Consider the following 48,428-nt stretch of genomic DNA (forward strand, 5'->3'; position numbering starts at 1 on the left):
CCCGAAGAGAGAACGATGACAGACACCACCTCCCGCCCCGCCGTCCTGTTCGTCTGCGTGCACAACGCTGGCCGCTCGCAGATGGCGGCCGGCTTCCTGCGCGAGCTCGCCGGCGACCGGGTCGCCGTGCTCTCGGCCGGCTCCGAGCCCGCCGACCGGCTCAACCCGGTCGCGGTGCAGGCGATGGCCGAGGAGGGCATCGACATCGCCGCCAACACGCCCGCCATCCTGACGACGGAGGCCGTGCAGGAGTCCGACGTCGTCATCACGATGGGCTGCGGCGATACGTGCCCCGTCTTCCCCGGCAAGCGCTACGAGGACTGGGACCTCACCGACCCGGCCGGCCTCCCCCTGGAGCAGGTCCGCCCCATCCGCGACGAGATCCGCCGCCGGGTGGAGGCATTGGTCGCCGAGCTGACGCCGGCGGGCTGAGCGGGGCGCCGGCCGTCCCTCCCGCCCTCGCTATGCTCGTCGGGTGCTCGAACCGGTGTTGATGAGCGATGCGCGCGTGGCCTCGTTGCCCGCCCTCGACTCCGCGGAGCCGTTGGTCGACCTCGAAGCGTCCGGGATCGTGCGGTTCTCGGACCGGAAGCGCGCCACCAACCCGACGATCGCGCTCGTTCGGGAGGGGGTTGCGCAGCGGCTGGCGGACGCCGCCTCCGCTCTCCCGGCCGGACTCGCCCTGTTCGGCGTCGAGGCGTACCGTCCGCCGTCCCTGCAACTGCTCTACTACCGCACCTACAGGAGCCGGCTCGCCGCCGAGCATCCCGATCTCGGCGCCCCCGAGTTGCGGGCGCTGACATCGCGGTTCGTGTCACCCCCGGAGATCGCGCCGCACCCGACCGGGGCCGCGATCGATCTGACGCTCCGCTCCGAGGACGGGCTCGAGCTCGACATGGGCTGTCCCGTCGATGCGACCCCGGAGGAGTCGCACGGAGCGTGCTACACCGATGCCGACGGTCTCACGGCGGCAGCCGCAGCGAACCGGCGTGTGCTGGTCCGGTCCCTGTCCTCCGCGGGGATGGTGAACTACCCGACCGAGTGGTGGCATTGGTCCTTCGGCGACCGGTACTGGGCCTTGGCGACCGGTGCTGCGGCGGCGTTGTACTCCGCAGCGACCGTGTGACGCGACACGATCGTCCGGGGCGAGGGAACCGATTCCGGCGGCGCGGACATTCCCTCACGTGAACGCACTCTCCGATGATGAAGCCGACTGGGCGCTGGCCGTCAGCGGCGAGGGCGAGGCGTTCGGGCGCGTGTTCGACCGTCATCGCGATCGGGTCCGCCGGCACAGCCTGCGGCTCGTGCCCCTCGTCTCCGATGCCGAGGATGTCGTCGCCATCACCTTCCTCGAGGCCTGGCGCAAGCGCGAGAGCGTGCGCTTCGTCGACGGCTCCCTCCTTCCGTGGCTCCTCGTCACGGCGACCAACACGGCCAGGAACATGTCGCGGTCGCACCGTCGGCATCGCCTGCTCCTCCACCGGCTTCCGGCACCGGTGCCGCACCCGGACCACGCCGAGTCATTCGACGACGGCGTCGCCTCCGCGGCTCTGCTCAGGCTCTCGACGGCCGACCAGCAGGTGATCACCCTCTGCGTGCTGCACGGCTTCTCGGAGGCGGAGGCGGCGACCGCGCTCGGGGTCGCCCCGGGAACCGTGAAATCGCGCCTCTCGCGGGCCAAGTCCCGGCTCGCGCAGCAGGTGCGGCGCGACACCGGGCCGGCGAACGGCACCTTCAGCGGAGAGGCATCTCATGACTTCTGACATGGTCACCGACCGGGACCGGGAACTGCGCGCCCTGCTCGTGGCGAAGGCCGAGCAGGAGGGCCGCCGCCGTCCCGCTCGCCGGCGCCGCTGGGCGCTGTCGATCGGCGCTTTCGCGCTCGCGGGCGCGCTCACCGGCGCCGCGATCACCACCTCGGCGATCGCGGGCGCGGACCAGGCGAACCGGGTGTACCGTTTGGGCGCCGCGGCCACGCAGCAGGAGAAGCCCCTCGGCAGCCTGATCGGCTCCCCTGCGGTCGAAGACGCCCGGGGCACGGCGAGACTGCGGCTCGGCGAGCCGGCGGCGGGTGCGACCCGCATCGTCGTCGCCCTGGAGTGCTTCGCGAACGGCTCGGTCGAGGTGTCGGTCCCCGGCGACTCCGCGACGGTCGACTGCGCCGCTGATGCGCCCCGGGTGCTGGAGCTGTCGGCATCGGCAACCGCACCGGCGACGGTCACGGTGGAGGCCATGGGAACCGCGCGCATCCTGGCGTGGGCGTCGTGGATGCGCGACCGGCCGACGCCCTCCCCGTCGGCGCAGCAGGACGCCGACCTCGCGGACGGACGCGTGACCCACCAGGAGTACCTCGCCGCCTACAGTCGCTACGCCGGCTGCATGGCGGAGGCCGGATACCCGATGGCGCCGGTCAGCGGGACCCCGCCGATCGTCTTCTACGCCGTCCCTGGCGCGGCGGCCGACTCCGGCGCGGACGCCGACTGCTACGCCCGCGAGTTCAGCCGCGTCGACCGCACCTGGCAGGCCGCGCTCACCGGCACCACCTCCACCTGCCTCGCCGCGCACGGCGTGGACGGCGACCGGATGACGCTGCAGAACCAGCTCGACGAGCTGAGGCGCCTGGGTGAGACGATGGACTCGTGCGCGGCGGAGCAGCGGTAGCGAGGCGGCCCGACCGGAGGACGCACACGACCGCGGAACGCAGGGGGCACCGATGGATGACGACGACCGCACGCGGCACCCCGACTCGCGCCATCCCGGCCTGAATCAGAGCCCGACCGCTTCGAGCTGGCCCGACGCCGAGCACACGGCAGCGCGTGCGCGCCTGTGGCCGATCGCGGCGGCCGTGGTGGCCCTCGCGGGCGCGGCCGCCGCCCTCATCCTGCTGACGCAGCAGTAGCGGCGGCGCGCCCTCCGGTCACTGCGGGTCGTCGTCCTCGAGCAGCATCCCGACGGACGTCGCGCAGGCATCGCCCTTCCAGGCCTCGACACCCTCACGGACGGCGAAGACGGCGATGATGAGACCGGCGAGGGCGTCGGCCCACCACCAGCCCAACAGGCTGTTCAGCAGCAGTCCGACCAGGACGGCGGCCGACAGGTAGGTGCAGATCAGCGTCTGCTTGGAGTCGGCGACGGCGGTCGCAGAGCCGAGTTCACGGCCGGCACGTCGTTCTGCGAACGACAGGAACGGCATGACGACCACGCTCAGCGCGGTGAGGACGATTCCGACCGGCGAGTGCTGGACCTCGACGTGAACGATCAGGGTCGCCAGCGCGCTCACCGTCACGTAGGCGGCGAGGGCGAAGAACGCCACCGCGATCACCCGCAGGGTGGGCTTCTCCCAGCGTTCCGGGTCGCGGCGAGTGAATTGCCAGGCAACGGCCGCGGCCGAGAGGACTTCGATCGTCGAGTCCAGTCCGAAGCCGATCAGCGCCGCGGAGGAGGCGACGCTGCCCGCGGCGATCGCGACGACGGCCTCGATCAGGTTGTAGCCGATCGTCGCGCCGACGACCCAGCGGATCCGGCGTTGCAGGATGGTGACGCGGTCGGCGGCGAGGGCGGTGGTCATGCGCAGTGACACTCCTCGCCGGCGCAGCATCCCGGCTCGACGAACAACGTCACTCGAAGCAGTTCGTCCAGCGCCGGGGCGATGTGACCGTCAGCCAGTCGATACCAGGTGCGGCGGCCCTCCGGGATCGCCTCGACCAGCCCGCACCCGCGCAGACAGGCCAGCTGATTCGACATCACCTGCCGAGAGACGTGCAGGGCGTCAGCAAGATCGGAGGGGAAGGCGGGAGCCTCGCGGAGCGCGAGCAGGATGCCGACCCGCGTCGGATCCGACAGCGCATGGCCGAAGCGGGCCAACGCAGCCGTATGCGTGACGGTGGCAGCCGGAGCGATGATCACCATGGCTCCGATAGTAAAGCAAACGCTGTATCAACAACAGCGCGGAACACGCACCACGAGGGGCTCCCGACGTTGCCGCCGGGAGCCCCTCGTCGTGCACATCTGGGTGAAGAGGCGGCTGAGAGCCCTCGATCACCGCTTCAGGTTCGTCAGCTCCTGCAGCACCTCGTCCGAGGTCGTGATGATGCGGGCGTTCGCCTGGAAGCCGCGCTGCGCCACGATCAGGTTGGTGAACTCCTGCGAGAGGTCGACGTTCGACATCTCGAGGGAGCCGCCCTGGATGTTGCCGAGGCCGTCCTCGCCCGGGCCGCCGATCTGGGCCACGCCGGAGTTCACCGTCGCGCGGTAGGTCGAGCCGCCCGCCTTCTCCAGGCCGCCCGGGTTGACGAAGGTCGCCAGGGCGATGCGGGCCACGGCCTGCTTGTCGCCGTTCGAGAAGAGCCCGACGATCGTGCCGTCCTTCGACAGCGTGAACGACTCTAGCGTCCCGGCCGCGCGGCCGTTCTGCGTGCCGAAGGCCACCGTGGTGAGGCCGGAGAAGCCGGACACCTTCGACATGTCCACGGTCACGCCGCCGATGGCGAGCGTGCCCGGACCGTTCAGGACGCCGTTGGTGAAGGTGAGCGAGCTGTTCGCGGTCGCGCCGTTCGCGTCGACGCCCGCCACATCCCAGCCCGCACCCGTCTTGGTGAAGGTCAGGGTGAGCTTGCGCTCGGCGCCGCCCGCGTCGTAGACGGAGATGTCGCGTACGAGCTGCGTGCCGTTGGCGGCGTCGGAGGGGAGGTTGCCGGTCACGTTCGCGCCGGTCGTCGCGGATGCCGGGGCGACGGACTTGAGCGGGATGGTGACGTCGGTCAGCGCGCCGCCCTCCTGGATGACGCCGTTCACCGCGTTCCACCCCTGCAGGATCGCGCCGCCCGGACCGACCAGGCGGCCCAGCGAGTCCGGGTCGAAGGAGCCGGCGCGGGTGTAGACCAGCTCGCCGCCGACGTTGGCGACGAAGAAGCCGTCGCCGTTGATCATCATGTCGGTCGGTCGGCCGGTCGCCTGCGCCGCGCCCTGCGTGAAGTTCGTGGAGATGCCGGCCACGAGCACGCCGAGGCCGATCTGGGCCGGGTTGGTGCCGCCGGTCTCGGGCTGCGCGGCGCCGGCGCCCTGCACCAGCTGCGAGAGCGTGTCCTGGAACTGGACCGCCGACGACTTGAAGGCGGTGGTGTTGACGTTGGCGATGTTGTTGCCCGTGACGTCGAGCATGGTCTGGTGCGAGCGGAGTCCGGAGATGCCGGAGTAGAGCGAGCGGAGCATGGCGCTGCCTTTCTGGTCGGTGGGAGGTCAGGCGGTGGTCGCGGGGGTGGACGGCGTCTCGGCCGCCGGCACCACACCGAGGATGGCGTCGAGGTTGATCTTCTTGTCCCCGACCGTGACGACGGGGACGGCGCCCGCGTACGAGACGGACGAGGCGACCCCGGTCTGCGTGTCGCCGTTCGCGTCGAGGTAGCTGACGGTGTGGCCGATGAGCGCGGCCGCGGCCGAACGCATCTGCAGCGCGAAGGCCTCCTGGCTGGTGGTGTCCATGTTGGTGAGCTTCTCCATCACGGCCAGCTGGGTGGTCTGCGAGATCATCTGGTTGGTGTCCATCGGCGAGCTCGGGTCCTGGTTGCGCAGCTGGGTCACGAGCAGCTGCATGAACGCCTCGCTGTCGAGGGTCTGCTTGGGCACGCGGGTGGGCTGCGTCGTGTAGATCCCGGTGGCTCCGACGGTGTCGGTCCCGGTGACGGCGTCGACCATGGCGGCTCCCTTCTCTGTGGTGTCAGACGATCAGGTCGATGGAGTGGCCGGCGGCGCCGGGCACGGGGATGGGGGAGGCTGCGGTCGCCTGACGCTCGCGGGCGCGGGCTCCGTCGCCCTGCTGCTCGCCCGTTCCGAAGGCGGACGGGCGCCGCTCCTGCGCGTCCTGCTGGGGCGCCGGCTGGTTCTGCGACGACAGGTCGAGCGAGCCGCTGAGCCCGCTGCCGCCGAAGTCGCGGCGGAGGTCGGGGAGGATCGCGCGCAGCGCATCCCGCCCGGCGTCGGTCGGCGCGAACAGCTCGACGCGCACGCCCTCTGTCCCGACGTGGGCGCGCACGGTCACCGGGCCCAGGGTGTCGGGGGTGACGTGCACGGTCATGACGTGCTCGCCCCTGCCCGCGGTCGCGAGGGTGAAGACCGGGCGGGCGAGTTGCGCATCGAGCGTCGGGGTCGCCGAGTGCGGCGGCGCGGTCGGGGCAGCCGGTGCCGCAGGAGCAGCGGGTGCGGTCGCCGCGGGAGGCTGCGGTGCGACGACGGGAGCGGCCGGCGCCGGTGCCGCGGCGGGCTGCGCCGGGGACGGGAGGGACTCGGGGCGACGGGAGTCGGCGCCGGCGCCGCCAGCGGATGCCGTCACCGGCATATACGCGGCATCGGAGGACTGGCGGTCGACGATCGGGGTCGTCGACGGCACCGTCGCCGGCCGGCCGGCCGTGCCTGGTGCGGGCGCGACGGCCTCGGCCGTGCTCCGCATGCCCGCGTCGCCGGTCGTCCTTGTGCCCGGCTCCGCCTTCGGCGCCCGCGCAGGTTGCGTCGGCACCGGGGCGGCTGCCGGTTCCCCGGCGGCCGCTGCGGCGGCGACAGCGGTGTCCGGTGCGACCGCGGGGACCGCGACGTTCATCGGCGACGTGATAGCGGCCTCCTGCCCCGGCGTCGCCGCACCGACCACCTGGGCCGCCGCCGGAGCCGCCACGGTCGGCGCAACGGACATGCCGCTCGGGGAATGTGCCTGTGCGGTTCCCGCCGCGTCAGCCGCAGCAGAGGCGGCATCGGTCGGAACCGGCTGAGCAGGAACGCTCATTGCCGTCGCGACCGGCGCCACGACAGGCGCCGGCGCAGCCCCGAGAACGAGCGCGGCCGCCGCGTCCGCATCCGTCGCCCCCGCCGCGTCATCGGTCGCGGACGAGGCCTCGCCCGCGTCCGCCGATCCGCCGGCCGACGTGGCGGCGTCGGCCGGAACAGCGCCCGCCCCCGCCTCGGCCGTCAGTGCGGCATCCGTCGCAGCGCCTTCCAGCAGCGCGGCGAACGCGTCGCCGCCCGTCGCGCCCGCGCCGGGCTTCGCCGCCGGCGTTCCGGCGCCCAGTGCTCCCACGACCGCGGGCCCGGCCGCGACCGCCGCCGGGCTCACAGCGACGCTCCCGAGAACGAGCCGCCCGACAGCATCGACGAGAAGAGCGTCCGCAACGCGTCCGCCTGCGCCGCCGACACCGACGCGGTGTCCGCGGCCGGCGCCGACGCCTGCGGCACCACCCGCCGGATGGTCACGATGTCGGAGTCGTCCATCCACGCGTCCACCAGGCTCACGTTCCTGCCCTCGCTCGGCGCGTGGATGACCTTGCCGTCGCCCGCGTAGATCACGATGTGCTCGCCCCCGTTGGTCACGATGAGGTCGCCCGGCTGGGCCTGCGCGAGCGACGGCACCTCGGTGCCGACCGTCGATTGGCCGGAGACGAGCCGTGGCACGTCGATCCCGAGATCCTTGTAGACCCGCTGCACCAGGCCGGAGCAGTCGATGCCCGCGGAGGTCGTGCCGCCGAAGACGTACGGCACCCCGAGGTATTTCTTGGCGTCGGCGACGACGTCCTCCCCCGTCACCCCGCCGGCCGACGCCCCCGCGTCGGCGGCACCCGTGGCGCCCGCGGCGCCCGTGGCGCCCGCGGCGCCGAGCGCCTGCGTCAGCGCGTCGGCGAAACCCGTCGCCGATGCGGTGGAGCCCGCAGCCCTGGCAGCGGCGGACGCCGCGGTCGCGGTCGTCGTCGCGGCCGTCGCCCCGGTCGCCCCGTCGAGCTGCGCGATGGTCGCCTGGATCTGCGCGATGCGCCCGATCGCCTCCGTCATCGTCATGCGTCCGCCCCTCCCGAGCTCCGCTCGCGCAGCCACGCGCCGGTCGCGATCTCGTCCACGGCCGCCTGCTCGGCGCCCAGATCGCTCGCGGCGACCTCGGCCCGGTGGCGCGCCTCCAGCTTCTCCAGCCCAACGGCGCGCTTCTTCGCCTCGGTGAACGCCGCCTGCGCCTCCGCCGCCTGGGCCTCGGCCTGCGCGCTCAGCACGCTCAGGTCCGACAGCATGCTGCGGCTGGACGCCCTGGCCGCCGCGAGCGCGAACATCGTGCTCGCGTCAGTGGCGTCGGCCGGGACGGCGTGCAGCTCGGCGATCGCGCGCGCCTGCCGGTCGACGGCGTCGCGGCGCAGCGCATTGGCGGCGGCGAGGTCACTCGCCGCGTGGTCCTTCTCGATCTGGCGGAGCCGCAGCAGCCCCGAGAGTGCGAACGCCCGTGCCATCAGACCCCTCCCGTCGCCCGGCCTGCGCCGAGCAGCCCGACCAGGGCGCTCAGACGCGCCCACGACTCCGCGGCCGGCGCCGGCTCGCCGATGCCCTGCCGCAGGAACGTGTCGATCGCCTCCTCGTGCGCGACCGCCGCATCCACCTTCGGGTTCGTCCCCGGCTTGTACGCGCCGACGTCGAGCAGGTCCTGCGCGCCGACCTTGGCTGCGAGGATGCTGCGGAGCACCGTGGCCGCCGCCTTCTGCTCCGGCGTCGTCACCCGCGTCGCGAGCCGCGACACCGAGCCGAGCACGTCGACGGATGGGAAGTGGCCGATCACCGACAGCCTCCGATCGAGCACGACGTGGCCGTCGAGGATGCTGCGCGCCGAGTCCGCGATCGGCTCGTTGTGGTCGTCGCCGTCCACCAGCACCGTGTAGAGACCGGTGATGGAGCCGCGCTCGCCCGTTCCGGCGCGTTCGAGCAGCTGCGCCAGGAGGGAGAACGTCGACGGCGGGTAGCCCCGGGTCGCGGGAGGCTCGCCCGCCGACAGCCCGATCTCGCGCTGTGCCATCGCCACGCGGGTGAGCGAGTCCATCATGAGGACGACGTCGGCGCCCTCGTCGCGGAACGACTCCGCGATCCGCGTGGCGGCGAAGGCGGCGCGCAGGCGCATCACGGCGGGCTCGTCCGAGGTCGCCACGACCACGATCGAGCGCGCGAGACCCGCCGCCCCGAGATCGTCCTCGAGGAACTCCCGAACCTCGCGGCCCCGCTCCCCCACCAGTGCGATCACCGAGACGTCGGCCTCGGTGCCGCGCGCGATCATCGACAGCAGGGACGACTTGCCGACGCCCGACCCGGCGAAGAGCCCGAGCCGCTGACCGCGGCCGACGGCCGTCATCGTATCGAGCACCCGCACGCCGAGGCCGAGGGGCTGCAGGATGCGCGCACGACGCATCGCGTCGGGCGCGCGGTTGTCCAGCGGCACGAACCCGTCCGGCTCGATGGGCCCGCGGCCATCGACCGGCCGGCCCAGGGCGTCGATCACGCGGCCGAGCAGGCCGCGACCGGTCGGGACCAGCAGGGGCGCGCGCACCGCGCGCACCGCATCCCCGGCGGCGACACCCGTCAGCCTCCCGTACGGCATGACGCGGACGGTGGAGGCCGTGGTCGCCACGACCTCCGCGTACACGCCCGGCCCCTCCCCGATGACCACCAGGTCGCCGATCGCCGCCGGCACGCCCTCGATCTCGGCGCCGAGGCCGACGACGGCCGTCACCCGGCCGACCCGCTCGACGCCGGCCGCGCGCACCGCCGCCTGCCAGCGCGAGATGCGGGTCGCGGTCGCGGTCGGCGCGCTCACGACAGTGCCTCCTTCGCCCGCGCCAGCGCCGTACCGATGCGGGCGTCGAGCCAGCCGTCCGGCAGGTCGCCGGTCGCGTCGCCCGGCGCCAGCGCGGGGTCCGCGACGAGGCGGACGCCGAGGTCCTCCCCCGCCAGCGCGGCGACGTCCGCCGGGTGCATGCGGACGTTCGCGACGATCCCGGCACGGCTGTCCGCCGCCGCGGCGTCGAGGACGCGCGTCACGGCGGCTCGCGCGGCCGCCACGCGATCGCCGAGCGCCACGCCGACGACGGCCTCCGCCAGCTCGAACGAGGCGGCGACGAGCGCCTCCTCCGCATCCTCGAGCACCGGGACCGTCGCCTCGCCGACCGCGGCCGCCGCCGTGCGGAGCGCCCGCGCGAGCAGGGCGACGCGCTCCCGGGCCGCCGCATCCTCGGCGGCCCGCTGCTGATCCGCGCGTGCCAGCCACTCGGCCTGCTCGTCCGCGGCGACGCGGCGGCCCTCGGCGTACCCCGCCGCGAAACCGCGCGCCCGCGCCGCCTCGAGCGCGGCATGCTCCTGCTCCGTCTCGGCGAGCACCGGGACGGTCAGCGGAGAGAAGGTGACCTCATTCGACATATGCGTCCTCGTCGCCGCGCTGGACGGTGATGGCGCCGGTGGCCTCCAGATCGCGGATCGCCCGGACGATCGCCGCGCGCGCATCCTCGACCTGCGACAGCCGGACCGGGCCGAGGATGCGGACCTCGTCGGCCAGGATCTCCCGGTTGCGCTCCGACAGGTTGCCGACGATGACCTGCTCCACCGCGGCCGGCGCGCCCTTCATCGCCACCGCGAGCACGGCCGCGTCGACGCCGCGGAGGACCTGCTGCACGTCGCGCGCCTCCAGCCGGACGATGTCCTCGAAGGTCAGCATGCGCGAGCGCACCTCCTCGGCGAGCTCCGGGTCGCGGCGCTCCAGGGACTCCAGCAGCGCCTTCTCGGTGGAGGCGTCGGCGCGGTTGATGATGTCGACCAAGGGCTGCACGCCGCCGACCGAGTCGGTGGACGTGCGCGCCGCGACGACCGCGCCGGCACGCTGCTTGAGCGTGTCGGCGACGACCCGCACCGCATCCGGGCTCGGCGAGCCCATCGTGGCGATGGCGTGCGCGACCTCGGTCCGCGTCTCCTCGTCCAGGCCGCTGAGGATGCGCGACGCGTGGTCGGCGCGCAGGTGCGCCAGCACGAGCGCGCTCGTCTGCGGCAGCTCCCCCGCGAGCAGCATCTGCACCTGCGACGGCTCGACCGCGTCGAGGAACTCGAACTGCTTGCCCGCCATGCTCGACGCGACCCGGTTGAGCACGCCGGTCGCCCGCTCGGCGCCGAAGGACGCCTCCAGCAGCCCCACGGCGATGTCGCGACCGCCCCGCGCGCCCACATTCCCGCGGGTGGCGAGGTCGTGGAACTCGTTGAGCGCCTTCTCGGCGATGGTCGGATCGACGCGGCGCAGCCGGAGGATCTCGGCCGTGATCTCGTCGGCCTCCTCATCCGAGAACTGCTTCATCACCTGGGCCGCGCGCTGCTGGTCCATGTTCATCAGCACGATCGCGACCTTCTGCGGGCCGCTCAGCTGGCTCTGGTTCCGGATGTCGGTCATACGCCCGCCCGGTCGTCCATCAGGCTGCGCAGGAACTCGGCCGTCCGCTGCGGGTCGCGCTCGGCGAGCGCCTCGATCTCAGCGCGGCGACGGTCGGCCTCCACCTCGGGGGCGGTCGGATCGGGCACCGGGTCGAGCTGCATCGGCACGGTCGGCGGCGCCGGCTGCTCCAGCGCGATCGGGAACGCGGCGGCGTCGAGCTGGAGGGTCTGCGCCGCCTCCTGCTCCAGCGCGGCCTGCTCGGCGGCGCGGCGACGGCTCCTGCGGAACAGGATGAAGGCGATGATCGCCGCCGCGAGGACGGCCGCCGCGATCACCGAGGTGCGGATGATGCCGGTCAGCTGGTCCGCGGCCGCCGCGTCGCGCGCCTCCTGGAGGGCCTTGGCCGCCTCGTCCGCCCCCGTGGTGCTGAAGGGCACCATCGCGACGGTGACCGCGTCGCCGCGCGCGGTGTCGATGCCGGCGGCATTGGTGACGAGGTTGCGGATCTCGTTCGCGCTCACGTCGCCGATGGCGTCGGAGTTGAGCGCCACCGAGACGGTCTGCCGGTTGATCGCCCCGGCCGGGATGGTGCGCTGCTCCGTCACCTTGTCGACCGCGTTGTCCTTGGTCGTCGACGACGAGCTGAAGCTGCCGTTGCCGTTGGTGCCGTTGGGGACCGCGATGTTGTCGGGTCCGAGCACACCGGTCGCGCCCTGGCCGCCGGTGCCGGTGTAGGTCTCGGTCTGCGACGACTCGCTGAGCGAGGGGGCGTTCTCGGGCGTCGTGAACGACTCCTCGGTCCGCTGCGCCGACTCGGAGCTGACGTCGGCGGCGACGGCGACCGTCGCGTTGCCGGGGCCGACGACCTTGTCCAGCATCTGCTGGACCGCGTTCTTCACCCGGCTCTCGTAGTCGGATGCCTGCTTGTCCGCTCCCCCGGTCGCGCCGGAGCCGACCGCGCTGAGCACCGTCCCGTCGGCGTCGACCACGGCGACGTCCGTCGGCTTCATGTCCGTGACGGCCGCGCTGGTGAGGTGGACGATCGCCTGCACCTGGTCGCTGCTGAGGGAGACGCCGTTCTGCGTCTCGACGAAGACGGAGGCGGTCGGGTCCTTCTTCTCCTCCGAGAAGACGGTCTCCTCGGGGATGGCGAGCCGGACCGACGCGGTCTTGACGCCCTTCATCGCGCCGATCGTGCTGGCGAGCTCGCCCTCCATCGCCCGCTTGTACGTGACGGACTGCTGGAACTCCGACGAGGTGACGCCCATCTTGTCGAGCAGCGAGTACCCGTCGCTGGTCGACGTCGGCAGGCCGGCCGAGGCCGCCTTCAGCCGCTCGTCGTACACCTTCTGCTGCGGCACGAGGATGGTGGAGCCGCCGTCGGTCAGCTGGTACGGCACGCCGTCGGTGCGCAGCTGGTCCACGATCGCCGAGGCGTCGGAGGCCTGGAGGCCCGAGAACAGCGGCGTGTACGACGGCTGGGAGGCCCACATGGCCAGGCCCGTCACGCCGAGCGCCACGACGGCCACGCCGATGATCGCGATCACGCGCTGCGCGATCGAGAACCCGCGGATCGTGTCGCCGAGCCGGCGGAAGAAGCTCGTCACCTGCTGGGGCATCAGGCCTGCATCCGCATGATCTCGTTGAACGCGTCGACGGCCTTGTTGCGCACGCCGGCGACGAGCTCGAGGGTGACCTGGGCCCGGGTGGAGGCGAGGGTCGCCTGGTGGATGTCATCCAGGTCCCCCGTCACGGCCTGGATCGCCAGGGTGTCCTTCTCCCCCTGCAGCTGCTGGAGGTTGTCGATTGCACCCGTGAGCGCGTCGCCGAACGCCGCTCCCCCGGTGCCGGACGCCCCGGACGCCGCGGAGACCGCCGAGGTGGTCGCGTCGATGCCGCCGACGCCGCCGATCGCCGGAATGGGCATCAGTTCCTCCCGATCTCGAGGGCCGCCTGGTAGGTCTCCTTGGCGCGGTCGACCACGGACGCGTTGGCCTGGTAGCCGCGCTGCGCCATGATCAGCGCGCCCATCTGCTCCGCCATGTCGATGTCGGGGTAGCGCACGTAGCCCTGCTCGTCGGCGAGCGGGTTGTCCGGCTCGTAGACCATCCGGCCCTCGGCGCTGCCGTACTCGGCGCCCGCGACATAGGCGCCCGAGACGCCGGCGCCCTCCTGGGCGACGATGTACCGGGCTTGGAACGCCGCGCCGTCGGTCGGCTTCGCGGTGTTGATGTTGGCGAGGTTGTCCGAGACGGCGTCCAGCCACTTGCGGTGCAGGGTGAGCCCCGTGCCCGCGATCCCGATCGCGTCGAACGTCATGGTCGTCTCCTGCTAGCTCGTCTTCAGGGCGGCGCGGATCGCCGAGAACTGGCCGCCTGCCGCCTGCGAGGCGAACTGGAAGCGCAGCACGGTGTCGATGTTCGACAGGGTCTCGGTGTCGAGGTTCACGTTGTTGCCGTCGAGGCGCGTCGGCTCCAGCGACCGCTCGGTCGTGGCGGTGGTGCGGCCGTCGCCGCGGGCGACGGACGCGGCGAGCGCGTCCTCGAAGGACACCCGCTCGGCCGTGTAGCCCGGGGTGTTGACGTTCGCGATGTTGTTGGCGATCGCGCGCTGTCGCGCGGCGAGGCCGTCGAGGGCGCTCGACAGGGCGGCGCCGGTCACGGATTCGAGCACTGCTGCACTCCATCGGTGGTCGTGGGGCGGCCCATCCGTGGCCTGGTCGGCGAGCGATCCGTGCTCGAACCGCTCTATCGGCCGCTCTCCCGCAGCCGTTAGCCGCGCTTTCCGCCCCATGTTCGGGGGACGCGCATTTCCTGTGGATTACTCATCGTCCGGCAGCACTCCCCCACAGCTTCATCCACAGGTCGAGAGTGCGTGTGAATTACATGCGTGTGATTTCGAAGACCCGTTCGAAGCGCTCAGTTTTGGCGCGAATGTGCTGATCAGACGGCGATTCATTGCTGAGGGCAACCTGAGTGTCCACACATCTCGCGCGTGTCCTCCACACCCGTGAGCCATCCATCCACGGGTTGTCCCCAGAGTTATCCACAGGTGGAGAACCGGTGGAGGGCCGAGGCGCGCAGACCCGTCGGTCGACCCCCGCGCATTGAACGGGCGTTGAACGGCGCGCGAACGCCGAACGCGATCATCCGATTCGCGCAGGCGGGCGTCGGTCAGCCGACGAGATCGAAGTACACCGGGGCCCGTCCTGACCCGTCGCGGGGGACGGATCGCACCGCGGAGAGGTGCCGCGCGGTGGTCTGCCGCACGTCCTCCAGGTGCCGGAGGGTGTGCCGCTGCGCCTCCAGGACCCGGACCGCGCGCTCGCGCAGCTCCTCGGGCAGCGGGCCGATTCCGGCCGGGGGAGTCCACGGCATCAGCTCGGTGTCCGGTCCGGCGAGCGCCTCCCGCAGGGCGGACTCGAGACGCTCCAGCGCCTCCGTCCAGGCGGCGACGGCCGGGTCGACGGCCGCGTCAGGCGACACCGAGGTCGCCTCCGAGGTCGCCTCCGAGGTCGCCGGCACCCGCTGCGTACGCACGCGCACCGCCGGACCGCACCGCGCCGGCGGCGGGCACCTGGGCAGCGGCCTCGTGCCAGGCGTCGCGCAGCGGCTCGACGAGCGTCAGCGCCTCGCGGGCCTTCGCCGCATCCCGGTCCAGGCTGGCCGAGGCGATCAAGTCGGCGACGTAGCGGTACAGGTCCAGCAGCCCGGCCGCGCCGTCCCAGAGGTCGACGCGCAGGGTCGACGCCAGCTCCGCGACGATGCGGTCCGCGTGGCTGAGGTTCTCCCAGGCGGTCGGCTGGTCGCCTGCGGTCAGGGCCGCCTCCGCCCTGGTGAGGTCGAGCACGAGCCGGTCGTACAGCATCGTCAGCAGGCGGGCGGGGCTCGCCGAGAGCACGCTGTCGCGGTTGTAGGCCGAGCGGGCGGCCGCGGAGTTCAGGAGGGTCATGATGCGCTCGCTGTCGGGAGGCTGGAGAGCTGGCCGGAGAGCCAGGACGACTGGGACTGCAGCTGCGAGAGCTGCACCTCGAGGTTGGCGTACGTCCGCTCCAGGGCGGCGCGCCGGTCGGCGAGGCGGCCGTCCCAGTCGGTGATCTGGTCGTTGAGGCTCTTGACGGTCGACTGCTCGCCCTTGATCTTCATCGTCAGAGTGCCGTCGTAGGGGTCGCTCGCGGTCTTCGCCGCGTCCGCCACCCGCTGGGCCACCGTCGCGACCGCCGCCTGCACCTTCTCGGGGTCGGCCGCCATCGCCGCGGCGAACTTGTCCTTGTCGAAGGTGACGGCGCCGTCGCTGGTGATGCTGATGCCGTAGGTGGAGGGGGAGATCCCGTCGATCGGGTCGATCACCGCGCTGACGAGCCGCTGGTTCGCATCCCGCGTGCTCGCCTCGCCGGTGAAGACGCCGCCCGTGACGACGGTGCCACCGGTCGAGTTCGTCGTGGTCGAGACCGCCTGCTTCTGCGCGATCATCGTCAGGATGTCGTTGACGCCCGTGATGAGCGACTTGGCGGCGTCCGAGATCGCCGTGTCGTTGCGGCCGACGGTCAGGGTGACCGGTTCGGTCGTCAGTGCGCTGACCGTCAGGCTGACGCCGGGCAGCACGTCGGCGAACGAGTTGGTCGAGCTGGTGACCTTCTGCGCGGCGGCGGTGCCGGCCCACAGGGTGACCTCGGCGTCCTGCGCCTGCCGCACCTGGACCGAGCCCGGGTCGGCGAGGAGGTTGGTCGCGGTGCCCGCCGTGACGTCGGCCGAGCTGCCGCGGTAGACCGTGAAGGCGCCCTCCGAGCCCGTCTTCGCCGAGCTGAGCTGCAGGCGGTACACGGGCTGTCCGGTGGCGGGGTCGAGTCCGGCCGCGACGCGGGTCGCGCTGACGCCCACGCCGGCCTTGTTGATCGCCGCGGCGACGTCGGCGAGCGAGGAGCTGGTGGCCGTGACCTGCTTCACGGTGCCGTCGGCGGCGACGAACGTGAGGGTCGGCGGCTGGTCCGGCCACTCGGTGAGGGGACCGGTGACGATGACCTGCGACTGGGCCAGCTTGTCGACGGTGAAGTCGATGGCGCCGTCGACCGCACCGGGCCCGGCCGTCGCTGTGACGCTGGTGGAGCTGGAGGTCGCGGTGTGGAGGTCGGTGCCCTCCGGCTTCGCGAGCGCGGCGGCCGAGGTGGCGAGCGCGGCGATCTTGGTGTTGAGCGCCTGGAGGGCCGTGATGAAGCTCTGGGAGTCGGTGACCTTGTTCTTCAGCAGCGTCTGCGGCACGGCCTCAGCGGCCATGAGCGAGTTGATGAGGTCGGTCGTCTGGAGACCGCTGATGAGGCCGTCGATCGCCAAGCCCATGCGGTGGTCCTCCTCCTGCTCCGGGATGGTGGTGCGCTGTACGGGTGGTGCGGTGGTGGTGCTGACGGCCCGGGTGCGCCCTGGTGGAGCGCGCCCCGGCCGTCGTCGCTGCTAGCGGAGGAGCTGCAGCACGCCCTGGTTGCCCTGGTTGGCCTGGGCGAGCATGGCGGTACCGGCCTGCGACAGGATGTTGGAGCGGGTGTACTTCACCATCTCCTCGGCCATGTCGGTGTCGGTGATGCGGCTCGACGCGGCCGACAGGTTCTCCTTCGAGACGGCGAGGCTGCGCGACGCCGACTCCAGGCGGTTCTGCGAGGCACCGAGCTCGGCACGAGCGGTCGAGATCGACGTGATGGCGGTGTCGAGGGCCGTGATGGTGGCCTTGGCCGCGGTGTTGTCGGTCACGTCGAAGACCGTGCCGGCGGCGGTGCCGTCGGCGGACGCGAGGCCGCCGACCGCGGTGCCCACGTTGGCGAGGTTCACCGTGATCGAGTCGTTGTCGGTGTCGCCGGCGCCGACCTGGAACGTCAGCGTCCCGCCCTTGAGCAGGTCGATGCCGTTGAAGTTGGTGCCGTTGGTGACGCGGTAGAGCTCCTTGCTGAGCTCGTCGGCCTCGTTCTGGATCGCGTCACGCGAGTCGGTCGAGTTGGAGTCGTTACCACCCTGGACCGCCAGGTCGCGCATGCGCTGCAGGATGGAGTGGACCTCGGTGAGCGAACCTTCAGCGGTCTGCACGACGCTGATGCCGTCCTGAGCGTTGCGGGCGGCGACGGTGAGACCGCCGACCTGCGACTTCAGGCCCTCCGAGATGGCCAGACCCGCCGCGTCGTCCGCCGCACGGTTGATGCGGAGGCCGCTGGACAGCTTCTCGAGCGACTTCGAGAGGTCGCTCTGCGTGTTGTTCAGGTTGCGGTAGGCGTTGTTGGCCGCGATGTTGGTGTTGATCTGCATACCCATGATGTTTCCTCCATGACTGGGTGGGTGGTTCGCGGCCCGTCCGTGGTCCGCAAGTGCCCCTATCGGCCGCCGGCGGCGACCCGTTAGGGGACGATCAGGATGCTCGCGCCGAGGTGGGCGAGGAGGGCGAGAGCGGCGCCCCGAGGTGCGAGACCGCGTGCTGCGCCAGCCGGGCCAGATAGGCGCTGCGGCGGGCCTGCGACGTCTTGGCCTCGATGATCTCGGGGTCGCCCTCGTCGGCGTAGTGGGTGGCCATGCCCTCGCGCATGAGGCGGATGGCCTCGGAGCGCTGCTGCGACACGGCGGAGTGGGTGATGCCGAGCTCCTCGGCGATCTCGGTGACCGTGCGGTCGTCGAAGTAGATGGCCTCGACGATGGACCGCATCCGGTCGGGCAGGGCGGCGACCACGGCGCGCACGTACGCGGTGCGCTCGCTCGTCAGCACCGCCTCCTCCGGTCCGGGCGTCTCCGAGACCAGCAGCGGCTCGATGGTCTCGTCGAGGGCGGTGACCGAGCGGGAGGCGTCGGCCAGGCCGGCGGCGGCGGTCTCGCGGTCGACGCCGAGCGCGGTCGCGATCTCGTCGACCGTGGGGGTGCGGCCGAGCGCCGCCGTCAGGCTCTCCTGCACGGCGAGGGTGGCCTTGATCCGCTTGCGGGCGGAGCGGGTGGCCCAGTCGCCTGCGCGCAGCTCGTCGGCGAGCGCGCCGACGATCCTGGTGCGGGCGTAGGCGCCGAAGGGGACCCCGGTGGACGCGTCGTAGGCATCGGCGGCCATGACCAGGGCGACGGCGCCGGCCGAGGCCAGGTCGTCGCGCGACAGGTGCGTCGCGCGGGCGCACAGGTCGGAGACGAGGTACCCGACCAGTGGCAGGTTCTCGACGACGAGCGTGTTTCGATCGTTCCGGTTCACGCGTTCGACCCTCTATTCATCGGACGGGCGCGGCCGGATCCCGGTGGGGTCGGGAGGCCGCCGCGCTCGGCGGTGCTGGACGCTCGGGCTTACTTCGGGTGCCGAACGGGATGCTAGGAGGTCTATCCGTGTTCACGGTAACAACGGTCCGACGGGGGCGTCGCGCCCGTTCTGCCCCCACTACGGGGCAGGGCCTACCCCCAGTTAACGGGCATCCATGAATCCTGATATTCAAACTGAGCGTGTGCTACGAACCGCCCGTCGCGGCGTTCCTCCTGAGGACATCCACAGCCGGCCGAGCCTAACGTGGAGGCCAGCCGTGCCGATGGTTCCCAGTGATCGGCGGGTGGACTCCCGCCCCCGACCCGAGGGGACCAGGTGCGCACATCGACTCACGAGGAAGTTGGTAGCGACATGGCCGCGAGCGAGCTCTCCGCGCAGCTCTGGAAGGAGCGCGAGCTCCTCGAACTCCTGCTGTTCAAGCTGGAGGAGGAGCAGCTGCTGCTCATCGCAGGCAAGTCGCGGTGGATCTCGCACGCGACGCGCGAGGTCGAGCAGGTCATGGAGCGCATGCGCGAGGCGGGCCTCGCCCGCACCGTCGAGGCCGCGGCCCTGGCCGAGCAGTGGGGGCTCGACCCCGACGCCTCCCTCCGCGAGCTCGCCGCCGCCGCACCCGACGGCATCTGGTCGGACATCTTCGGCTCGCACCTGGCGGCGATGACCGAGCTGACGGGCCAAATCGCCGAGGTGCGCGACACCAACGAGCGTCTGCTCCGCGAGGCGGCCCGGTCGACCCAGGAGACGCTGAGCGGCCTGGCAGGCGGCCCGTCCGACGCGGGCGTCTACGGCGCGGGCGGCGAGAGCCGCTCCGGCGACTCGGGCGCCCGACTGTTCGACACCGAGGCATAGCAGGAGCAGGGATGAGCACCTTCAGCGGCCTGAACACCGCGTACACCGGCCTGGTCGCCGCCAAGGCGGGCCTCGACGTCGTCGGGCAGAACCTCGTCAACGCGAACACCGCCGGGTACACCCGGCAGCGCGTGACGACCTCGGGCGTCGCCCCGCTCAACAGCGCCGGGCTCTTCAGCGGGGGAGTGCGCCCCGGCCAGGGCGTGAGCATCGACGGCATCCAGCGCCTCGACGACGCCGCCCTGGACGCACGGGTGCGCAGCACGACCGCGCTGGCCGGGTACTCCAGCACCAGGGCCGACGCCATCTCCACCCTGGAGGACTCGCTCCACGAGCCGGGCGCCAACGGCATCTCCACCTCGCTGCAGAAGTTCTGGGCCGCCTGGAGCGACGTCTCGAACCAGGCGGGGGAGCAGGCCCCGGCCGGCGTCCTGCTCGGGCAGGCCGGCACCCTCGTCACCCAGCTGGCCGAGGGCTACCGGGCCGTCGAGAGCCAGTGGAGCTCGCTGCGCACCGAGGCCGGCGGGATGGTGAGCGACCTCAACACCGCCGCGACCGAGGTGGCGGAGCTCAACGGCCGCATCCGCTCGGCGCTCGCCTCCGGCACCTCCGCCAACGAGCTCATGGACCGCCGCGACCTGCTCACGACCCAGATCGCGAAGCTCGCGGGAGGCGTCGTGCGCCCCAACGACGACGGCACGGTCGACGTGCTGGTCGGCGGCAACGCGCTCGTGTCGGGCACCACGGCCAACGCGGTCACCCTGGTCGGCTCCCAGACGATGGGCGGCGCCGGCGGCGACCCCGTGCGGCTGGAGTGGGCGCACCGTCCCGGCACCGCGATCGCGCTGGAGGGCGGCTCCATCTCTGGCGCGATCTCCACGCTCGCCCCGGCCGACGCCTCCGGCACCGGTGGGGTGCTGGCGGAGGCCGCGGTCGGCTACAACGCGTTCGCCGCCACGCTCGCGCAGCGCGTGAACGCCGTCCACAGCACCGGCGCGACCCCCACGGGCGCCACCGGACTGGACTTCTTCGCCATCGACCCCACCAAGCCCGCGGCGCTCGGCCTCTCGGTCGTCCCGACCTCGGTGGCCCAGATCGCCACGTCGACGCCGGGAGCCGGGGGAGCGGACGGCAGCATCGCCGGCGCCATCGCCGACCTCGGCACCGGCACGAACGCCGTCGACAAGCAGTGGACCGCGTTCGTCGTCCGGATCGGGGTGGCGGGCAAGACCGAGCAGCAGCAGGCCGACCTGACCGCCCTCGCGGCGAGCTCGGCCACCAACGCGCAGCTCGCCAACTCCTCCGTCGACCTCGACGAGGAGAACATGAACATGCTCGCGTTCCAGCACGCCTACCAGGCGGCCTCGCGCGTCATGTCCGCGATCGACGAGGCGCTCGACGTGCTCATCAACCGCACCGGAGCCGGGAGGTAACCGTGTTCACCCGTGTCACCAACGCCACGCAGACCGCGACCGCACAGCGCAACCTCCAGCTGAGCCTGCAGCGCCAGGCGCAGCTGTACGACCAGGCGACCAGCCGCAAGCTGCTCAACCGCCCGTCGGACGACCCGACGGCCACGGCGAGCGCGCTCACGGTCCGCTCCGACGCTGCCGCGACCGCGCAGTACCAGCGCAACGTGGACAACGGCGACGCCTGGCTCACCACCGCGGACTCCGCACTCTCCTCGGTGGAGACGCTGCTGCGCCGGGTGCGCGACCTCACCGTGCAGGGCGCGAACGACGGCGCCCTCTCGCCCGAGGCGAAGGAGTCGATCGCGACCGAGCTCGACGGGCTGAAGAAGAGCCTCCTTTCGCTCGCGAACACCACGTACCTCGGCCGCACGGTCTTCGCCGGCAACTCGGACGCCGGCGTCGCCTTCCAGCCCGACTACACGTACACGGGAGCGCCGGGAAGTACAGTGGAGCGCAGGATCGGCCAGGACGCGACGGTGCGGGTGGACGCCGACGGCGCCGCGGTCTTCGGGACCGGCACCGACTCGGTGTTCGCGCTCATCGACGCCACCGTGAGCGACCTGCAGAACGGGGTCAACGTCCGGCCGCGTCTGGGCCAGATCGACGACAGGATGAAGGCGGTCGTGGGAGAGCACGCGGAGATCGGCGGTCGGCAGACCCGCATCGACAAGGCGAAGGACGCCCTCGCCGTCGGCGCCAACGCCCTGGAGGCCCAGCGCGCCGGCATCGAGGACGTCGACCTCGCGAAGGTGCTCCTCGACCTCAAGACCCAGGACGTGAACTACCAGACGGCGATCGCCGTCACCGCCCGCGTGCTCCAGCCGACCCTGATGGACTTCCTCCGATGACCGCGATCCGCTTCGTCGCTCCGCCGCCCGGGCTGGAGCCGCTCACCGACTTCGCCCTCGACGCCGTCGCCGGCGCGGCCGGGCTGTACACGCTGACGGCCGCCGAGCGGCCGGAGATCCGGCTCTTCACCCTCGACGCCGAGCGCCACCTCCCCGGCTACTCGCCCGAGCTGCCGGACGACCGCGCGGCCGAGCTGAGCATCCGCACCCCCGAGGAGGCGCTGCTCCTGGTGGTCGTGACCCCCGCCGCCGCGGGGAGCACCGTCAACCTCCTGGCACCGGTCATCGTGAACCGGGCGACGGGCGCGGCCCTGCAGCTCGTGCTCGACGACGAGGGCCTCCCGGTGCGCGCGGAGCTGGCGGCGCTGGCCGGCGCGGCCTGAGCCTTCCCGTGGCCTGAGCCCGCCCGCGGCCTGAGCCCGCCGTCACTTCTTGGCGGGCTGCTCCTTGGCGGGGCACGGCGCCGCCTTCTTCATCGCCTCGGCCATCTGCTGCTCCGACCAGGGCAGGGACTCGACGACCTTCGCGCCCTTGGTCTCGGGCGGCACCTTCGAGGCGATCGAGGCCAGCCGTTGCGCCAGCGCCCGTGCGAACTTCGCTTGCGGCGTGGAGTTGTTGATCGCGACGACCACGGTCAGCCCCGAGGACGGGTCGGCGAACATCGCAGAGGTGTACCCGGGGATCGCGCCGCTGCTGCCGTACAGCGGGCCGAGCTGCTGCACGCCGAGGCCGTAGCGCTGCCATGAGGCGCCGTTCGTCACGCCGTCGCGCTGTGCGGTCGCGGACTTCTCGCTCACGAGCGAGCCGGCCGCCAGCGCCTGCGTGAACGTCTTCAGGTCGGCGAGGTTCGACACCACGCCGGCGGCGGTCCAGCCCATCGACGGCGAAAGCCGCGAGACATCGCGCACGGGGGTGCACGCCGGGGCGCCGTTCGGGCCAGGGCCGGAGACGTACCCGTCCGCGTGCGCGCCCGGCACCGTCAGCGTCGTGGCCGCCGGCAGGACGGTGGACTTCATGCCGAGCGGACCGAAGAGCTCGTCGTCGTACAGGTCGGGCGCGGCCGTGCCGGTCGCGTTCTGCAGCGCCATCCCGAGCAGGATCGCGTTGGTCTGCGAGGAGCCGTACGCCTGGCCTGGCTTGCCGTACCGCGGCGCGGCGACGCCGTCGCTCGCCAGCTCGAGCGGCGGCCACTGGCGGGTCGGGTTGGTGAGGAACTCCGTGCCCAGCTGGCCCTGGTAGTCGCCGATGCCGGAGGTGTTCGCGCACAGCTCGCGCAGCGTCACGCCCTCGACGCCCACCATGCCGGGCAGCCACTTCGTGAGCTGGTCGTCCAGCCCCACCGTGCCGTCGTCGACGAGCCGCAGGAGGACCGTGCACGTCATCGGGATGGTGTTCTGCCCGATGCGGAAGGACATGGCCTCGGTGACGGGCTTGGATCCTCCGCGCGTGGTCGTGCCCTGGGCGGCGGTCCACGTGCCCGCCCACGGCGCCCACACGCCCGCGAAACCGGCGGAGGCGTCGGCGAGCCTGATCGCCTCGGTGAGGGCGGACGACATCTTGTCCGACACGTCGCGCGGCAGCGCGGCCTCGTGCTGCGAGGGGAGGCCGGGGCCGGCCGACGAGGAGGTGCAGGCCGCGAGCGTCAGCGCGACGGCCCCTGCGACCACGGCGAGCAGGGCTCTGCGCGTCCGGCTCCGACCTCGCATTGCGGCCCCCTGTCGTGGTGTCGTCGTCCCAGGATTGTAACCTCCGCAGAAAAACCCCCATAACGCAAGGGGCTGTGCCGGCAATCCAAAAACGACGAGTCTCCGAATCAACCACGAGGTGCACACGGGTGCGCCGCAAGGAGGAGAACGAACAATGCGCACATCACCGAACCGCCTCGTCGCCACGATCTTCGGCGCCGTGTACCTGCTCGTGGGGCTGCTGGGCTTCGCCGTCACCGGCGGTGTCGGCTTCGTCGCCACCAAGGGCGGGCTGCTCCTCGGCATCTTCGAGGTCAACCCGCTGCACAACATCGCGCACCTGCTCATCGGCGCGGCCCTGCTGATCGCCGGCCTCACCCGCGTGGCGGCCGCGAAGGCCGTCAACATCACGGTCGGAGCTGTCTACCTGCTGCTGGGCATCGTGGGCTTCTTCCTCGTCGGGACCGGCGCGAACATCCTCGCGCTGAACACGCCCGACCACTTCCTGCACCTGGTCAGCGCCATCGTGCTCCTCGGCGTCGGCCTGGGCGCCGAGCGGACCGTGCGCTCCGCTCGGACCGTCTGACCGACCGGTCACGGCGCACCCCATGAGCAGGATGAGTGGAACCGCCCCGGTCGCCCCGGCGACCAGGGCGTTCCTCGCCGTGGCCGCGCTGGGGGCGGGGCTGCTGCATGCAGCGCTCGCCCCCGGCGCACCTCCGCTCCTGCTCGCGGTGCTCCTGGCCATCGCGGCGGCCGAGCTCGGCTGGGCCGCCGCCACCCTCGCCCGCGACCGCCCGCCGCTGTTCCGGCTGATCCCGGTGCTCGCGCTGTCGCCCCTCGGCCTGTGGGCGGCGATCGCGGTCGCCGGAGCCGTCGCGTCCTCCGGCACCGTCCCCGCCTTCCCGCTGCTGCCGATGGCGGTCGCTTCGATGCTCGACCTGGCCGTCGCCGTCGTGGCCGCCGTCGTGCTGCGGCGGGGGAGGACCTCCCGCCAGGACACCGGAGCCCTGCGGTTCGTGGTGGCCCTGGCGTTGAGCGCCGCCGCCGTCTGCGCGGTCACCATCCCCGCGCTGGGCCTCACCGACGCCGGAGTCGCGGCCGTGGAGGTCGGGCACCACCACTGAGGCCCGTGCGCACACCTCCGCGGAGCTTGACGCGGACGACCCCGTAAGCCAGTCTGGTTAGGCAAGCCTTACCTACCCAGCCTGACCCGGGAGACCCGATGACCGAGCCGATCCCCTTCTCGCAGGCGCTCCGCGAGCGCACCCGCTCCGTCCACGAGGAGAGCGAGGGCGCGGTCTTCATGCAGGACCTCATGAGCGGCCGGGGCAGCCGTGAGGACTACATCCAGCTGCTCGGTCAGCACTACTTCATCTACCAGGCGCTCGAGGAGGCCGCCGCCGGCCTCGCGGACGACCCGGTCGCGGCGCTCTTCATCACGCCGAAGCTGACCCGCCTCCCGGCGATCGAGACCGACCTCGAGTTCCTCCTCGGCGCGGACTGGCGCGACCGCATCGCGCCCCTGCCGAGCACCTTCCGCTACACCGCCCGCATCCGCGAGGTCGGCGCGACCTGGCCGGGCGGCTTCGTCGCCCATCACTACACCCGCTACCTCGGCGACCTGTCGGGCGGCCAGATCATCCGCACGCTCCTCCAGCGGCAGTACGGCTTCGACACCAACGGCGTCGGCTTCTACCTGTTCGACGAGATCGCCAAGCCGAAGGTCTTCAAGGACGTCTACCGCGCCCAGCTCGACGCCGTCGACTGGACCGAGGAGGAGCGCGACCGCGTGATCGCCGAGGTCGGCCTCGCCTTCCGCTTCAACACCGACCTCTTCAACGACCTGGCCGCCGCCAAGGCCGCGACGGCCGCGGCCTGACCCTCCCGGCCGTTCCGGGCCCTACCGCCGGGTCAGCGCGAACGAGACGTTCCCGAACCGCACGATCGAGCCCGGGTCGACCTCGTGCCGGGTGTTCGGGTCGCACGCGAAGGTGCCGTCGCCCGGGTAGGTGATCGTGGTCCCGTTCGCCGAGCCCAGGTCCATCACCCAGAACACGCCGTCGTACTGGCCGAACGCCAGGTGGGCGCGCGACACCGACTTGGCGTCGTCGGCGACGGTGATCAGCTCGGCGTGCGCCGGGTCGTCGAACTCCGTCCCCGGCGTGTGCACGGCGGGGTTGCGGCCGATGACGCCCTCCGACATCGTCTCGATGTGCTGGCCGTCGCTGAAGTCCAGCACGAACATCACCGCCACGCGGGTCCTCCCTCATCCATCCGGCCGCGGCTCATCCGACCGCGACCCTCACCGGCTGGGCGTCGCGCATGAAGCGCTCCACATCCTTGTCGACCATGATGTCGCCCGGCCGCAGCGGCCGGGTGAGGTACAGCCCCTCCAGCGTCGTGATCCGGCTGAGCGCGACGTAGGTCTGACCCGGCGTGAATGCGCGCGTGCCCAGGTCGACGATCGCCGCGTCGTAGGTCTTGCCCTGCGACTTGTGGATGGTGACCGACCACGCGAGGCGCAGCGGGAACTGCGTGAACTCGGCGACCACGTCCTTCGTCAGCTTCTTGGTCTCAGGGGAGTAGTTGTAGCGGTACTTCTCCCAGATGGCCGGCTCGACCTCGTGCACCTCGCCGTCGACCTCCACGTACACCGTGCTGTCGATGCGCGTCACGGTGCCGATCGTGCCGTTCACCCAGCGCGGACCGTCGCCCTGCCCCACGTCGTTGCGCAGGAACATCACCTGGGCGCCGACCTTCAGCTCCAGCGTCTCGTCGGCCGGATAGTTGCGGCCGCCGAAGTCGCCGCTCACCTCGGCCTTCGCCGTGAGCGCCCGGCCGGGCAGGCGCGCCAGGGCCTGCGAGTTGATCCGGTTCACGGTGTCGTTGCGGGTCGCGAGCGTGATCGTCCCGTCGGTGGGGGCCGGACGCGCGCCCACCTCGTTGAGGCGGTCGGCGATCTCCTTGGTCACCATCCCGTGCCGCACCGCGTTGAGCATGTACCGGAAGTCGGACTCGTGCTGGCGGTGCACCTGCAGCAGCTCGACGATGCGGAGGTCGGCCTCCTGCCACACCTTCGCGTCGAAGAACCACATGGAGCGGTAGGTGTCGGCGAAGTACGCGCGCTCCTCCGCGTCGCCCGGCACCGGCGCCAGCTGGTAGGGGTCGCCGAACAGCACGATCTGCACGCCGCCGAACGGCTCCTTCGCCTTCTGCCTGGCCTGGCGGAGGCTGCGATCGACCGCGTCCATCAGGTCGGCGTTGACCATCGAGACCTCGTCGATGACGAGCGTGTCGATGCTGTTGAGCAGCTTCTTCAACTCGGCCGACTGATCGATGTCGTGGTCGGCGATCACGCCGATCGGCAGCCGGAACAGCGAGTGGATGGTCTGCCCGCCCACGTTGAGCGCCGCGACCCCGGTGGGCGCCGAGATCACCAGCGACTTCTCGGTGTTCCACGACAGGTGGTTCAGGAGGGTCGACTTGCCGGTGCCGGCGCGGCCCGTGACGAAGACGTGATCGCGCGTGTGCTCGATCAGCTCGAACACCGCCTGCTGCTCCGCAGAGAGCGAGAGTCGGCCCATCCGAGTCCCTTCCCCTCCGTGCGACCTGCCGCACTACTCTAACGCCCGGCCCTCGGCGCCGGCTGTTCTCCACAGCCCTCTAAACTGGCGGCATGTCCGGAGCAGGGGAGGGGAGCGGCCGGCCGGAGGGGGTCAGCCGCCGCACGCGCGACCTGCTCCTGTGGTCCGGGGCGGGCGTGCTCCTGATCCTCGCCTTCGTCGCCGCTCTCGGCGCCGTGCAGCGCACGTACTACAGCGCCGGGGGGTTCGTCACCGCGTACATGCAGACGCTGGCCGCGCACGACGTCGCCGGAGCCCTGGCCATGCCGGGCGCCGCGCCCTCGACCGAGGCGCTGAACCGCGCCGGACTGCCGACCGGGGCATCCCGCGAGCTGCTGCGTTCCGACGTCCTCCCGAGGCTGACCGACATCGAGGCCATCTCCGACCAGGCGCTCGACGACGGAACCCACCGGGTCCGCGTCAACGCCCGGGCCGACGACCGCCCGGTCACGGGCGTCTTCACCGTCGAGACCGCAGGCTCGGTGCTGGGCGTGCTCCCCACCTGGCGCTTCGCCACCACGCCGCTGACCGTGGCGCGGATCACCGTCGCCCATGCCGACGACTTCACGATCGGCCGGCACACCCTCCAGCCGCGCGCGGCGGCTCCCGACCAGCCGGCCGACGCCTTCAGCGCCGCCGCCGACTACCTGATGTTCGCACCCGCACGCTACGAGCTCGGCCACAGCTCGACATACCTGAAGGCCGCACCGGCCGTCCTCGTCGGCAAGCCGGGAGCGACGGTGGAGGCGACCGTCGACACGCAGCCGACCCCCGCCTTCACCGAGGCGGTGCAGAAGGAGCTCGACGGCTTCCTCGACGACTGCGCCGAGCAGGAGGTGCTGCAGCCGGCCGGGTGCCCGTTCGGCGTGGAGATCGACGACCGAGTGGTGGGCGCGCCGTCCTGGTCCATCGCCGAATACCCTCCGGTGTCGCTGGAGGCCGGCCCGACCTCCTGGCTGATGGCCCAGACCGCCGGCGTCGCGCACCTCACCGTGACCGTGCAGTCGCTGTTCGACGGCACCGTCGAGCAGCGCAGCTCCGATGAGCGGTTCACCGTCGCACTCAGCAGCGTCACGATCCGCTCCGACGGGTCGCTCGACATCGTCGTCGCGCAGTGACCACCGGCCCGAGGCGTTACGGCTTGACCTTGTCGCGCTCCGCGAGGCGGGCGAGCCGCTCGTTGTAGGCGCGCAGCTCCGCGTCGTCGGTGCGGTCGGCGTTGCGGTCGCGGCGCCTGGTCTCGCGCTCGTCGCTCCTGCTCCACTGGATCGCCACGACGATGGCGAGGATCACCGTCGGGATCTCGCCGATGCTCCACGCGATGCCGCCGCCCACCTGCTGGTCGGCGAGCGGCGTGTCGCCCCAGGTGCGGCCCATCGCGCCGAACCAGTCGGCCAGCAGCAGCCCGTTCATCTGCATGATCGACAGGCCGAAGAACGCGTGGAACGCCATCGTGCCGAGCAGCAGGAGCAGCCGGAACGGGTACGCGAGCCGGTACTTCACCGGGTCGATGCCGATCAGCGACTGCACGAAGAGGTACCCCGTGATGAGGAAGTGCGCGATCATCCACTCGTGGCCGACATGGTCGGTCGTGGCCCAGCGCATGACCGGCGTGTAGTAGAAGATCCACAGCGAGAAGGCGAACAGTCCCGCGGCGACGAGCGGATTCGAGATGATCGCCGCGAACCGCGAGTGCACGGCCAGCAGGATCCACTCCCGCCCGCCGCGCGACCCGTCGTCGCGCTTGCGGATCGCGCGCGCCGCCAGCGTGACCGGCGCACCGGGCACGAGCAGCAGCGGCACCGCCATCGTCAGCACCATGTGCGCCGACATGTGCGCCGAGAACAGGTACTTCTCGTAGACGTTGACGCCGCCGTTGGTGATGTAGAAGAGCAGGACGAGGCCCAGCGTCCACAGGATCGTCCGGTACACGGGCCACGCGTCGCCGCGCCGGCGCAGCCTCCACACGCCCGCCAGGTAGAAGAACAGCGCGAACGCGCAGCCGAGCACCCAGAGCAGGTCGAAGTTCCAGCTCGTGAACAGCCGGCCGAAGGTGAGCTCGGGCGGCAGCTTCTCGCCCGTGAGGATCTCGGCGGGCGTCGGCGTCGCCGCCCTGGTCTCGGGGACGGGCGTCACCGTGCGCGCGAGCGCCGCCGCGACGCCGGACGCGATGCCCATGAACGCCAGCTCGGCCGTGACGATCCACCAGAACGTGCTGCGCTTGCCGCCGGCTTTGAGCCGGTCGATCAGGATGCGGCGCTGGGCGACGCCGAAGAGCCCGAGCACGACGAGCACCGCGACCTTGACGAGCACGAGGATGCCGTACGGGGTCGCGAGCTCGGCCAGCGTGCCGACACGCAGCTCCGCATTCACGTAGCCGGAGGCGGCGACGACGACGAACGCGACGAGCGCGACCGAGCTGTAGCGCTCCAGGACGGTGACGAGTCGGCCGTTGCCGAGGCCGTTACCGCCCGGGCCGTTGCCGCCCAGGACGCCGCGCAGCACGATCAGCGTGAGCAGTCCGCCCAGCCAGATCGCGGCGAACAGCACGTGGAGGCCGAACGACGTGACCGCCGCATCGTGTCCGGACGCCTCGGCGCTGTGCCCCTGCTGCGCCATCGGGATCACGCTCGCCATCGCCAGGGCCGTGACGAAGACGAGGGCGGTCTGGTTGCGGACCGCGAAGCAGAGCACGGTGACCGCGGCAGCGATCAGCGTCACCCCGAGCCAGGCCTGGCCGAGCGGGACGCTGGTGATGAACGAGCTCAGGCCATTGCTGAACGCCTCGTCGAACGACCACGGGACGTTCGAGACGCTGACGAAGGTGAAGAGTCCGGTCGCGGCGGAGGCGACGGTCATCACCGCGGCGCTGCCGGCGGCGAAGTCGAGCGCCTTGCCGTACTCGTCGCGGTCCGGGCTGAGCGCGAAGCAGCCGAGCACCAGCGCGCCGAGCACGCCGGAGAGGCTGAGGTTGACGACCAGCGTCGAGATCGGGAGGCCCCAGCGGACGAGCGCGCCCGGGTCGGCGAGCAGCGGGGCGTCCGCGCCGCCGCCGAAGGCGAGACCGGCCAGGACCGCCGCGAGTGCGGCGATCAGCAGGACGGCAGGGCCGATCACACGGACGAGTCTGGGCACCGTTCCACCCTAGGCCTCCCAGCCGAACGACCGCCGAGTGCCGCGTGCCGAGCGCCGCGACGCCCCCCAGATACGACGAGGGCGGCGTCGCACACGCGACGCCGCCCTCGGCAAGCGGGGGAGACTACTTGACGGCAGCCTTCAGCTTCGAGCCCGCGGTCAGCTTGACGCGGTGGCCGGCCGGGATCGAGATCTCCTCGCCGGTCTGCGGGTTGCGGCCGGTGCGGGCAGCGGTCTCGGTGCGCTCGGCGGCGAGCCAGCCCGGGATGGTGACCTTGCCGCCCTTGGCGACGGTCTCGGCGACCGTGCTGAAGAAGGCGTCGACGACGCTGGAGACGGCGGCCTGGCTCTGACCCGACGCTGCGGCGACAGCGGCGACGAGCTCGGTCTTGTTCAGGTTGTCAGCCATTGAGTGTCCTCCTCGGACCTTGTGCTGGATCTACAGCTTCTGTGTGGAACGGTTGAGGCCACGCTGGGCCGTTACGTTTGGTCGGTCGACCGCCTCGAATGTATCAGAAACCCGCGGAAACACGCGGAATTCCGGCGGTTCGGGACACCTTTTCCATGCAGAAGGGGCGCCCGGCCGAAGCCGGACGCCCCTTCAGGAGGCTGTCGCCGATGTCACCAGCTGGACTTGGTGATGCCGGGGAGCTCGCCGCGGTGCGCCATGTCGCGGAAACGCACACGCGAGATGCCGAACTTGCTGAGGTTTCCGCGGGGGCGGCCGTCGACGGCGTCGCGGTTGCGGACGCGGATCGGCGAGGCGTCGCGGGGGAGCTTCTGCAGACCCACGCGGGCGGCCTCACGGGACTCGTCGGTGCCGTTCGGGTCGACCAGGGCCTTCTTCAGCTCGAGCCGCTTGGCGGCGTTGCGAGCGACGATGACCTTGCGCTGCTCGTTCTTGGCGATCTTTGACTTCTTGGCCATGATTAGCGCTCCTCTCGGAAGTCGACGTGCTTGCGGATGACCGGGTCGTACTTCTTGAGCACGAGGCGGTCGGGGTCGTTGCGGCGGTTCTTCTTGGTCACGTAGGTGTAACCGGTGCCCGCCGTCGAACGGAGCTTGATGATCGGACGGATGTCCTGCTGCTTCGCCATCGCTAGATCTTCTCCCCACGGGCCAGGATGTCCTTGACCACGGCCTCGATGCCACGAGCGTCGATGACCTTGATGCCCTTGGCACTCAGGTTCAGGGTGACGTTGCGGCGAAGCGACGGAACGTAGTACGTCTTCTTCTGGATGTTCGGGTCGAACCGGCGCTTGGTGCGGCGGTGCGAGTGCGAGATGCTGTGACCGAAGCCGGGAGTGGCTCCAGTCACCTGGCACACTGCTGCCATTGCTTTCTTCTCCAATACCGTGGGGCGGACGCCCCACCCAAGGTCACTTGTCGGCGCACGACTTCCCCGGTGTTTTGAGGCGGTGGGGGTTTCGTGCACGATCCGAGCGGGAGGAGTCCCACTCAGCCAAACATCCATACTACGGCATGAGGGCGGGGCCGGCCAAATCGGCTGAGCCGGATTATTGAACTACGGAAACTCGATTTCGTGTATTCTTGACATCGCCAACCCGTCTTCCACTGGAGGACGGGTCTTTTTTTGTCCGTGAATCACCAACCGTCAGGCCTGCGGTAACTGCCCACCCGCTCTGGCAACTGACTGGCTCGGTAGTCCTCAGCCGTGAGTCGTCGCCACCAGTGCCCACCGACGCCGTCATCGTGTCGACCCCTCAGGGCGCCGGCAGTGGGACTTGTAGAGGGATTCACCGTTCCGACAGGCACGCGATCGCGAACCAGGCGCAAGGGAAGCTCGAAGTCCGAGTCGTTCGACACGACGACTGCACCGTCCACCGCCTTCGTCAAGACGTCGAGGAGGAGGTGCGAGACCACGTTGACGTCGGACCCCTTTTCCTCGCGCTTCTGAACAGTGGCCAGCACGCTGTCGGCACCGCCGCCGGAAGCCGGCGTCCTTCGCAATGGGAGCCTGTCGTCCCATTGTTCGCCAGCATGTCGGTATGCAGTTGGACGATAGGTTCCCCTGGGCTCATTCACGAGGGGTTCCTCCTTCGCCCAGGAGACGTAGCGACCTTCGGCGATCAAATCCACCGAGCCGGAGTCGATCAACGCGCCAAGGTAGACGTTCTGGTCGATCGCGCCCGACTGGTTGGCCACCGCATCCACCCGCGCCGTGCAGTACACGACGCGGCTGATCCTCGCGGCCGGCCACCCGATCAGCGGCTCCACCAGCGCGCGCAGGTCCAGCCATCTCCAACCCGGCGTCCCACGCCCACAGTGTTTCCTCGCCCCGTAATACAGGTTGAACCCGTCGATGTAGACCCCGATGCGCATCCGCACATTCTAGTGGTCACATTTCAGCCGCGGGCCGAGCACTCCGCGCACAGCCCGAACACGTCCACGACGTGCTGCGCCTGCGTGAACCCGTGCTCCGCGGCGGCCGCGCGGGCCCACTCCTCGACCGGGTCGGCCGAGATCTCGACCGTGAGGCCGCAGTTGCGGCAGATCAGGTGGTGGTGGTGGCCCGTGGTGCACGCCCGGTACAGGCTCTCGCCCTCCGGCGACTGCAGCGAGTCGGCGTCCCCCTCCGCCGCCAGGTCGGCCAGCGCGCGGTAGACGGTCGCGAGGCCGATCGGGGAGCCGGACTCGTGGAGGTTCAGGTGCAGTCCCTGCGCGCTGATGAAGCCCTCCGTCGAGGTCAGCGCCTCGCGGACGGCCTCCCGCTGCCACGTGTTCCGCTTCACCATCTCAGGCTAGCCCGCCCGGCTCACGAGTGGCCGTGAGTCCGCTGCTGCCACCGTCGAGCGTGCACGGACACCGCGTCGACCGCCGACGATGCGGCAGACCACGTAGATGACGAACGAGATCGTGGTCACGTACGGGCTGATCGGCACCGCGCTGCCCAGGGCGAGCAGGATGCCGCCCACCACCGAGACCAGCGCGAACCCGATGCTCAGCAGCGGGACGCCCAACGGCGACGACGAGATGCGCATCGCGGCGGCGGCGGGGGTGACGAGCAGCGACAGCACGAGCAGCGCCCCGACGATCTGCACCGAGACCGCGACGGCGAGCCCGAGGAGCACCATGAAGGCGAGCGCGACGAAGCGCGACGGGACCCCGCGGGAGGCGGCGACGTCGGCATCCAGGCTGTCGAAGGTCAGCGGCCGCCACATCAGCAGCAGGCCGAGCAGCACGATCGCGCCGATGGCGATCAGCCAGCCGAGCTGGGGGTCGTCCACCGAGACGATCTGGCCCGTCAGCAGCCCGAACTTGTTCGCGCTGCGGCCGGGATAGAGGGCGAGGAACAGGATGCCGAGGCCCAGGCCGAACGGCATCAGCACCGCGATGATCGAGTTGCGGTCCCTCGCCTTCGCCCCCAGCAGGCCGATGAGGACGGCCGCGATCAGCGATCCGAAGAGGGAGCCGACGACCACGTTCGCGCCGAAGAGCAGCGCGGCGGCGGCGCCGGCGAACGAGAGCTCGCTGATGCCGTGCACAGCGAACGCCATGTCCCGCTGCATCACGAACACGCCGATCAGGCCGCCCACGACGCCGAGCACGGCGCCCGCGAAGATCGAGTTGCGCACGAGCAGCAGCAGCTCGCCGTAGTCCGTGAAGTCGAACAGCTGCGACCACAGGTCCGTGGAGGCGATGAGGTGCGTGATCATGCGGCGGGCTCCGGGTGCGGGGCGTGGGAGTGGTCGTGGTGCGAATGCGTCTCCGCGTCCGGGATGCCGACCACGACGATGCGTCCGCGCGTGCGGATCACGTCGACGGGCGTCCCGTACAGGTCGGTCAGCACCTCCGACCGCAGCACCTCGTCGGGGCTCCCGGTGAGGAACCGGCCGCCGGCCAGGTACAGCACCCGGTCGACCATCCCGAGCACCGGGTTCACGTCGTGCGTCACGAAGACGACGGCGCTGCCGTGCTCGCGGCGGCGCTTGTCGATGAGCTCGCTGACGCCGCGCTGGTGCTGCAGATCGAGCGAGAGCAGCGGCTCGTCGCAGAGCAGGAGGGAGGGGTCGCCGGCCAGCGCCTGCGCGACCCGGAGCCGCTGCTGCTCACCGCCGGACAGCGCCCCGACCGGGGCGTCGGCGTACCGGCGCGCGCCGACCGCGTCGACCAGCGCCTCCGTCTGCTCCCGATCGGCGCGGCTCGGCCACGGGAGACCCCAGCGGTGCCCGTTCACGCCGAGCGCGACCAGGTCGCGGGCGCGCATGGGCGTCCCCGGCGGGATGATCTTCTGCTGCGGGATGTAGCCGATCCTCCGGTCGCCGCGGCGCACCGCGTGGCCGTCGAAGCTGATGCTGCCGGAGTCGAGCTGCTGCTGGCCGAGGATCGTGCGCAGCAGGCTGGTCTTACCCGACCCGTTCGGCCCGAGCACCGCGACGAACTCCCCGGCGTGGATGTCGAGGTCGAGACCGCTCCACAGCGTGCGCGCGCCGAAACCGAGGGACGCATCCCGCAGGCTCAGCACCACGTCGCGGTCGGCGGGCAGCGCGACGCGCGTCAGCGGCTCGGTCATGCGCCCAGCGCCTTCTCGACGGCGTCGATGTTCGCGCCCATCCAGCCCGCGTAGTGCTTCCCGGCGGGCAGCGTCTCGGTCACCGGGACGACCGGGACGCCGGCCGCCTTCGCCGCGGCGAGCACGCGCTCGGTCTCCGGTCCCGTCGTCTGCTCGTTGTAGACGAGCGCCGCGACCGAGCGGCCGTGGAAGAGGTCGAGCATGTCCTGCAGCACGGCGGGGGAGACGTCGTTCCCCTCCTCGATCGCCTCGCTGAAGGCCTCCGGGGTCTTGTTCTCGAGCCCCATCGCCTCCAGCAGGTACAGCGGAACGGGCTCGGTGACGGCGACGCCGTCGCCGGCGTGGGTCGCCTTGATGGACGCGACGCGAGCCTCCAGGTCAGACAGCGCCGTGTCGAACGTGGCCGCGTTGGCGGTGAAGGTGCTCGCGTTGTCCGGATCCGCCTCACCCAGGGCGTCGGCGAGGGCGTCGGCGAGCTTCTTCACGGTCGGGAGGTCGTACCAGACGTGCTCGTTGAGCTCGCCGCCCTCGGCCTTCTTGCCCGAGAGTTCGACCGCGTTGAGGACCGTGCGGTCGTCGTTCGCCGAGGCCTTCAGCATGGTGTCCATGAAGTCGTCGTAGCCGCCGCCGTTCTCGATGACGACGTCGGCCTTCGAGATGGCGAGCTGGTTCTGCGCGCTCGCCTCGAAGGAGTGGGGATCCTGCGCGGGGTCGTCCATGATCGAGGTCACGGTCGCGGCGTCGCCCGCGATGGTGGCGGCGATGTCGCCGTAGACGTTCGTGCTGGCGACGATGCGGAGCTCGCCGTCGGTGGAGGTGGAGCCGCCGGCGCCCGAGGCGCAGCCGGTGAGCGCGACGGCCGTTGCGGCCGCGAGCGCGAGGAGGGACACGAGGGGTCGCGTCTGCATGAGGATGCCTGTCTAAGCCGCTCGCGCGGCATCGAAAGAGTGTACGCCCACGGTCGTGGGCGCCCTCCTCACACTACGAACTAATGAGAATGATTGTCAAACTCAGTCGAGCAGCAGCGCGGGCTCCTCGATGATCGACGCCACGTCCGCCAGGAAGCGCGAGGCCACGTCGCCGTCCACCACGCGGTGGTCGAAGGACGCGCCGACGGTCGTCACGTAGCGCGGCCGCACCTCGCCGTCGACGACCCACGGCTTCTGCTTGATGGTGCCGAGCGCGACGATGCCGACCTCGCCGGGGTTCAGGATGGGCGTACCGGTGTCCATGCCGAACACGCCGATGTTCGTGATGGTGATCGTTCCGCCGGTCATGTCCGACGGGGGCGTCTTGCCGTCGCGCGCGGTGAGGGTGAGCTGCTCGAGCGCCCTGGCGAGCTCGAGCAGGGTCATGCCCTGCGCCTCCTTGATGTTCGGCACGATCAGCCCGCGCGGGGTCGCGGCGGCGATGCCGAGGTTCACGTAGTGCCGGACGATGATCTCCTCGTCCGTCCACGTCGAGTTCACCATCGGGTTGCGGCGCACCGCCCACATGATCGCCTTCGCGACGATGAGCAGCGGCGAGACCTTGACGCCGGCGAAGTCGGCCGAGTTCTTGAGGCGCTTGACGAACTCCATCGTGCGCGTCGCATCGACGTCGACGAAGAGGCTGACGTGCGGGGCGTTGAAGGCGCTGGTCGTCATCGCGTTCGCGATCGCCTTGCGGACGCCCTTGACCGGGATGCGGTCCTCGCGGTCCGACGGCCACTCCGGGGTCTGGATGTTGCGGAACACGGTCGCCTGCGTCGCCTCCCGCACCACGTCGTCGCGCGTGACGTCGCCGATCGGTCCGGTCGGTGTCACCAGGGTGATGTCGACGCCGAGGTCCTTCGCCAGCTTGCGGATGGGCGGCTTGGCGACGACCGGGCCGCGCGCGACCGCGGGTCCACCGTGCGACGAGGTCGCGGCGGGGGAGGCGGCCGGTGCGGGCGCAGCTGCGGGAGCCGCCGCCGGGGCCGGAGCCGCCGGAGCGACCGAGCCCGCGAATGCCACCGGGATGGAGGCCGTGCCGGGGTGGCTGACGCGCCGCCGCCGGCTGCTGCCGTGCCCGGCGGAGCCGTATCCGACGAGCACAGCACCCGCCTTCGGAGCGTCCGACTCGTGCGAGACGCTCGCGGCGGCGTCGGCCTCGGCCTGCTCGACCTCGCCCGCGGGCTCGGCGGGGGCATCCTGGCCGCCCTCGCCGGTCACGGTGATGATCGGCGTGCCGACCTCCACGGTCTGCCCCTCCGAGACCAGGAGCTCACCGACCGTGCCCTCGAAGGGCGACGGCAGCTCGACGAGCGACTTCGCGGTCTCGATCTCGACGATCACCTGGTTCACGGCCACCGGCTCGCCGGGCGCCACCTTCCAGGCGACGATCTCCGCCTCCGTGAGACCCTCGCCCACATCGGGCAGCAGGAACTGGGACTCGCTCATGTGTGCGACTTCTTTCGTTCGGCGCGCTCAGTACGCGAGCGCGCGGTCGACGGCCTCGAGGATGCGGTCGGCGTCGGGCAGGTAGGTCTCCTCGAGCTTCGCGGGCGGGAACGGGGTGTCGAACCCGGCCACCCGCAGCACGGGAGCCTCCAGCGAGTAGAAGGCGCGCTCCGCGATGGTCGCGGCGACCTCCGACGCGACCGACACCGTGCCGGGCGCCTCCTGGGCGATGATCAGGCGACCGGTCTTCTGCACGGACTGCAGCAGCGGCGCGTAGTCGATGGGGGAGAGCGAGCGCAGGTCGACGACCTCCAGGCTGCGGCCCTCCTCGGCGGCGATCTCGGCGGCTCGCAGGGCGACGCTGACCATGCCGGCCCACGCCACGACCGTCGCGTCGGTGCCGGTCCGGACGACACGGCTCGCGTGCAGCGGCGTCTGGTTCTGCGTCAGGTCGACCTCGCCCTTGGGCCAGTAGCGGCTCATCGGCTCGAAGAAGATGACCGGGTCGTCGGACTGGATGGCCTCCTGGATCATCCAGTACGCGTCGTGCGGGGTCGACGGCGCGACCACGCGCAGGCCGGCGGTGTGGGCGAAGTATGCCTCCGGAGCCTCCTGATGGTGCTCGACCGCTCCGATGTGGCCGCCGTGCGGGATGCGGACGACGACCGGCATCTTCACGCCGCCGCCGTGGCGGTTCGTCAGCTTGGCGAGCTGGGTCGTGATCTGGTCGAAGCCGGGAAACACGAAGCCGTTGAACTGGATCTCGACCACGGGCCGATAGCCGCGCATCGCCAGGCCGATCGCCGTGCCGATGATGCCGGCCTCCGCGAGCGGGGTGTCGACGACGCGCTTCGGGCCGAACTCCTTCTGCAGGCCCTCGGTGACCCGGAAGACGCCGCCGAGCGGGCCGACATCCTCGCCGAGGATCAGCACGCGGTCGTCCTCGGCGAGCGCCCGCCGCAGGCCGGCGTTGAGCGCCTTCACCAGGGGGAGGTTCTGAACAGGAGGCTCCGGGGCGGCGGGCGCCGCGGACTCGGCAGGCGCCTCGGCCTGCTCACCGGCCTGCGCCGCCTCCGCGCTCTGGTCGTCGATGACGAACTCGCGCGACCACTCCTGCTCGGCGACGTGCTCCTCGAGCACGGTCGAGCCCGGCTCGCTCTCGATGATCTCGACCACGTCGATCGCCTCCGTGTCGGTCGTCTCCGTCTGGGCCCCGGAGTCGTGACGCTGCTCCTCGCCCTCGATCAGCTCGGCCTCCACGTAGTCGGTCTCGCTCCTGATGTCGCTCATGCGTCACCTCCGAACGACGCCTCGTACTCCTCGAGCCAGCGTCGCTGCTCCTCCATCAACGGGTGCGGCTCACTGTAGACGTGCTCGAACATCGACGCGACGGGAGGCGGGCCGAGCTCGAGCGTGCGGCGACGGATGTCGGCGGCCAGGTCGGCCCCCTCCTCGTCCGCCGCGTCGAAGAACGCCTGGCCGAGCCCCTGCTGCTCCAGGAACACCCGGAAGCGGAGGATCGGGTCGCGGTCGGCCCAGTACGCCAGCTCCTCGTCGGTGCGGTACTTGCTGGGGTCGTCGCTCGAGGTGTGGGCGCCCATCCGGTACGTCAGCGCCTCGATCATGCTCGGCCCCTCGCCGTTGCGCGCGTCGTCGAGCAGCTTGGCGGTGACCGCGTAGGAGGCCAGCACGTCGTTGCCGTCGATCTGCACGCCCGGGATGCCGAAGCCGCTCGACCGCAGATAGAGAGGAGTGCGGGACTGGGTCGAGACCGGCACCGAGATCGCCCAGTGGTTGTTCTGCAGGAAGAAGACCTGGGGGGTCTGGTAGCTCGCGGCGAAGACGAAGGCCTCGCTCACGTCGCCCTGGCTGGTCGCGCCGTCGCCGAAGTACGCGATCACGGCGGCGTCGGTCTCCGGGTCGCCGGTGCCCACGTTGCCGTCGAACGTGATGCCCATCGCGTAGCCGGTGGCGTGCAGCGTATGCGAGCCGATGACCAGCGTGTAGAGGTGGAAGTTGCCGGTCGCCGGATCCGTCGGGTCCCAGCCGCCGTGCGTGACGCCGCGCAGCAGCCCGATGATGCCGATCGGGTCGATGCCGCGGATCATGCCGACCACGTGCTCCCGGTACGACGGGAAGAGGTGGTCCTGCGGCTTCGCGGCGAAGGCGGAGCCGACCTGGGCGCCCTCCTGGCCGTGGCTCGGCACCCAGAGGCCCAGCTGGCCCTGGCGCTGGAGGTTCGCCGCCTCGTTGTCGAACGCGCGGACGCGGACCATCTCGCGGTAGAACCGGCGATAGTCGTCCTCCGAGAGGCGCTCGAGGTACGGGAGGTACTCGGCGGCCACGTCGCTCGGCTGGAAGCGGCCCTCCGGAGTCAGCAGCTGGACGGTGTTCGCCGGGCGCGGGATGTCGTTCGTCGCAACCATCGTTCTAACCTAACCGCTTGGCCGGGTGCCCTGTTGGTAGGTTCCGCACAACATCGGCGGCCACCCGGAGGAGTTCTTCTACAGATTCGTCCTCGCCGACGCTGATGCGGATGCCCTCCGGCGGGAAGGCGCGCACGGTCAGCCCGGCGTCGAAGAAGGCGTCGTTGGCGGCGGCGGTCTCGTCGCCGGTCGCGAGCCAGACGAAGTTGCCCTGCGCCACCGGCACGTTCCAGCCCTGCTCGATGAGCGCCTCCCGCAGCCGGTCGCGGCGCATGGCGATGCGGGCGACCCGCTCCATCAGCTCGTCCTCGGCGTCGATGGCGGCGAGCGCCGCCACACGGGAGGCGTCCGTCACCGACAGCGGGATGGCCGCCGAGCGCGCGGCGTCGAGCACGGCCGCAGGGCCGACCGCGTAGCCGATGCGCAGGGCAGCGAGGCCGTAGGCCTTCGAGAACGTGCGCAGCACCACGAGGTTCGCGTAGCGGGAGAGCAGCGGGATGCCGTCGACGGAGGCGTCGTCGGTCACGAACTCGTAGTACGCCTCGTCGAGCAGCACGAGCAGATCGGTCGGCACCCGCTCCATGAAGGCGGTGAACTCGTCCGCGGTGACGATCGCGCCCGTGGGGTTGTTCGGTGTGCAGACGATCACGACGCGCGTGCGATCGGTGATCGCGTCGGCCATCGCCGCGAGGTCGTGCCCGCCGTCCGGCCGGTTCGGGATCTGCACGCTGGTGGCGCCGGTCGCCGTCACGAGTCCGGGATACGCCTCGAACGAGCGCCACGAGTACACGACCTCGTCGCCGGCGCCCGCCGCCGCGGTGATCAGCTGCGCCAGCAGGGCGACGGAGCCGCTGCCCAGGTGCACCTGCTCCAGCGCGACGCCGTGCCGCTCCGCCAGGCGCGCGCGCAGGTCGGCGCCGCCGGCGTTGGGGTAGCGGTTGAGCTCCCCGAGCGTGGCGGCGACAGCCTCCACGACCGAGGGGAGGGGCGGATACGGATTCTCGTTGCTGGACAGCTTGTAGCCGTCGGCCGGCGCGGGGCGCCCCTGCTTGTACGGGGGGACCGCCACGATCTCGGGCCGCAGCCGCACGCCGATCGGGGTGTCGGAAGTCACAGACCAAACTTAGCCGCGCGCGCATACCGGCGGGAGAATCCTTCTCCGCGTCCGCAACCCCTTCAGCAGAGTCGCCGGCCCTGTAATGATGGCGGCATGCGATTCCTGCTCAAGGTGATCATCAACGCGGTCGCGCTCTGGCTGACGACCCTCATCGTGCCCGGCGTCACGGTGCGGCCCTGGACGGAGGGCGACACCACCGCCACGGTGCTGACCTACCTGCTGGTCGCCCTGATCTTCGGCGTGGTCAACGCGATCGTGGGGACGGCGATCCGCATCGTGGCGTTCCCGCTCTACATCCTGACGCTCGGGCTCATCTCCCTCGTCGTGAACGCGTTCCTGCTCTTCATCGTCTCGTGGATCAGCGACGCGATGGGCTTCGGGCTGCACGTCGACGGCTTCTGGTCCGGCGTGTTCGGCGCGCTGGTCCTCGGCATCATCGCCTGGCTGATCGGCCTGGTGCTGCGGCCCGTCACGCGCGACTGAGGCGGGCCTCCCGCGCGCTGCGGCACGCGGATGCGGGAGAATAGGCGCGAACCCCGTCGCCGTTCCCGCAGAGGAGACCCATGACCGCCCTGCCTCCCCAGCCGCTCAGCCCCCTGGACGGCCGGTACCGCTCCGCGGTGCTCGGTCTCGGCGACCACCTGTCCGAGGCCGGTCTCAACCGGGCGAGGGTGCAGGTCGAGGTGGAGTGGCTGATCTACCTCACGAGCCACCGCATGTTTGGCTCGTCGCCGCTGACCGACCAGCAGGTCCGCTCGCTGCGCGCCCTGGTCGACGACTTCGGCCAGCCCGAGATCGACCGTCTCGCCGAGCTGGAGGCCACCACCAAGCACGACGTGAAGGCGGTGGAGTACCTGGTGCGGGAGCGCCTGCACGCTCTCGGCCTCGACCACATCGCCGAGCTGACGCACTTCGCGGCGACGAGCGAGGACATCAACAACCTCTCCTACGCGCTGACGGTCAGCGCCGCGATCAACGAGGTCTGGCTCCCCAAGTTCCGCGCGGTCATCGGCGAGCTGCGGGCGCAGGCGCTGCAGTACCGCGACGACGCGATGCTCGCACGCACGCACGGCCAGCCGGCGACGCCGACCACCATGGGCAAGGAGCTCGCGGTGTTCGTGCACCGCCTGGAGCGCCTCCGCACGCAGATCCAGCGCACCGAGTACCTCGGCAAGTTCAGCGGCGCGACCGGCACGTTCGCCGCGCACCTCGTCGCCGACCCGTCGGCGGACTGGCCCCGCATCTCGCAGGAGTTCGTGGGCAGCCTCGGCCTGACCTGGAACCCGCTCACCACCCAGATCGAGTCGCACGACTGGCAGGCCGAGCTCTACTCGGCGATCTCGCACGCCAACCGCATCCTGCACAACCTCTGCACCGACATCTGGACGTACATCTCGCTCGGGTACTTCCGGCAGGTGCCGGAGCCGGGCGCCACGGGATCGTCGACGATGCCGCACAAGGTCAACCCCATCCGGTTCGAGAACGCCGAGGCCAACCTCGAGCTCTCGAGCGCCGTCCTCGATTCGCTGTCCGCGACGCTGGTCACCAGCCGCCTGCAGCGCGACCTGACCGACTCGACGACGCAGCGCAACATCGGGGTCGGGCTCGGCCACTCCCTCCTCGCCCTCGACAACATCGAGCGGGGCCTCGGCCAGATCGCGCTCGACCGCGACCTGCTCGCCGCCGACCTCGACGCGAACTGGGAGGTGCTGGCGGAGGCCATCCAGACCGTCATCCGCGCGGAGGTCACCGCGGGCCGGTCGACCATCTCCGACCCGTACGCGCTGCTCAAGGAGCTGACCCGCGGCAAGCGCGTCGACCACGCGGGCCTCGTGGAGTTCGTGAACGGCCTCGACATCGGCCAGGCCGCGAAGAACCGCCTCCTGGAGCTGACGCCCGCGACGTACGTGGGCCTCGCCTCCCGGCTGGTCGACGAGCTCTAAGGGTCACGGAGCCGCGCGCGGCGCGTCGGGCGCGGGGCTGCGGCACGTCGGGCGCGCGGCCAGGGGCGGCCGGGGCGATGGCCGTCAGGCCTGCTGGCAGCCCGGACTAGTGGCCGCGGGGCCGGTCGCCGCCCTCGGCCTCGTCCTGCTCGTGGATGTCCTCCACCTCGGCGGCCGTCGGCTTGAACGCGAGCGCGAAGAGCGCCATGAGTACGACCGAGACGATGAAGGCGACGCCGAGCCCGACCGCGGCGAGGACGAACTCGCGGGTCGCGATCAGCACGATCAGCCCGACGAAGACGCCGAGGCCGGCGGAGATGCCGAGCAGCTCCATCGGCAGGAAGCGGTCGCGTCGGCTCGGCTGGAGGCTCTGGGACGGGGTGTTGGTCACGCTGGGGTCTTTCTTGTCGCGCCTGGTCACGATCCGCTCCCTGCCCGGCGGGCCTCCTCCGACCGGGCGGAGGAGTGCAGGGAGGCTGCGCCGATGCCCTGGAACACGCCGACGATGACCGCCCACGCGCCGAACAGGCCGATCGCGAGCACGGCATCCGCCGGAACGAAGAGGAGGACGAGGGCCAGCACGGCGGTCAGTGCGCCGGTGATGAGCCAGTCGCGCGCCGCCGCATCGCGCGAGCGGGAGCGCAGGCCGTTGTAGAGCTCGAGGAAGCCGGTGAGGGCCGCCCAGACCGTGACGAGGTAGAGGTAGAGGCCGAGTCCGCTGCCGGAGAGCGAGAGAGCGAGCACGCCGGCGACGATCCCGACGGCACCCTGGATCACGAAGAGTGTCCTGGTGAGTCCGCGGGCGCCGAACACGGCGCTCAGTGCGCCGGTGGCGAGCCCGTCGAGGAGCGCGAAGGCGCCGAACACGATCAGACCGAAGGTCGCGGTGTGAGCGTCGCGCGTGAAGGTGATCACGGCGGCGGCGGCGAGCGCGACGAGCGCGCGCACCGCGGGGACGACCCAATAGCGGTTCGGAGTCTGGATGCCCGGCAGCGGGGCAGGAACGGCGGGTGCCACCTCGGCGACCTCTCTCAGAATGGGATTCCGCTCCAGTCTAGTCGCGGCCTTCCTGCGCGTTCGCCCGATGGGAGGCCCGCCCGCGCTACGCTCTGCCCATGCGGATCGCCTTCGCCACGGCCCGCGCCGGCGTCGCGCTGCTGACGCTGGCGGCCATCGTCGCCCAGTTCACCCACAGTGCGGAGGCCGTGGCCGCGGCCGGCGGCAGCGTCGCCGGTTTCGTGGTGAACTTCCTCAGCTTCTTCACCATCGAGTCGAACCTGGCGACGGTCGTCGTGCTCGCGATCGGCGCGGTCCTCCTCGTGATCAGAAGAGGTGACGACCCCGGCTGGTTCACCGCCCTGCGGGCCGCGGTCGTCACCTACATGGTGACCACCGGGGTCGTCTACAACCTCCTGCTGCGGAGCATCCAGCTGCCCCAGGGGCAGACCGTGCCGTGGTCGAACGAGGTGCTGCACGTCGTCGCGCCGCTGTGGATGCTGGTGGACTGGCTGCTCGCCCCCGGCCGCACCCCGCTGCGGTTGCGGGTCGTGTGGGGCATCGCGGCGTTCCCCATCGTCTGGGCGGTGTACACGCTGCTGCGCGCGCCGATCGCCGCCGATCCGACGACGGGCAAGCAGCCCTGGTACCCGTACCCGTTCCTCAACCCCGCGAACTCCCCCAACGGTTACGGCTCGGTCGCGTTCTACATCCTCCTGATCGCCGCGGTCATCCTCTGCGCCGGCTTCGGGGTGGTGTGGATCTCGCGGCGATGGCCGGGTGGAGGCTCGTCGCGCGCAGCTGCTGCGGAGGCGACGTCGCCGAGCGCAAGCGCCTGAACCGAGGCGTCACGGGGGCGGCGGGGCACCACGGGAGCGGCGCGTGCGCACGCGTCAGGCGCGGCGCCTCAGGTCCGACGCGTCAGGCGCCGCGCCTCAGGCGCGACGCGTCTCCGGGGTCTCCGGCGTCTCGCGGCCGGCCCAGACGACGATGCCAGCGACCGCGCCGACGGCGAGCAGGAACCCGCCGGTCGGGGTGATGGTGTCCGCGATCCGGTGCTGAGCGGCGAGGGCCGACAGCAGACCGGCGGCGGCGCCGCAGAACGCGACGACGGCGTACGCCCACGACACGGCGCGGACCGCACCGCTCGCGACCAGGCCCCGGACCACGAGTGCCCCCGCCGTGATCAGCCAGGTCGCCAGGAGCGGCACGGCGATCGGCAGGCCGACCGTGTCGCGCAGCAGCAGGCCAGGCGCCAGATAGATCACGGCGGCGGCCAGCAGGATCACCACACCCAGGGCGGAGAAGGCGGCGAGCCGTGAGCGCTCGGTCTGCAGCTCCCGGATCTGCGACGTGAGCGACGACCAGGTGAACGCCAGGCTGAAGGCCATGACCGCGAGTGCGACGGCACCCGCGCTCTGCAGCAGGGGAAGAAGGAGGGCGTTCATGGTTTCCATTACAGGCTCACGCATTCGGGTTGCGCGTCATCCTGGGGAATGATGTCGCGCGAGGCGTACATGCAGAGTCTAACATATTAGCTCGTCAGTAGCTGCGAGCGACGATCGCGTACAACACCTCTTGGCTGGGGTCGGTCGGAAGCTCGCCCTCGGCGGTCTGGAGGCACCGGACCGTGAGGGCGTTCGCCGCCAACTCATCCTCGCCGGATTCTCCGAGGTTCGCGTACGGGATCCGCGCGAATCCGGTCGCTGCAGCGATGGTCGCGTCGGCCACCGTCTCGACATCGGTCGTGTTGTCGGCGAGCCGCTTGCGCGCCTGCTCGAGCATCTCGGTCTGCATCTCACCGAGCAGAGTCGGGATGGCATGGGCCACGTGGTCGAGGGGCAACACCGTCTTGCCGCTGGCGTCGCGACGGGCGATGGTCACTTGTCCTGCGTCGAGGTCGCGAGGTCCGACCTCGATCCGGACCGGTACGCCCTTGAGCTCCCAGTCGACGATGCGACGGCCGAAGCCGGGGGTGCTCCGCGCGTCGAGACGAACGCGCACGCCGGCAGCCGCCAGCCCATCAGCGACCGAGGATGCGGCAGCCACGGTGAGCTCATCATCCTTGACCGCCACGACCACGGCCTGAATCGGAGCGACGCGCGGCGGCACTCGCAGACCATTCTGATCGCCGTGAGCCATGATCAGCCCACCCAGCATCCGCGTACTCGAGCCCCAGGAAGTGGTCCAGCACGTCTGCACGGTGCCGGTGGAGTCCGTGTAATCAATACTGAAGGCGCGCGCGAAGTTCTGGCCGAGCTCATGGCTTGTTGCCATCTGCAGCGCCTTGCCGTCGCCCATCATGGCCTCGCAGGTCATCGTGTTGACCGCGCCCGCGAACCGTTCCCGCGGGCTCTTGACCCCGACCAACACGGGAATGGCGAGCGTGTCCTGGAGGAAGTCGCGGTAAACGTCGAGATGGATGCGACGGGCATATGCCGCCGCGTCTCCAGCGGTCGCGTGGGCCGTGTGACCTTCCTGCCAGAGGAACTCGGTCGTACGAAGGAACAGGCGCGGCCGCAGCTCCCAGCGCACGACGTTCGACCACTGGTTCAGCAGCATCGGCAGATCTCGGTGCGACTGCACCCATTTCGCCATCAGCTCGCCGAACACCGTCTCGCTCGTGGGGCGCACGACAACCGGCTCGGCGAGCTCCTTGCCACCCGCGTGCGTGACGACTGCCAGCTCGGGACTGAATCCCTCGACATGCTCCGCCTCACGCTCGAGATAGGACTGCGGGATGAACAGCGGCAGATACACGTTCTCCGCGCCCGTGCGCTTGATCCGCGCATCGACGTCGGCTTGCATGCGCTCCCAGATCGAGTACGCATACGGTCGGATGACCATGGTGCCGCGCACCGGTCCGTTGTCGGCAAGCTGCGCCTTCTCCAGCACGTCTTGGTACCAACGAGGGAAGTCATCCTCAACCGACGCCAGAGCGCCGGAGCCGCCATTCTGAGCCACGCCCCAACACTACGAGGAACCATGGGCAATGACTCGCATGGCGTCTGGTCCAACACGGCGTCTAGGACGCCGGCCGACGACAAGCACTACATCGGCGCCATGTCCGTGAACCGCGAGTAGTGGCCCTGGAACGCGACCGTGACGGTCTTCGTGGGGCCGTTGCGGTGCTTGGCGACGATCAAGTCGGCCTCGCCGGCGCGCGGGTTGTCCTTCTCGTAGGCGGACTCGCGGTGCAGGAGGATGACGACGTCGGCGTCCTGCTCGATCGAGCCGGACTCGCGGAGGTCGCTGAGGGCGGGGAGCTTGTCGGCGCGCTGCTCCGGGCCACGGTTCAGCTGCGACAGCGCGATGACCGGGACCTGGAGCTCCTTCGCCAGCAGCTTGAGGGCACGCGAGAACTCGCTGACCTCCTGCTGGCGGCTCTCGACCCGCTTGCCGCTCGTCATGAGCTGGAGGTAGTCGATGATGACCATCTTGAGGCCGACGCGCTGCTTGAGGCGGCGGCACTTGGCCCGGATCTCGACCAGCGTCATATTGGGGCTGTCGTCGATGTAGAGCGGGGCATCGTTGATGCGGCCGCGGGTGGAGGCGATGGTCGTCCAGTCCCGGTTCTCGACCATGCCCTTGCGCATGTGCTGCAGCGGGACGGCGGCCTCGGCGGAGAGCAGGCGCATCGCGATCTCGCTGCGCCCCATCTCGAGCGAGAAGAAGATGGTGGGCATGTCGTGCTTGATCGCGGCCGCGCGGGCGAAGTCGAGGGCCAGCGTCGACTTTCCGAGCGCGGGGCGCGCGGCGACGATGACCATCTGGCCGGGGTGGAGGCCGTTGGTCAGCTCGTCGAGCTCGGTGAAGCCGGTGGGCACACCGGTCATCGAGCCGTCCTTGTGCTTCGCCGCCTCGATCTCGTCGATGGCGACGGTCACGGCGTCGGACAGCGGGACGTAGTCCTCGGCCTCCTGCGTGCCGGTGACCGAGTAGATCTCGGCCTGCGCGTTGTTGACGAGGTCGAGGACCTCGCCCTCGGCCTTGTAGCCCATCTGCGTGATGCGGGTGCCCGCCTCCACCAGCCGGCGCAGCAGCGCCTTCTCGGTCACGATGTTCGCGTAGTACCCGGCATTGGCCGCGGTGGGCACGAGGCTGGTCAGGGTGTGGAGGTACTCGGCGCCTCCGGCACGCGACAGCTCGCCCAGCTTGGTCAGCTCGTCGGTGACGGTGATGACGTCGGTGGGCTCGCCGTGCGAGTACAACGACAGGATGGCGTCGTAGATGATCTCGTGCTTGGGGATGTAGAAGTCGGTGCCGCGGACGACCTCGACGACGTCGGCGACGGCGTCCTTGCTGAGCAGCATGCCGCCGAGCGCGCTCTGCTCGGCGAGGAGGTCGTGCGGAGGCGTCCGTTCCGGGGTGCGCGTGTCGCCCGGTTCCCGGTTGTCGGCGAGACCGATGTGGGCGATCGACACGTCTTCTCCTTCACGTCTAGGAACGTCATGTCTGCACGTTCAGCACAGGCACCATCACAGGCACGCCGAACCCCGCCGCGCTTGCGCGGACGAGCACCGCGGTCGAGTCCGATTCTCCGCCCGACCGCCGACATCGCCGGGATGTTCCGGGTGCGTTTCCGACGACGCTTCACCCTATGGAGGGGTGGCGGCAGGGGACAACTTCACCTGTGGATAACTCTGGGGAGAATCTGGGCGAAACGCCGCGCACGTTGTGCACAAGACCTGTGGACAACTGTGGAGAACCAAGTTTTTTTCGTAGAGATTGTGCCTCTGGTCGGGTATTTTCTTTTCCCCACCCTGTGTGTAAAAACTAGTTCGGATGCTGTGGTCAACCGCTTCTGACCCAGGCTCCGACCTGTGCACAAATGTGGGGAAATCTCCCTTAACGAGGTGTAGCGGGGGGGGGCCGCCCCCCCCGCCCCCAGCCCGGCGCCCGCGCCGGTCATGGGGG

General features: G+C 71.0%; 57 protein-coding genes. 16 read left to right on the top strand and 41 right to left on the bottom strand.

Annotated features, from left to right (window positions below; genetic code table 11):
* Positions 1 to 15: 15 nt before the first annotated feature.
* The 5 genes from ACR9ZG_RS04010 to ACR9ZG_RS04030 are packed head-to-tail and all read left to right on the top strand — an operon-like array spanning position 16 to position 2,899.
* Entirely contained in the window at positions 16 to 432 is a 417-nt protein-coding gene (locus ACR9ZG_RS04010; protein ID WP_481283534.1) for an arsenate reductase ArsC, read from the top strand.
* A 43-nt stretch (positions 433 to 475) separates the two neighbouring features.
* Entirely contained in the window at positions 476 to 1,126 is a 651-nt protein-coding gene (locus tag ACR9ZG_RS04015) for a M15 family metallopeptidase (protein WP_481283535.1), read from the top strand.
* Positions 1,127 to 1,184: 58 nt separating this feature from the next.
* The gene (locus ACR9ZG_RS04020; RefSeq protein ID WP_481283536.1) at positions 1,185 to 1,763 is read left to right on the top strand and encodes an RNA polymerase sigma factor; all 579 of its coding nucleotides are present in this window, start codon (positions 1,185 to 1,187) and stop codon (positions 1,761 to 1,763) included.
* Positions 1,753 to 2,661 carry a hypothetical protein gene (locus ACR9ZG_RS04025; protein ID WP_481283537.1) on the top strand — a complete coding sequence of 303 codons (909 nt, stop codon included), beginning with the start codon at positions 1,753 to 1,755 and terminating at the stop codon, positions 2,659 to 2,661. Before ACR9ZG_RS04020 ends, ACR9ZG_RS04025 begins: the two co-directional genes overlap by 11 nt.
* Positions 2,662 to 2,713: 52 nt before the next feature.
* Entirely contained in the window at positions 2,714 to 2,899 is a 186-nt protein-coding gene (locus ACR9ZG_RS04030; RefSeq protein WP_481283538.1) for a hypothetical protein, read from the top strand.
* Between the two features lie 18 nt (positions 2,900 to 2,917).
* Here ACR9ZG_RS04030 and ACR9ZG_RS04035 read toward each other — a convergent pair whose 3' ends face one another.
* From ACR9ZG_RS04035 to ACR9ZG_RS04125, 19 genes are all read right to left on the bottom strand, one after another.
* Positions 2,918 to 3,568, bottom strand: coding sequence for a cation efflux transmembrane domain-containing protein (locus ACR9ZG_RS04035; protein WP_481283539.1), 651 nt, complete (start codon positions 3,566 to 3,568; stop codon positions 2,918 to 2,920).
* Positions 3,565 to 3,909, bottom strand: a complete 345-nt coding sequence (locus ACR9ZG_RS04040; protein ID WP_481283540.1) for an ArsR/SmtB family transcription factor — start codon at positions 3,907 to 3,909, stop codon at positions 3,565 to 3,567. Before ACR9ZG_RS04040 ends, ACR9ZG_RS04035 begins: the two co-directional genes overlap by 4 nt.
* Positions 3,910 to 4,038: 129 nt before the next feature.
* Positions 4,039 to 5,211, bottom strand: coding sequence for a flagellar hook protein FlgE (locus tag ACR9ZG_RS04045; protein WP_481283541.1), 1,173 nt, complete (start codon positions 5,209 to 5,211; stop codon positions 4,039 to 4,041).
* Positions 5,212 to 5,238: 27 nt separating this feature from the next.
* Positions 5,239 to 5,694 (bottom strand): flagellar hook capping FlgD N-terminal domain-containing protein, encoded by a 456-nt coding sequence (locus ACR9ZG_RS04050; RefSeq protein WP_481283542.1) that lies wholly within the window; start codon positions 5,692 to 5,694, stop codon positions 5,239 to 5,241.
* A gap of 22 nt (positions 5,695 to 5,716) precedes the next feature.
* Positions 5,717 to 7,099 carry a flagellar hook-length control protein FliK gene (locus tag ACR9ZG_RS04055; RefSeq protein ID WP_481283543.1) on the bottom strand — a complete coding sequence of 461 codons (1,383 nt, stop codon included), beginning with the start codon at positions 7,097 to 7,099 and terminating at the stop codon, positions 5,717 to 5,719.
* Positions 7,096 to 7,815: a C40 family peptidase gene (locus ACR9ZG_RS04060; protein ID WP_481283544.1), complete on the bottom strand. Its 720-nt coding sequence runs from the start codon at positions 7,813 to 7,815 to the stop codon at positions 7,096 to 7,098. The genes ACR9ZG_RS04055 and ACR9ZG_RS04060 overlap by 4 nt, the downstream gene beginning before the upstream one ends.
* The gene (locus tag ACR9ZG_RS04065; protein WP_481283545.1) at positions 7,812 to 8,252 is read right to left on the bottom strand and encodes a hypothetical protein; all 441 of its coding nucleotides are present in this window, start codon (positions 8,250 to 8,252) and stop codon (positions 7,812 to 7,814) included. The genes ACR9ZG_RS04060 and ACR9ZG_RS04065 overlap by 4 nt, the downstream gene beginning before the upstream one ends.
* Positions 8,252 to 9,601: a FliI/YscN family ATPase gene (locus ACR9ZG_RS04070; protein WP_481283546.1), complete on the bottom strand. Its 1,350-nt coding sequence runs from the start codon at positions 9,599 to 9,601 to the stop codon at positions 8,252 to 8,254. The genes ACR9ZG_RS04065 and ACR9ZG_RS04070 overlap by 1 nt, the downstream gene beginning before the upstream one ends.
* Positions 9,598 to 10,200: a FliH/SctL family protein gene (locus tag ACR9ZG_RS04075; RefSeq protein WP_481283547.1), complete on the bottom strand. Its 603-nt coding sequence runs from the start codon at positions 10,198 to 10,200 to the stop codon at positions 9,598 to 9,600. The genes ACR9ZG_RS04070 and ACR9ZG_RS04075 overlap by 4 nt, the downstream gene beginning before the upstream one ends.
* On the bottom strand, positions 10,190 to 11,215 hold the full coding sequence (gene fliG / locus ACR9ZG_RS04080) for a flagellar motor switch protein FliG (RefSeq protein WP_481283548.1): 1,026 nt from the start codon (positions 11,213 to 11,215) through the stop codon (positions 10,190 to 10,192). The genes ACR9ZG_RS04075 and fliG overlap by 11 nt, the downstream gene beginning before the upstream one ends.
* On the bottom strand, positions 11,212 to 12,816 hold the full coding sequence (gene fliF, locus ACR9ZG_RS04085; protein WP_481283549.1) for a flagellar basal-body MS-ring/collar protein FliF: 1,605 nt from the start codon (positions 12,814 to 12,816) through the stop codon (positions 11,212 to 11,214). The genes fliG and fliF overlap by 4 nt, the downstream gene beginning before the upstream one ends.
* On the bottom strand, positions 12,816 to 13,124 hold the full coding sequence (fliE, locus tag ACR9ZG_RS04090; protein ID WP_481283550.1) for a flagellar hook-basal body complex protein FliE: 309 nt from the start codon (positions 13,122 to 13,124) through the stop codon (positions 12,816 to 12,818). Before fliE ends, fliF begins: the two co-directional genes overlap by 1 nt.
* The gene (locus ACR9ZG_RS04095; RefSeq protein ID WP_481283551.1) at positions 13,124 to 13,516 is read right to left on the bottom strand and encodes a flagellar basal body rod protein FlgC; all 393 of its coding nucleotides are present in this window, start codon (positions 13,514 to 13,516) and stop codon (positions 13,124 to 13,126) included. The genes fliE and ACR9ZG_RS04095 overlap by 1 nt, the downstream gene beginning before the upstream one ends.
* 12 nt (positions 13,517 to 13,528) lie before the next feature.
* Positions 13,529 to 13,870, bottom strand: coding sequence for a flagellar basal body rod protein FlgB (gene flgB / locus ACR9ZG_RS04100; protein WP_481283552.1), 342 nt, complete (start codon positions 13,868 to 13,870; stop codon positions 13,529 to 13,531).
* Between the two features lie 500 nt (positions 13,871 to 14,370).
* Positions 14,371 to 14,682: a hypothetical protein gene (locus ACR9ZG_RS04105; protein ID WP_481283553.1), complete on the bottom strand. Its 312-nt coding sequence runs from the start codon at positions 14,680 to 14,682 to the stop codon at positions 14,371 to 14,373.
* Complete coding sequence (gene fliS, locus ACR9ZG_RS04110) at positions 14,672 to 15,148, bottom strand: flagellar export chaperone FliS (protein ID WP_481283554.1); 477 nt, start codon at positions 15,146 to 15,148, stop codon at positions 14,672 to 14,674. Before fliS ends, ACR9ZG_RS04105 begins: the two co-directional genes overlap by 11 nt.
* Complete coding sequence (gene fliD, locus ACR9ZG_RS04115) at positions 15,145 to 16,533, bottom strand: flagellar filament capping protein FliD (protein ID WP_481283555.1); 1,389 nt, start codon at positions 16,531 to 16,533, stop codon at positions 15,145 to 15,147. Before fliD ends, fliS begins: the two co-directional genes overlap by 4 nt.
* Before the next feature lie 111 nt (positions 16,534 to 16,644).
* The gene (locus ACR9ZG_RS04120; protein WP_481283556.1) at positions 16,645 to 17,490 is read right to left on the bottom strand and encodes a flagellin N-terminal helical domain-containing protein; all 846 of its coding nucleotides are present in this window, start codon (positions 17,488 to 17,490) and stop codon (positions 16,645 to 16,647) included.
* A 94-nt stretch (positions 17,491 to 17,584) separates the two neighbouring features.
* Positions 17,585 to 18,400, bottom strand: coding sequence for a sigma-70 family RNA polymerase sigma factor (locus ACR9ZG_RS04125; protein ID WP_481283557.1), 816 nt, complete (start codon positions 18,398 to 18,400; stop codon positions 17,585 to 17,587).
* A gap of 414 nt (positions 18,401 to 18,814) precedes the next feature.
* Between ACR9ZG_RS04125 and flgN the strand changes: the two genes are divergently transcribed.
* The 4 genes from flgN to fliW are packed head-to-tail and all read left to right on the top strand — an operon-like array spanning position 18,815 to position 22,012.
* The gene (gene flgN, locus ACR9ZG_RS04130; RefSeq protein ID WP_481283558.1) at positions 18,815 to 19,309 is read left to right on the top strand and encodes a flagellar export chaperone FlgN; all 495 of its coding nucleotides are present in this window, start codon (positions 18,815 to 18,817) and stop codon (positions 19,307 to 19,309) included.
* A gap of 11 nt (positions 19,310 to 19,320) precedes the next feature.
* Complete coding sequence (flgK, locus tag ACR9ZG_RS04135) at positions 19,321 to 20,742, top strand: flagellar hook-associated protein FlgK (RefSeq protein WP_481283559.1); 1,422 nt, start codon at positions 19,321 to 19,323, stop codon at positions 20,740 to 20,742.
* Positions 20,743 to 20,744: 2 nt separating this feature from the next.
* Positions 20,745 to 21,629 carry a flagellar hook-associated protein FlgL gene (flgL, locus tag ACR9ZG_RS04140; protein ID WP_481283560.1) on the top strand — a complete coding sequence of 295 codons (885 nt, stop codon included), beginning with the start codon at positions 20,745 to 20,747 and terminating at the stop codon, positions 21,627 to 21,629.
* Positions 21,626 to 22,012 (top strand): flagellar assembly protein FliW, encoded by a 387-nt coding sequence (fliW, locus tag ACR9ZG_RS04145; protein ID WP_481283561.1) that lies wholly within the window; start codon positions 21,626 to 21,628, stop codon positions 22,010 to 22,012. The genes flgL and fliW overlap by 4 nt, the downstream gene beginning before the upstream one ends.
* Positions 22,013 to 22,054: 42 nt before the next feature.
* On the opposite strand, the gene ACR9ZG_RS04150 is transcribed toward fliW, so the two are convergent.
* Entirely contained in the window at positions 22,055 to 23,335 is a 1,281-nt protein-coding gene (locus tag ACR9ZG_RS04150) for a serine hydrolase domain-containing protein (protein ID WP_481283562.1), read from the bottom strand.
* A 154-nt stretch (positions 23,336 to 23,489) separates the two neighbouring features.
* Here ACR9ZG_RS04150 and ACR9ZG_RS04155 point away from each other — a divergent pair, with 154 nt between their 5' ends.
* The 3 genes from ACR9ZG_RS04155 (at position 23,490) to ACR9ZG_RS04165 (ending at position 25,196) form a co-directional block, all read left to right on the top strand.
* Positions 23,490 to 23,900, top strand: a complete 411-nt coding sequence (locus ACR9ZG_RS04155) for a DUF4383 domain-containing protein (protein ID WP_481283563.1) — start codon at positions 23,490 to 23,492, stop codon at positions 23,898 to 23,900.
* Between the two features lie 31 nt (positions 23,901 to 23,931).
* Positions 23,932 to 24,441: a hypothetical protein gene (locus ACR9ZG_RS04160; protein WP_481283564.1), complete on the top strand. Its 510-nt coding sequence runs from the start codon at positions 23,932 to 23,934 to the stop codon at positions 24,439 to 24,441.
* A gap of 98 nt (positions 24,442 to 24,539) precedes the next feature.
* Positions 24,540 to 25,196, top strand: coding sequence for a biliverdin-producing heme oxygenase (locus ACR9ZG_RS04165; protein ID WP_481283565.1), 657 nt, complete (start codon positions 24,540 to 24,542; stop codon positions 25,194 to 25,196).
* 21 nt (positions 25,197 to 25,217) lie between these two features.
* On the opposite strand, the gene ACR9ZG_RS04170 is transcribed toward ACR9ZG_RS04165, so the two are convergent.
* Together ACR9ZG_RS04170 and ACR9ZG_RS04175 are read right to left on the bottom strand one after the other, a co-directional pair.
* Complete coding sequence (locus tag ACR9ZG_RS04170; RefSeq protein ID WP_481283585.1) at positions 25,218 to 25,562, bottom strand: FHA domain-containing protein; 345 nt, start codon at positions 25,560 to 25,562, stop codon at positions 25,218 to 25,220.
* Between the two features lie 40 nt (positions 25,563 to 25,602).
* Positions 25,603 to 26,901, bottom strand: coding sequence for an ATP-dependent DNA helicase (locus ACR9ZG_RS04175; RefSeq protein ID WP_481283566.1), 1,299 nt, complete (start codon positions 26,899 to 26,901; stop codon positions 25,603 to 25,605).
* Between the two features lie 92 nt (positions 26,902 to 26,993).
* On the opposite strand from ACR9ZG_RS04175, the gene ACR9ZG_RS04180 reads away from it, so the two are divergent.
* Positions 26,994 to 28,058, top strand: coding sequence for a hypothetical protein (locus tag ACR9ZG_RS04180; protein ID WP_481283567.1), 1,065 nt, complete (start codon positions 26,994 to 26,996; stop codon positions 28,056 to 28,058).
* 16 nt (positions 28,059 to 28,074) lie between these two features.
* On the opposite strand, the gene ACR9ZG_RS04185 is transcribed toward ACR9ZG_RS04180, so the two are convergent.
* The 14 genes from ACR9ZG_RS04185 to ACR9ZG_RS04250 form a co-directional block, all read right to left on the bottom strand.
* Positions 28,075 to 30,075, bottom strand: coding sequence for a bifunctional copper resistance protein CopD/cytochrome c oxidase assembly protein (locus ACR9ZG_RS04185; RefSeq protein ID WP_481283568.1), 2,001 nt, complete (start codon positions 30,073 to 30,075; stop codon positions 28,075 to 28,077).
* 124 nt (positions 30,076 to 30,199) lie between these two features.
* Complete coding sequence (locus tag ACR9ZG_RS04190) at positions 30,200 to 30,484, bottom strand: HU family DNA-binding protein (RefSeq protein WP_301211656.1); 285 nt, start codon at positions 30,482 to 30,484, stop codon at positions 30,200 to 30,202.
* 212 nt (positions 30,485 to 30,696) lie between these two features.
* The gene (gene rpsN, locus ACR9ZG_RS04195; RefSeq protein ID WP_301211657.1) at positions 30,697 to 31,002 is read right to left on the bottom strand and encodes a 30S ribosomal protein S14; all 306 of its coding nucleotides are present in this window, start codon (positions 31,000 to 31,002) and stop codon (positions 30,697 to 30,699) included.
* A gap of 2 nt (positions 31,003 to 31,004) precedes the next feature.
* A complete protein-coding gene (gene rpmG, locus ACR9ZG_RS04200; protein ID WP_085021186.1) occupies positions 31,005 to 31,172 on the bottom strand; it encodes a 50S ribosomal protein L33 in 168 nt (55 codons plus the stop codon).
* A gap of 2 nt (positions 31,173 to 31,174) precedes the next feature.
* The gene (gene rpmB, locus ACR9ZG_RS04205; RefSeq protein WP_301211659.1) at positions 31,175 to 31,411 is read right to left on the bottom strand and encodes a 50S ribosomal protein L28; all 237 of its coding nucleotides are present in this window, start codon (positions 31,409 to 31,411) and stop codon (positions 31,175 to 31,177) included.
* Between the two features lie 269 nt (positions 31,412 to 31,680).
* Positions 31,681 to 32,418, bottom strand: coding sequence for an NYN domain-containing protein (locus ACR9ZG_RS04210; protein WP_481283569.1), 738 nt, complete (start codon positions 32,416 to 32,418; stop codon positions 31,681 to 31,683).
* 23 nt (positions 32,419 to 32,441) lie between these two features.
* Positions 32,442 to 32,831, bottom strand: coding sequence for a Fur family transcriptional regulator (locus ACR9ZG_RS04215; protein ID WP_481283570.1), 390 nt, complete (start codon positions 32,829 to 32,831; stop codon positions 32,442 to 32,444).
* Between the two features lie 6 nt (positions 32,832 to 32,837).
* Entirely contained in the window at positions 32,838 to 33,752 is a 915-nt protein-coding gene (locus ACR9ZG_RS04220) for a metal ABC transporter permease (protein WP_481283571.1), read from the bottom strand.
* Positions 33,749 to 34,609 (bottom strand): metal ABC transporter ATP-binding protein, encoded by an 861-nt coding sequence (locus ACR9ZG_RS04225; RefSeq protein ID WP_481283572.1) that lies wholly within the window; start codon positions 34,607 to 34,609, stop codon positions 33,749 to 33,751. The genes ACR9ZG_RS04220 and ACR9ZG_RS04225 overlap by 4 nt, the downstream gene beginning before the upstream one ends.
* On the bottom strand, positions 34,606 to 35,517 hold the full coding sequence (locus ACR9ZG_RS04230) for a metal ABC transporter solute-binding protein, Zn/Mn family (protein ID WP_481283573.1): 912 nt from the start codon (positions 35,515 to 35,517) through the stop codon (positions 34,606 to 34,608). The genes ACR9ZG_RS04225 and ACR9ZG_RS04230 overlap by 4 nt, the downstream gene beginning before the upstream one ends.
* Positions 35,518 to 35,619: 102 nt before the next feature.
* Positions 35,620 to 37,029 carry a dihydrolipoamide acetyltransferase family protein gene (locus ACR9ZG_RS04235; RefSeq protein ID WP_481283574.1) on the bottom strand — a complete coding sequence of 470 codons (1,410 nt, stop codon included), beginning with the start codon at positions 37,027 to 37,029 and terminating at the stop codon, positions 35,620 to 35,622.
* Positions 37,030 to 37,056: 27 nt separating this feature from the next.
* Positions 37,057 to 38,016: an alpha-ketoacid dehydrogenase subunit beta gene (locus ACR9ZG_RS04240; RefSeq protein WP_481283586.1), complete on the bottom strand. Its 960-nt coding sequence runs from the start codon at positions 38,014 to 38,016 to the stop codon at positions 37,057 to 37,059.
* A 299-nt stretch (positions 38,017 to 38,315) separates the two neighbouring features.
* Complete coding sequence (locus tag ACR9ZG_RS04245) at positions 38,316 to 39,455, bottom strand: thiamine pyrophosphate-dependent dehydrogenase E1 component subunit alpha (RefSeq protein WP_481283575.1); 1,140 nt, start codon at positions 39,453 to 39,455, stop codon at positions 38,316 to 38,318.
* Between the two features lie 4 nt (positions 39,456 to 39,459).
* Positions 39,460 to 40,569, bottom strand: a complete 1,110-nt coding sequence (locus ACR9ZG_RS04250; protein ID WP_481283576.1) for a histidinol-phosphate transaminase — start codon at positions 40,567 to 40,569, stop codon at positions 39,460 to 39,462.
* 96 nt (positions 40,570 to 40,665) lie between these two features.
* On the opposite strand from ACR9ZG_RS04250, the gene ACR9ZG_RS04255 reads away from it, so the two are divergent.
* Positions 40,666 to 41,055: a phage holin family protein gene (locus ACR9ZG_RS04255; RefSeq protein ID WP_481283577.1), complete on the top strand. Its 390-nt coding sequence runs from the start codon at positions 40,666 to 40,668 to the stop codon at positions 41,053 to 41,055.
* Between the two features lie 80 nt (positions 41,056 to 41,135).
* Entirely contained in the window at positions 41,136 to 42,515 is a 1,380-nt protein-coding gene (gene purB, locus ACR9ZG_RS04260) for an adenylosuccinate lyase (protein ID WP_481283578.1), read from the top strand.
* Positions 42,516 to 42,621: 106 nt separating this feature from the next.
* Here the strand turns inward: purB and ACR9ZG_RS04265 are convergent, their stop codons facing one another.
* A complete protein-coding gene (locus tag ACR9ZG_RS04265; protein WP_481283579.1) occupies positions 42,622 to 42,906 on the bottom strand; it encodes a hypothetical protein in 285 nt (94 codons plus the stop codon).
* A 26-nt stretch (positions 42,907 to 42,932) separates the two neighbouring features.
* Positions 42,933 to 43,532, bottom strand: coding sequence for a DUF308 domain-containing protein (locus tag ACR9ZG_RS04270; RefSeq protein ID WP_481283580.1), 600 nt, complete (start codon positions 43,530 to 43,532; stop codon positions 42,933 to 42,935).
* A gap of 98 nt (positions 43,533 to 43,630) precedes the next feature.
* Between ACR9ZG_RS04270 and ACR9ZG_RS04275 the strand changes: the two genes are divergently transcribed.
* Positions 43,631 to 44,350, top strand: coding sequence for a Pr6Pr family membrane protein (locus tag ACR9ZG_RS04275; RefSeq protein WP_481283581.1), 720 nt, complete (start codon positions 43,631 to 43,633; stop codon positions 44,348 to 44,350).
* A 96-nt stretch (positions 44,351 to 44,446) separates the two neighbouring features.
* On the opposite strand, the gene ACR9ZG_RS04280 is transcribed toward ACR9ZG_RS04275, so the two are convergent.
* From ACR9ZG_RS04280 to dnaB, 3 genes are all read right to left on the bottom strand, one after another.
* The gene (locus tag ACR9ZG_RS04280) at positions 44,447 to 44,959 is read right to left on the bottom strand and encodes a hypothetical protein (protein WP_481283582.1); all 513 of its coding nucleotides are present in this window, start codon (positions 44,957 to 44,959) and stop codon (positions 44,447 to 44,449) included.
* A 94-nt stretch (positions 44,960 to 45,053) separates the two neighbouring features.
* Positions 45,054 to 46,475: a proline--tRNA ligase gene (gene proS / locus ACR9ZG_RS04285; RefSeq protein WP_481283583.1), complete on the bottom strand. Its 1,422-nt coding sequence runs from the start codon at positions 46,473 to 46,475 to the stop codon at positions 45,054 to 45,056.
* A gap of 86 nt (positions 46,476 to 46,561) precedes the next feature.
* Entirely contained in the window at positions 46,562 to 47,935 is a 1,374-nt protein-coding gene (gene dnaB, locus ACR9ZG_RS04290; RefSeq protein WP_481283584.1) for a replicative DNA helicase, read from the bottom strand.
* Positions 47,936 to 48,428 lie beyond the last annotated feature (493 nt).

Source organism: Leifsonia sp. KNZ12-8B, from assembly GCF_056755495.1.

Coding starts and splice junctions, on each gene's coding strand:
- ACR9ZG_RS04045 (WP_481283541.1), bottom strand. CDS start 5,211: ATGCTCCGCTCGCTCTACTCCGGCATCTCCGGACTCCGCTCGCACCAG.
- ACR9ZG_RS04155 (WP_481283563.1), top strand. CDS start 23,490: ATGCGCACATCACCGAACCGCCTCGTCGCCACGATCTTCGGCGCCGTG.
- ACR9ZG_RS04275 (WP_481283581.1), top strand. CDS start 43,631: ATGCGGATCGCCTTCGCCACGGCCCGCGCCGGCGTCGCGCTGCTGACG.
- flgK (WP_481283559.1), top strand. CDS start 19,321: ATGAGCACCTTCAGCGGCCTGAACACCGCGTACACCGGCCTGGTCGCC.
- ACR9ZG_RS04150 (WP_481283562.1), bottom strand. CDS start 23,335: ATGCGAGGTCGGAGCCGGACGCGCAGAGCCCTGCTCGCCGTGGTCGCA.
- ACR9ZG_RS04030 (WP_481283538.1), top strand. CDS start 2,714: ATGGATGACGACGACCGCACGCGGCACCCCGACTCGCGCCATCCCGGC.
- ACR9ZG_RS04120 (WP_481283556.1), bottom strand. CDS start 17,490: ATGGGTATGCAGATCAACACCAACATCGCGGCCAACAACGCCTACCGC.
- rpmG (WP_085021186.1), bottom strand. CDS start 31,172: ATGGCGAAGCAGCAGGACATCCGTCCGATCATCAAGCTCCGTTCGACG.
- rpmB (WP_301211659.1), bottom strand. CDS start 31,411: ATGGCAGCAGTGTGCCAGGTGACTGGAGCCACTCCCGGCTTCGGTCAC.
- fliW (WP_481283561.1), top strand. CDS start 21,626: ATGACCGCGATCCGCTTCGTCGCTCCGCCGCCCGGGCTGGAGCCGCTC.
- ACR9ZG_RS04060 (WP_481283544.1), bottom strand. CDS start 7,815: ATGACGATGACGGAGGCGATCGGGCGCATCGCGCAGATCCAGGCGACC.
- purB (WP_481283578.1), top strand. CDS start 41,136: ATGACCGCCCTGCCTCCCCAGCCGCTCAGCCCCCTGGACGGCCGGTAC.
- ACR9ZG_RS04225 (WP_481283572.1), bottom strand. CDS start 34,609: ATGACCGAGCCGCTGACGCGCGTCGCGCTGCCCGCCGACCGCGACGTG.
- ACR9ZG_RS04075 (WP_481283547.1), bottom strand. CDS start 10,200: ATGTCGAATGAGGTCACCTTCTCTCCGCTGACCGTCCCGGTGCTCGCC.
- flgN (WP_481283558.1), top strand. CDS start 18,815: ATGGCCGCGAGCGAGCTCTCCGCGCAGCTCTGGAAGGAGCGCGAGCTC.
- rpsN (WP_301211657.1), bottom strand. CDS start 31,002: ATGGCCAAGAAGTCAAAGATCGCCAAGAACGAGCAGCGCAAGGTCATC.
- ACR9ZG_RS04035 (WP_481283539.1), bottom strand. CDS start 3,568: ATGACCACCGCCCTCGCCGCCGACCGCGTCACCATCCTGCAACGCCGG.
- ACR9ZG_RS04050 (WP_481283542.1), bottom strand. CDS start 5,694: ATGGTCGACGCCGTCACCGGGACCGACACCGTCGGAGCCACCGGGATC.
- ACR9ZG_RS04025 (WP_481283537.1), top strand. CDS start 1,753: ATGACTTCTGACATGGTCACCGACCGGGACCGGGAACTGCGCGCCCTG.
- ACR9ZG_RS04040 (WP_481283540.1), bottom strand. CDS start 3,909: ATGGTGATCATCGCTCCGGCTGCCACCGTCACGCATACGGCTGCGTTG.
- ACR9ZG_RS04095 (WP_481283551.1), bottom strand. CDS start 13,516: ATGACGTTCGACGCGATCGGGATCGCGGGCACGGGGCTCACCCTGCAC.
- ACR9ZG_RS04230 (WP_481283573.1), bottom strand. CDS start 35,517: ATGCAGACGCGACCCCTCGTGTCCCTCCTCGCGCTCGCGGCCGCAACG.
- ACR9ZG_RS04190 (WP_301211656.1), bottom strand. CDS start 30,484: ATGGCTGACAACCTGAACAAGACCGAGCTCGTCGCCGCTGTCGCCGCA.
- ACR9ZG_RS04170 (WP_481283585.1), bottom strand. CDS start 25,562: ATGTTCGTGCTGGACTTCAGCGACGGCCAGCACATCGAGACGATGTCG.
- fliS (WP_481283554.1), bottom strand. CDS start 15,148: ATGACCCTCCTGAACTCCGCGGCCGCCCGCTCGGCCTACAACCGCGAC.
- ACR9ZG_RS04245 (WP_481283575.1), bottom strand. CDS start 39,455: ATGGTTGCGACGAACGACATCCCGCGCCCGGCGAACACCGTCCAGCTG.
- ACR9ZG_RS04220 (WP_481283571.1), bottom strand. CDS start 33,752: ATGATCACGCACCTCATCGCCTCCACGGACCTGTGGTCGCAGCTGTTC.
- fliE (WP_481283550.1), bottom strand. CDS start 13,124: ATGCCCATTCCGGCGATCGGCGGCGTCGGCGGCATCGACGCGACCACC.
- ACR9ZG_RS04160 (WP_481283564.1), top strand. CDS start 23,932: ATGAGTGGAACCGCCCCGGTCGCCCCGGCGACCAGGGCGTTCCTCGCC.
- ACR9ZG_RS04010 (WP_481283534.1), top strand. CDS start 16: ATGACAGACACCACCTCCCGCCCCGCCGTCCTGTTCGTCTGCGTGCAC.
- fliD (WP_481283555.1), bottom strand. CDS start 16,533: ATGGGCTTGGCGATCGACGGCCTCATCAGCGGTCTCCAGACGACCGAC.
- ACR9ZG_RS04215 (WP_481283570.1), bottom strand. CDS start 32,831: ATGGTGAAGCGGAACACGTGGCAGCGGGAGGCCGTCCGCGAGGCGCTG.
- ACR9ZG_RS04180 (WP_481283567.1), top strand. CDS start 26,994: ATGTCCGGAGCAGGGGAGGGGAGCGGCCGGCCGGAGGGGGTCAGCCGC.
- ACR9ZG_RS04065 (WP_481283545.1), bottom strand. CDS start 8,252: ATGGCACGGGCGTTCGCACTCTCGGGGCTGCTGCGGCTCCGCCAGATC.
- ACR9ZG_RS04255 (WP_481283577.1), top strand. CDS start 40,666: ATGCGATTCCTGCTCAAGGTGATCATCAACGCGGTCGCGCTCTGGCTG.
- ACR9ZG_RS04175 (WP_481283566.1), bottom strand. CDS start 26,901: ATGGGCCGACTCTCGCTCTCTGCGGAGCAGCAGGCGGTGTTCGAGCTG.
- fliF (WP_481283549.1), bottom strand. CDS start 12,816: ATGCCCCAGCAGGTGACGAGCTTCTTCCGCCGGCTCGGCGACACGATC.
- ACR9ZG_RS04165 (WP_481283565.1), top strand. CDS start 24,540: ATGACCGAGCCGATCCCCTTCTCGCAGGCGCTCCGCGAGCGCACCCGC.
- ACR9ZG_RS04235 (WP_481283574.1), bottom strand. CDS start 37,029: ATGAGCGAGTCCCAGTTCCTGCTGCCCGATGTGGGCGAGGGTCTCACG.
- ACR9ZG_RS04280 (WP_481283582.1), bottom strand. CDS start 44,959: ATGAACGCCCTCCTTCTTCCCCTGCTGCAGAGCGCGGGTGCCGTCGCA.
- fliG (WP_481283548.1), bottom strand. CDS start 11,215: ATGACCGACATCCGGAACCAGAGCCAGCTGAGCGGCCCGCAGAAGGTC.
- ACR9ZG_RS04210 (WP_481283569.1), bottom strand. CDS start 32,418: ATGCGCATCGGGGTCTACATCGACGGGTTCAACCTGTATTACGGGGCG.